The 57,671-nt window shown below is 48.1% G+C and carries 57 protein-coding genes and 1 riboswitch (1 of these 58 running past the window's edge); of the genes, 16 read left to right on the forward strand and 41 right to left on the reverse strand.

The window, feature by feature from the left end; genetic code table 11:
- Window positions 1-59: 59 nt before the first annotated feature.
- Complete coding sequence (cls, locus tag ACXAGL_RS05105; protein ID WP_474990200.1) at window positions 60-1,247, forward strand: cardiolipin synthase; 1,188 nt, start codon at window positions 60-62, stop codon at window positions 1,245-1,247.
- A 3-nt stretch (window positions 1,248-1,250) separates the two neighbouring features.
- On the opposite strand, the gene ACXAGL_RS05110 is transcribed toward cls, so the two are convergent.
- From ACXAGL_RS05110 to speE, 6 genes are all read right to left on the reverse strand, one after another.
- Window positions 1,251-1,433, reverse strand: a complete 183-nt coding sequence (locus ACXAGL_RS05110) for a XapX domain-containing protein (protein ID WP_474969778.1) — start codon at window positions 1,431-1,433, stop codon at window positions 1,251-1,253.
- 148 nt (window positions 1,434-1,581) lie between these two features.
- The gene (argS, locus tag ACXAGL_RS05115; RefSeq protein WP_474969779.1) at window positions 1,582-3,249 is read right to left on the reverse strand and encodes an arginine--tRNA ligase; all 1,668 of its coding nucleotides are present in this window, start codon (window positions 3,247-3,249) and stop codon (window positions 1,582-1,584) included.
- On the reverse strand, window positions 3,246-3,686 hold the full coding sequence (locus ACXAGL_RS05120; protein ID WP_474969781.1) for a YwiB family protein: 441 nt from the start codon (window positions 3,684-3,686) through the stop codon (window positions 3,246-3,248). Before ACXAGL_RS05120 ends, argS begins: the two co-directional genes overlap by 4 nt.
- An 88-nt stretch (window positions 3,687-3,774) precedes the next feature.
- Window positions 3,775-4,224 carry a hypothetical protein gene (locus ACXAGL_RS05125; protein WP_474970842.1) on the reverse strand — a complete coding sequence of 150 codons (450 nt, stop codon included), beginning with the start codon at window positions 4,222-4,224 and terminating at the stop codon, window positions 3,775-3,777.
- 93 nt (window positions 4,225-4,317) lie between these two features.
- Window positions 4,318-5,190, reverse strand: a complete 873-nt coding sequence (gene speB, locus ACXAGL_RS05130; protein ID WP_474969783.1) for an agmatinase — start codon at window positions 5,188-5,190, stop codon at window positions 4,318-4,320.
- Between the two features lie 5 nt (window positions 5,191-5,195).
- Window positions 5,196-6,026: a polyamine aminopropyltransferase gene (gene speE / locus ACXAGL_RS05135; RefSeq protein ID WP_474970841.1), complete on the reverse strand. Its 831-nt coding sequence runs from the start codon at window positions 6,024-6,026 to the stop codon at window positions 5,196-5,198.
- A 173-nt stretch (window positions 6,027-6,199) separates the two neighbouring features.
- On the opposite strand from speE, the gene ACXAGL_RS05140 reads away from it, so the two are divergent.
- Window positions 6,200-8,251, forward strand: a complete 2,052-nt coding sequence (locus tag ACXAGL_RS05140) for a transglycosylase domain-containing protein (RefSeq protein WP_474990202.1) — start codon at window positions 6,200-6,202, stop codon at window positions 8,249-8,251.
- 515 nt (window positions 8,252-8,766) lie between these two features.
- On the opposite strand, the gene ACXAGL_RS05145 is transcribed toward ACXAGL_RS05140, so the two are convergent.
- The 5 genes from ACXAGL_RS05145 to ACXAGL_RS05165 all read right to left on the reverse strand — a co-directional run bounded on the left by ACXAGL_RS05145 (window position 8,767) and on the right by ACXAGL_RS05165 (window position 12,559).
- Window positions 8,767-9,108 (reverse strand): YolD-like family protein, encoded by a 342-nt coding sequence (locus tag ACXAGL_RS05145; protein ID WP_027954687.1) that lies wholly within the window; start codon window positions 9,106-9,108, stop codon window positions 8,767-8,769.
- Between the two features lie 162 nt (window positions 9,109-9,270).
- On the reverse strand, window positions 9,271-9,813 hold the full coding sequence (locus tag ACXAGL_RS05150; protein WP_027954686.1) for a YwhD family protein: 543 nt from the start codon (window positions 9,811-9,813) through the stop codon (window positions 9,271-9,273).
- Between the two features lie 87 nt (window positions 9,814-9,900).
- A complete protein-coding gene (locus ACXAGL_RS05155) occupies window positions 9,901-10,470 on the reverse strand; it encodes a GNAT family N-acetyltransferase (protein ID WP_474990204.1) in 570 nt (189 codons plus the stop codon).
- 279 nt (window positions 10,471-10,749) lie between these two features.
- Window positions 10,750-11,250, reverse strand: a complete 501-nt coding sequence (locus ACXAGL_RS05160) for a YwgA family protein (protein ID WP_474969787.1) — start codon at window positions 11,248-11,250, stop codon at window positions 10,750-10,752.
- A gap of 13 nt (window positions 11,251-11,263) precedes the next feature.
- Window positions 11,264-12,559, reverse strand: a complete 1,296-nt coding sequence (locus ACXAGL_RS05165; protein ID WP_474990206.1) for an HD domain-containing protein — start codon at window positions 12,557-12,559, stop codon at window positions 11,264-11,266.
- A gap of 232 nt (window positions 12,560-12,791) precedes the next feature.
- On the opposite strand from ACXAGL_RS05165, the gene lipL reads away from it, so the two are divergent.
- Window positions 12,792-13,634, forward strand: a complete 843-nt coding sequence (gene lipL, locus ACXAGL_RS05170) for an octanoyl-[GcvH]:protein N-octanoyltransferase (RefSeq protein ID WP_474990208.1) — start codon at window positions 12,792-12,794, stop codon at window positions 13,632-13,634.
- 67 nt (window positions 13,635-13,701) lie between these two features.
- Here the strand turns inward: lipL and pta are convergent, their stop codons facing one another.
- Window positions 13,702-14,673, reverse strand: a complete 972-nt coding sequence (gene pta, locus ACXAGL_RS05175; RefSeq protein ID WP_474969792.1) for a phosphate acetyltransferase — start codon at window positions 14,671-14,673, stop codon at window positions 13,702-13,704.
- Between the two features lie 257 nt (window positions 14,674-14,930).
- Between pta and hemQ the strand changes: the two genes are divergently transcribed.
- The 4 genes from hemQ to ACXAGL_RS05195 all read left to right on the forward strand — a co-directional run bounded on the left by hemQ (window position 14,931) and on the right by ACXAGL_RS05195 (window position 17,134).
- The gene (gene hemQ / locus ACXAGL_RS05180; RefSeq protein ID WP_474969793.1) at window positions 14,931-15,668 is read left to right on the forward strand and encodes a hydrogen peroxide-dependent heme synthase; all 738 of its coding nucleotides are present in this window, start codon (window positions 14,931-14,933) and stop codon (window positions 15,666-15,668) included.
- Window positions 15,669-15,879: 211 nt separating this feature from the next.
- A complete protein-coding gene (locus ACXAGL_RS05185) occupies window positions 15,880-16,302 on the forward strand; it encodes a cell wall hydrolase (protein ID WP_027954676.1) in 423 nt (140 codons plus the stop codon).
- A gap of 22 nt (window positions 16,303-16,324) precedes the next feature.
- The gene (gerQ, locus tag ACXAGL_RS05190) at window positions 16,325-16,828 is read left to right on the forward strand and encodes a spore coat protein GerQ (RefSeq protein ID WP_474969794.1); all 504 of its coding nucleotides are present in this window, start codon (window positions 16,325-16,327) and stop codon (window positions 16,826-16,828) included.
- Window positions 16,829-16,864: 36 nt separating this feature from the next.
- Window positions 16,865-17,134, forward strand: coding sequence for a hypothetical protein (locus ACXAGL_RS05195; protein WP_474969795.1), 270 nt, complete (start codon window positions 16,865-16,867; stop codon window positions 17,132-17,134).
- 3 nt (window positions 17,135-17,137) lie between these two features.
- Here ACXAGL_RS05195 and ACXAGL_RS05200 read toward each other — a convergent pair whose 3' ends face one another.
- The 6 genes from ACXAGL_RS05200 to ACXAGL_RS05225 form a co-directional block, all read right to left on the reverse strand.
- Window positions 17,138-17,506, reverse strand: a complete 369-nt coding sequence (locus ACXAGL_RS05200; RefSeq protein WP_224869219.1) for a DUF423 domain-containing protein — start codon at window positions 17,504-17,506, stop codon at window positions 17,138-17,140.
- A 15-nt stretch (window positions 17,507-17,521) separates the two neighbouring features.
- On the reverse strand, window positions 17,522-17,818 hold the full coding sequence (locus ACXAGL_RS05205; protein ID WP_474990210.1) for a DUF5327 family protein: 297 nt from the start codon (window positions 17,816-17,818) through the stop codon (window positions 17,522-17,524).
- Between the two features lie 559 nt (window positions 17,819-18,377).
- Window positions 18,378-19,715 carry a sodium-dependent transporter gene (locus tag ACXAGL_RS05210; RefSeq protein ID WP_474969797.1) on the reverse strand — a complete coding sequence of 446 codons (1,338 nt, stop codon included), beginning with the start codon at window positions 19,713-19,715 and terminating at the stop codon, window positions 18,378-18,380.
- 173 nt (window positions 19,716-19,888) lie between these two features.
- Entirely contained in the window at window positions 19,889-20,170 is a 282-nt protein-coding gene (locus ACXAGL_RS05215) for a hypothetical protein (RefSeq protein WP_474992423.1), read from the reverse strand.
- The gene (locus ACXAGL_RS05220; RefSeq protein ID WP_474969799.1) at window positions 20,148-20,456 is read right to left on the reverse strand and encodes a phasin family protein; all 309 of its coding nucleotides are present in this window, start codon (window positions 20,454-20,456) and stop codon (window positions 20,148-20,150) included. The genes ACXAGL_RS05215 and ACXAGL_RS05220 overlap by 23 nt, the downstream gene beginning before the upstream one ends.
- A complete protein-coding gene (locus tag ACXAGL_RS05225) occupies window positions 20,453-22,117 on the reverse strand; it encodes an ABC1 kinase family protein (RefSeq protein ID WP_474990212.1) in 1,665 nt (554 codons plus the stop codon). Before ACXAGL_RS05225 ends, ACXAGL_RS05220 begins: the two co-directional genes overlap by 4 nt.
- A gap of 181 nt (window positions 22,118-22,298) precedes the next feature.
- On the opposite strand from ACXAGL_RS05225, the gene ACXAGL_RS05230 reads away from it, so the two are divergent.
- Both ACXAGL_RS05230 and ACXAGL_RS05235 read left to right on the forward strand, forming a co-directional pair.
- The gene (locus ACXAGL_RS05230) at window positions 22,299-23,198 is read left to right on the forward strand and encodes a GNAT family N-acetyltransferase (protein ID WP_474990214.1); all 900 of its coding nucleotides are present in this window, start codon (window positions 22,299-22,301) and stop codon (window positions 23,196-23,198) included.
- A gap of 17 nt (window positions 23,199-23,215) precedes the next feature.
- Window positions 23,216-24,079 (forward strand): fructosamine kinase family protein, encoded by an 864-nt coding sequence (locus ACXAGL_RS05235; RefSeq protein ID WP_474969802.1) that lies wholly within the window; start codon window positions 23,216-23,218, stop codon window positions 24,077-24,079.
- 3 nt (window positions 24,080-24,082) lie between these two features.
- On the opposite strand, the gene ACXAGL_RS05240 is transcribed toward ACXAGL_RS05235, so the two are convergent.
- Entirely contained in the window at window positions 24,083-25,051 is a 969-nt protein-coding gene (locus ACXAGL_RS05240; protein WP_474990216.1) for a YbgA family protein, read from the reverse strand.
- Window positions 25,052-25,244: 193 nt separating this feature from the next.
- Between ACXAGL_RS05240 and ACXAGL_RS05245 the strand changes: the two genes are divergently transcribed.
- Window positions 25,245-26,594: a YjiH family protein gene (locus ACXAGL_RS05245; RefSeq protein ID WP_474969804.1), complete on the forward strand. Its 1,350-nt coding sequence runs from the start codon at window positions 25,245-25,247 to the stop codon at window positions 26,592-26,594.
- A 31-nt stretch (window positions 26,595-26,625) separates the two neighbouring features.
- Here ACXAGL_RS05245 and ACXAGL_RS05250 read toward each other — a convergent pair whose 3' ends face one another.
- The 8 genes from ACXAGL_RS05250 to ribD form a co-directional block, all read right to left on the reverse strand.
- A complete protein-coding gene (locus ACXAGL_RS05250) occupies window positions 26,626-27,288 on the reverse strand; it encodes a type 1 glutamine amidotransferase domain-containing protein (RefSeq protein ID WP_474990218.1) in 663 nt (220 codons plus the stop codon).
- Between the two features lie 78 nt (window positions 27,289-27,366).
- Complete coding sequence (locus ACXAGL_RS05255) at window positions 27,367-28,383, reverse strand: acyltransferase family protein (protein WP_474969806.1); 1,017 nt, start codon at window positions 28,381-28,383, stop codon at window positions 27,367-27,369.
- Window positions 28,384-28,979: 596 nt separating this feature from the next.
- Window positions 28,980-30,239, reverse strand: coding sequence for an aminopeptidase (locus tag ACXAGL_RS05260; protein WP_474969807.1), 1,260 nt, complete (start codon window positions 30,237-30,239; stop codon window positions 28,980-28,982).
- Between the two features lie 14 nt (window positions 30,240-30,253).
- Window positions 30,254-31,678, reverse strand: a complete 1,425-nt coding sequence (locus ACXAGL_RS05265) for a cryptochrome/photolyase family protein (RefSeq protein ID WP_474990220.1) — start codon at window positions 31,676-31,678, stop codon at window positions 30,254-30,256.
- 769 nt (window positions 31,679-32,447) lie between these two features.
- Window positions 32,448-32,915: a 6,7-dimethyl-8-ribityllumazine synthase gene (gene ribH / locus ACXAGL_RS05270; RefSeq protein ID WP_027953321.1), complete on the reverse strand. Its 468-nt coding sequence runs from the start codon at window positions 32,913-32,915 to the stop codon at window positions 32,448-32,450.
- Between the two features lie 14 nt (window positions 32,916-32,929).
- Window positions 32,930-34,123 (reverse strand): bifunctional 3,4-dihydroxy-2-butanone-4-phosphate synthase/GTP cyclohydrolase II, encoded by a 1,194-nt coding sequence (locus ACXAGL_RS05275; protein WP_474990222.1) that lies wholly within the window; start codon window positions 34,121-34,123, stop codon window positions 32,930-32,932.
- A gap of 15 nt (window positions 34,124-34,138) precedes the next feature.
- Window positions 34,139-34,789, reverse strand: a complete 651-nt coding sequence (gene ribE, locus ACXAGL_RS05280) for a riboflavin synthase (protein ID WP_474969810.1) — start codon at window positions 34,787-34,789, stop codon at window positions 34,139-34,141.
- A complete protein-coding gene (ribD, locus tag ACXAGL_RS05285; RefSeq protein WP_474970447.1) occupies window positions 34,789-35,883 on the reverse strand; it encodes a bifunctional diaminohydroxyphosphoribosylaminopyrimidine deaminase/5-amino-6-(5-phosphoribosylamino)uracil reductase RibD in 1,095 nt (364 codons plus the stop codon). Before ribD ends, ribE begins: the two co-directional genes overlap by 1 nt.
- A gap of 131 nt (window positions 35,884-36,014) precedes the next feature.
- Window positions 36,015-36,164: riboswitch (FMN riboswitch) on the reverse strand.
- 444 nt (window positions 36,165-36,608) lie between these two features.
- Here ribD and ACXAGL_RS05290 point away from each other — a divergent pair.
- Complete coding sequence (locus ACXAGL_RS05290; protein ID WP_474969811.1) at window positions 36,609-38,270, forward strand: glycoside hydrolase family 13 protein; 1,662 nt, start codon at window positions 36,609-36,611, stop codon at window positions 38,268-38,270.
- 128 nt (window positions 38,271-38,398) lie between these two features.
- Here ACXAGL_RS05290 and ACXAGL_RS05295 read toward each other — a convergent pair whose 3' ends face one another.
- The 5 genes from ACXAGL_RS05295 to pepT form a co-directional block, all read right to left on the reverse strand.
- On the reverse strand, window positions 38,399-38,848 hold the full coding sequence (locus ACXAGL_RS05295) for an OsmC family protein (RefSeq protein WP_474969812.1): 450 nt from the start codon (window positions 38,846-38,848) through the stop codon (window positions 38,399-38,401).
- Window positions 38,849-38,866: 18 nt separating this feature from the next.
- Window positions 38,867-39,322 (reverse strand): GNAT family N-acetyltransferase, encoded by a 456-nt coding sequence (locus tag ACXAGL_RS05300; protein ID WP_474969813.1) that lies wholly within the window; start codon window positions 39,320-39,322, stop codon window positions 38,867-38,869.
- On the reverse strand, window positions 39,322-39,519 hold the full coding sequence (locus tag ACXAGL_RS05305) for an SE1561 family protein (RefSeq protein ID WP_027953328.1): 198 nt from the start codon (window positions 39,517-39,519) through the stop codon (window positions 39,322-39,324). Before ACXAGL_RS05305 ends, ACXAGL_RS05300 begins: the two co-directional genes overlap by 1 nt.
- A 183-nt stretch (window positions 39,520-39,702) precedes the next feature.
- On the reverse strand, window positions 39,703-40,473 hold the full coding sequence (locus ACXAGL_RS05310) for a TerC family protein (RefSeq protein ID WP_474969814.1): 771 nt from the start codon (window positions 40,471-40,473) through the stop codon (window positions 39,703-39,705).
- A gap of 331 nt (window positions 40,474-40,804) precedes the next feature.
- Window positions 40,805-42,031 carry a peptidase T gene (gene pepT / locus ACXAGL_RS05315; RefSeq protein WP_474992337.1) on the reverse strand — a complete coding sequence of 409 codons (1,227 nt, stop codon included), beginning with the start codon at window positions 42,029-42,031 and terminating at the stop codon, window positions 40,805-40,807.
- 170 nt (window positions 42,032-42,201) lie between these two features.
- Between pepT and ACXAGL_RS05320 the strand changes: the two genes are divergently transcribed.
- Both ACXAGL_RS05320 and ACXAGL_RS05325 read left to right on the forward strand, forming a co-directional pair.
- Window positions 42,202-43,275: an AI-2E family transporter gene (locus tag ACXAGL_RS05320; RefSeq protein ID WP_474990224.1), complete on the forward strand. Its 1,074-nt coding sequence runs from the start codon at window positions 42,202-42,204 to the stop codon at window positions 43,273-43,275.
- 83 nt (window positions 43,276-43,358) lie between these two features.
- Window positions 43,359-44,543 carry an MFS transporter gene (locus ACXAGL_RS05325; RefSeq protein ID WP_474990226.1) on the forward strand — a complete coding sequence of 395 codons (1,185 nt, stop codon included), beginning with the start codon at window positions 43,359-43,361 and terminating at the stop codon, window positions 44,541-44,543.
- A gap of 32 nt (window positions 44,544-44,575) precedes the next feature.
- On the opposite strand, the gene ACXAGL_RS05330 is transcribed toward ACXAGL_RS05325, so the two are convergent.
- From ACXAGL_RS05330 to ACXAGL_RS05345, 4 genes are all read right to left on the reverse strand, one after another.
- On the reverse strand, window positions 44,576-45,586 hold the full coding sequence (locus ACXAGL_RS05330; RefSeq protein WP_474990228.1) for a DctP family TRAP transporter solute-binding subunit: 1,011 nt from the start codon (window positions 45,584-45,586) through the stop codon (window positions 44,576-44,578).
- Window positions 45,587-45,671: 85 nt separating this feature from the next.
- Entirely contained in the window at window positions 45,672-46,937 is a 1,266-nt protein-coding gene (locus ACXAGL_RS05335) for a TRAP transporter large permease (RefSeq protein WP_224869181.1), read from the reverse strand.
- A gap of 27 nt (window positions 46,938-46,964) precedes the next feature.
- Window positions 46,965-47,519: a TRAP transporter small permease gene (locus tag ACXAGL_RS05340; RefSeq protein WP_027953335.1), complete on the reverse strand. Its 555-nt coding sequence runs from the start codon at window positions 47,517-47,519 to the stop codon at window positions 46,965-46,967.
- A gap of 240 nt (window positions 47,520-47,759) precedes the next feature.
- Complete coding sequence (locus tag ACXAGL_RS05345) at window positions 47,760-48,608, reverse strand: GNAT family N-acetyltransferase (protein WP_474990230.1); 849 nt, start codon at window positions 48,606-48,608, stop codon at window positions 47,760-47,762.
- Between the two features lie 119 nt (window positions 48,609-48,727).
- Between ACXAGL_RS05345 and ACXAGL_RS05350 the strand changes: the two genes are divergently transcribed.
- Entirely contained in the window at window positions 48,728-48,904 is a 177-nt protein-coding gene (locus ACXAGL_RS05350) for an SE1832 family protein (RefSeq protein WP_281658913.1), read from the forward strand.
- Between the two features lie 532 nt (window positions 48,905-49,436).
- On the opposite strand, the gene ACXAGL_RS05355 is transcribed toward ACXAGL_RS05350, so the two are convergent.
- Window positions 49,437-51,290, reverse strand: coding sequence for a cation:proton antiporter (locus tag ACXAGL_RS05355; protein WP_474969819.1), 1,854 nt, complete (start codon window positions 51,288-51,290; stop codon window positions 49,437-49,439).
- Between the two features lie 342 nt (window positions 51,291-51,632).
- On the opposite strand from ACXAGL_RS05355, the gene brnQ reads away from it, so the two are divergent.
- The gene (gene brnQ, locus ACXAGL_RS05360) at window positions 51,633-52,952 is read left to right on the forward strand and encodes a branched-chain amino acid transport system II carrier protein (RefSeq protein WP_474969820.1); all 1,320 of its coding nucleotides are present in this window, start codon (window positions 51,633-51,635) and stop codon (window positions 52,950-52,952) included.
- Between the two features lie 42 nt (window positions 52,953-52,994).
- Here the strand turns inward: brnQ and ACXAGL_RS05365 are convergent, their stop codons facing one another.
- The 4 genes from ACXAGL_RS05365 to ACXAGL_RS05380 all read right to left on the reverse strand — a co-directional run bounded on the left by ACXAGL_RS05365 (window position 52,995) and on the right by ACXAGL_RS05380 (window position 57,361).
- Entirely contained in the window at window positions 52,995-53,846 is an 852-nt protein-coding gene (locus ACXAGL_RS05365) for a transglutaminase family protein (protein ID WP_474969821.1), read from the reverse strand.
- A 23-nt stretch (window positions 53,847-53,869) separates the two neighbouring features.
- Window positions 53,870-54,832 carry an alpha-E domain-containing protein gene (locus ACXAGL_RS05370; RefSeq protein ID WP_474990233.1) on the reverse strand — a complete coding sequence of 321 codons (963 nt, stop codon included), beginning with the start codon at window positions 54,830-54,832 and terminating at the stop codon, window positions 53,870-53,872.
- On the reverse strand, window positions 54,825-56,285 hold the full coding sequence (locus tag ACXAGL_RS05375) for a circularly permuted type 2 ATP-grasp protein (protein ID WP_474990235.1): 1,461 nt from the start codon (window positions 56,283-56,285) through the stop codon (window positions 54,825-54,827). Before ACXAGL_RS05375 ends, ACXAGL_RS05370 begins: the two co-directional genes overlap by 8 nt.
- Before the next feature lie 140 nt (window positions 56,286-56,425).
- Window positions 56,426-57,361, reverse strand: coding sequence for an NADP-dependent oxidoreductase (locus tag ACXAGL_RS05380; protein WP_474990237.1), 936 nt, complete (start codon window positions 57,359-57,361; stop codon window positions 56,426-56,428).
- 110 nt (window positions 57,362-57,471) lie between these two features.
- Here ACXAGL_RS05380 and recQ point away from each other — a divergent pair, with 110 nt between their 5' ends.
- A protein-coding gene (gene recQ, locus ACXAGL_RS05385) for a DNA helicase RecQ (RefSeq protein ID WP_474990239.1) crosses the window boundary here: on the forward strand, window positions 57,472-57,671 show its 5' portion. 1,933 nt of this gene lie beyond the right edge of the window; the window shows 200 of its 2,133 coding nt (coding positions 1-200); the start codon lies at window positions 57,472-57,474; its stop codon lies beyond the right edge, outside the window.

The following is a 57,671-nucleotide window of genomic DNA, read 5'->3' on the forward strand; positions in this document are numbered from 1 at the left end:
TTGAAAAAGTCGAAAACGGGGAAACTATGTGGAAGAGTTTTTTAGGAGGCTATACTATCATGTTCTATATCATTCTATTACTAGCAGCCGCTCTTATTTTCCTGCTTTATATAGATTTTAAATTAGGAAGAGTCCGGCATCATAAACAGGCCCGTACGATACCATTGGAGGAAACGACGGGCAGCTATCACTTATTTAAGAACGGTTCCAGGCTGTATGAGCAGCTTTTCCGGGATATATCAGAAGCAGAAAAACAGGTGGATGTGCATTTTTTTCTTATTGAAAATGATTATATCGCGGATAATTTCCTTCAGGTGCTCAAAAACAAAGCGGCCGAAGGTGTCCCTGTCCGCCTGATGGGCGACCGTGTGGCCAGCTTTAAAATAACGAAAAAGCGCCGCAGCGAACTTGAAGAGGCCGGGGTGCGCTTCGCTTTTGCGGAAGTACCCGGCTTTCCTTACTTCTTCTACCGCCTTCAACGAAGAAACCATAGGAAAATCACCGTCATCGATGGAAAGATCGGCTATGTCGGCGGTTTTAACGTCGGAAAGGCGTACATTGGAGAATCGTCAAAATTCGGGGATTGGCGGGACTACCACATTCGAGCATTCGGTCCGGTCGTTCATCAGCTCCATACGATTTTTCTTGATGACTGGTATCTGGCAACAGGGGAACAAGATACTCCCTTCCCTCCTTCAGAAACCGAGCATCCGTATCGAATGAGGATTGTGGCAACTGACGGCGTAGAGCTTGAGAAGGAATTCAGGAAAATGATTGATTCGGCTGAGCGGGAAATTTTAATCGGTTCGCCTTACTTCATCCCTACGCCTACGCTTCAGGAGGCTTTGAAAAAAGCATTGGAGCGGGACGTCTCGCTGCACATTATGATTCCGATGAAAGCGGACCATGCCTTTGTGAAGGAAGCAGCGGTGCCGTATTTAAAAGAACTGAAGCAGGCTGGTGCTGACATACGCTTCTTTGATGCAGGCTTTTATCATTCAAAGGTCATTATGATTGACGGTCAGTTCGCCGACATTGGAACGGCGAACTTTGACCGGCGCAGCTTTTTCCTGAATAAGGAAGTGAATACCTACGTGTATGACGAAGCTTTCATCCAGGACTTGAGAGATGTCTATTTTGAAGATGTCGCGGACGCTGTTCCCTTCGATGACCGCTGGCTGAAAAAACGCTCGCTCGGAACGAGAATCAATCAAAAGATTGCTGTTCTGCTCCGCCCGTTTTTATAGACGTCATTTGAACAGCTCTGTGAACACCGGTCCGATCCATCCATACACTTTAAACCCAAGATAAATGCCAATGATACCGGCCACTCCCGCAAAGGCGGGCGGCGCCGGTATCGGCAGTTTTACAGCAGCAAATAACAACCCGACAACGAAACCGGTCAGTAATGCCAGCACCACTTCTTTTCCCACATGGATTCCTCCTTCTTACGTCCTTTTCGTATATCATGTACTTCTTTCTCCACTCCATTCATCATTCCCTTTTCCTTATGACTGCGCCCATAAAAAAAGAACGCCTCTGCCTGATTATGCAGAGACGCCCTTTTCCTACTCTATGAGATTACATTTGATTTGGTGCAGATACACCAACAAGTTTCAGCGCATTGTTCAATGTGATCCGTACAGCCTTCATTAAGGCAATCCTCGCCGCTGTCCGCTCTGGATTGTCGCCATCCAACACTTTCACCGCATTGTAGAAGCTGTGGAGGGCAGAAGCCAGATCAAAGGCATACTGGGTCACCCGGTGCGGGGTACGTTTGTCGGCCGCATCCGCTACAACCTGCGGGAATTCCCCAAGCTTCTTCAGCAGGTCTTCTTCCTTCTCAGCCGTTAACCAGCTGTTATCGTAGTTCTCTTTCATGAGTCCTTTCTCTTCCGCCTGCTTCAGCATCGTACAGATTCTTGCGTGCGCATACTGCACGTAGTACACAGGGTTTTCATTGGACTCGGAACGGGCAAGATCCATATCAAAGTCCAGGTGGGAGTCACTGGAACGCATGGAGAAGAAATAGCGCATCGCATCGACACCGACTTCCTCCATCAGCTCTCTAAGTGTGACCGCTTTTCCGGTACGCTTACTCATTTTCACCTTTTCGCCGTCCTGGAACAAATTGACCATCTGGATAATTTCCACTTCCATCGTATCTTTTTCATAACCCAGTGCCTGGATGGCTGCTTTCATACGCGGGATGTAGCCGTGGTGATCCGCTCCCCAGATGTTGATGAGCGTATCAAAGCCGCGGTCCAGCTTGTTTTTATGATAGGCAATATCCGGCGTCAAGTACGTGTATGTGCCGTCGTTTTTAATAAGGACACGATCTTTATCATCGCCGAACTGTGTCGTTTCAAACCATGTGGCATCATCTTTATCGTACACGTATCCTTGATCCTTAAGGACTTTCAAGGCATCTGTAATCTGGTCACCCTGATACAGGGAGGTTTCAGAGAACCATTCATCAAATGGCACACGGAATTCTTCCAGATCGGTCTTGATTCGGTTTAAAAGGAACTTCAAACCATATTCACGGCAGAACTGAAGACGCTCTTCCTGCTCGGCTTCCGCCCATTTTTCACCGGTCTCTTCCGCGAGATTTTCTCCCAGCTGGATAATATCTTTCCCGTGATAGCCATCTTCCGGCATGTCCCAGTCACGGCCGAGCGCCTGCATGTAACGGGCTTCGAGAGACTTCGCCAGATTCATCATCTGGTTTCCTGCATCATTGATGTAGTATTCACGGGAGACGTCATAGCCGGCTGCATCCAATACGTTGCACAAGGAATCACCGACAGCTGCTCCACGGGCGTGTCCCAGGTGAAGGGTTCCCGTCGGATTGGCCGAAACGAACTCAATCTGGATTTTATGACCGTCTGCGCTGTTGGTGCGGCCATATTCACTGCCGGCTGACAGTACAGAAGGCACAAGCTCCGTCAAATACTGATTGTTCATGTAAAAGTTAATGAAGCCCGGTCCTGCGATTTCAATTTTTTCAATGGATGCTTTCGAATGGTCGAACTGCTCCACCAGTTCAGTTGCAATCGCACGCGGGTTCTTTTTCGCTACACGCGCCAGCTGCATGGCCATATTGGTGGCATAGTCCCCATGAGCTTTATCCTTCGGCTGTTCAAGCACCACTTCCGGCATTTCTCCTTCTCCGGCAAGCCCCGCTGCCAGCACAGAACGCACAATCTCTTCTTTCAGGTTCTGTTCCATTTGTTCAACGATATTCATGAATCGCTCTCCTCCTCAAACGTCAACGTCAGGCTGTGCTTCTGCGTCACCTCGTGATTTAACGTCATCGTATAGTTTAAAAACAGTCGTCCCTGCACGGATTCTTCCAGCGGGGTGTAGTCCAATTCTTTCGTGTAGGTTTTCATATGAAAATCACCATAGGTGTGGTGATAGAGATTCTCTGTTTCCATCAAAGGTTTAAAAACCTGGCGCATTTCCACACCGCCGGTACGCTTGATGCTTACATGCTCCGGTTTGATCGTCACCATTGTATGGACAGGCTCACCGTCTTCCGGGTGCTCCGTAAAGGTCAGCACCTGCGTACTGCCGCGGACTAAAAAACGGCCGGTCTCTTCGATTTCCATGGTCTCTCTGCGATCTTGATCCTGGATTTCGGTAACAAGCTGGACCTGGATGTCTTTTGCATTTGCAGGCATGTTTCTCCACCTTTTCTTTAACAGTTTTACGAACGAGTTATAACTAATCCATTATAAAAATTTCAGTTTAAAAACGCAAGCGCTGGTATCAGGAACTTGTCAGCAGACGAACATACCTCTCTATATCATCCACATAGGAAACGTGTGCCGGAACGGACCATGCGGTATATACCACAAGGATGGCCAAAACAACCGCCGCGTACCACTTAAAGGCTAGATGTTTCTTAAACGGACGCTGTGCAGGAGCAGCGATAAACAACAAGAGAGGCAGAAGAACAGCGATCACACCAAGGTCCACGCTCCATTGCTGTCTTTCTTCAGAAACCGCCAGCTGGAAGAGCAGGATATTGTTGATGTTCCCTTCCCTCTCCACTTCCATTTCTTCTTTATTCCATAATCCTTCTTCAATCGTCAGGGTGTTTTCATTCAATGTATAGCTGTAATTTGATGGGTTCCATTCCCCTGCAAAAGTGGCGGTGAAGAGAGCCACCATCACCAATGCATAGGCCGAAATGAGACCGATCCCTTTCTTCGTCAAAATGAAACGCTCCTTTATTCATGATTTCAGGCCCCGGGCCTGAAAATAGAAAAGCCACCGTGATCATCACAGCGGCTTTTCCTATTCTATCATTTATTGAACAAACCCTAAAAGCATTTCACGCATCAGTTTGCTGGCAGCAATCTGCGTTTTTTCCGAATGATCATAGGCCGGCGCTACTTCCACCAGGTCAGCCCCTACAATATTCATCTCACTTCCTGCCATGGCATGAATGGCCGCAAGCAGTTCCTTAGAAGAAATGCCGCCCGCTTCAGCCGTCCCCGTTCCTGGTGCACCGGCGGGGTCAAGCACATCTATATCAATCGTGACGTAAACCGGCCGCCCGGCCAATTCAGGAAGAACCTTCTGCAAAGGCTCCAGCACATCGAACTTGTACAAATGCATACCGGATTCAGCAGCATATTGGAACTCTTCCCTCATACCGGAACGGATACCGAAGGAGTAGACATTTTCCGCTCCGATGAGCTCACACGTCTTCCGGATCGGCGTCGAATGGGAAAGCACCTCTCCCTCGTATTCCTCCCGAAGATCCGCATGGGCATCAATATGAATGACGGCAAGGTCCGGGTATTTTTTGTAAACGGACTGAATGACCGGCCAGGAGACAAGGTGCTCCCCGCCCATCCCGAGCGGGAACTTGCCTTTTTCCATCAGTTCATCCATATAATCCTCAATAATAGCAAGGCTTCGGGCTGCATTTCCGAATGGCAGCAGCAGATCGCCTGCATCATGATAGCTGACCTCTTCCAAATGACGGTCCAGATAAGGACTGTATTCCTCAAGGCCGATGGAAGCTTCCCTGATCCGGTTCGGACCAAATCGGGAGCCCGGACGGAAGCTGACCGTCCAGTCCATCGGCATGCCGTAAATCACAGCGTCCGCTTCTTCTTCTGAAGCTCGGCTCATAATGAATACTTTTCCAGAGTAGGCTTCATCAAACCTCATGAATGTCACTCCTTCGTCAAGTCTTTCACAAATTTCGGCAGCGCAAAGCAGGCCTGATGGATTTCTTCGGTATAGTATTTCGTATCCAGTTCCGTGAAACGGTCTTCAGGAACCTGAAGGGGATGATGCGTCTTGCTTCCCATCGTGAATGTCCATAGTCCGCTTGGATACGTTGGAATATTGGCCGTATACACGTGGGTAATCGGAAATGTCTCTTTCACATCCCCGTACACCTGACGGATCAGATCTGCCTTGAACCACGGGTTGTCTGTTTGCGCGACAAAGATGCCATCCTCCTTCAGTGCTTTGGCAATGCCCTCGTAAAAGCCCTTGGAAAAAAGATTCACAGCAGGTCCGACCGGTTCTGTGGAATCAACCATGATCACATCGTATTCGTCCCGGCTTTGTGCAATATGCATGAATCCATCATCCACTTTGACCTCGACCCGTTCGTCTCCAAGCGTTCCTGCGATGGATGGCAGGTACTTTTTCGAATACTCGATGACCTTCCCGTCAATTTCCACAAGAGTGGCTTTCTTCACACTTTCATGCTTCAGGACTTCTCTAATCACACCGCCGTCTCCGCCGCCGACAACCAGCACATTCTCAGGACGGGGATGGGTGAATAAAGGGACATGGGCGATCATTTCGTGATATACGAATTCATCCTTCTCCGTCGTCATGACCATATCATCAAGCACGAGCATGTTTCCCCATTCTTCTGTCTCCAGCATTTCCAACTCTTGAAAATCTGTTTTCTCTTTATGAAGCGATCGATTCACTTTCGCTGTAATCCCGAAATGATCGGTCTGTTTTTCTGTAAACCATGTACCCATGAAGCATTTCTCCTTTTCATCTATACATCCGCCGGTGACGGGGATCCCCCTCCATACCGGTATTTAAAAAGCAAACAAGAAGTTTATTTTACTACGAATTCTCCCATAATAATAGCAGTCTTTCGATTCGGTGCACACAAAATTTTCTCTTTATAGTTGGGAGTATAAACAAGATGTGGTCATTTATCAAAACTTCTTACAAATGGCTGATCATCAGCCTTAAACTGACGGGAGCCGGTGCCATCCTCGGCGTGATCGCTGTCATTGCTGTAGTCATGACAGCGATTATCCAGGGCCCCCCGTCCTTGACGACGGAACAGAATACACTCATCTACGGCAGCAGTGGAGAGGTGATCGGGGAGGACAAAGGGGCCGAGGAAAGGTATTGGATCGCGATTGAGGATATGCCCCAGTCGATTAAGGACGCAACCCTTGCCATTGAAGACCGGCGGTTTTACAACCATTTCGGCTTCGATTTCAAACGGATTGCCGCTGCTGCCTTAACCGATTTAAAGCAGATGCGCATGGCCCAGGGAGCAAGCACGATTACCCAGCAGTATGCCCGCAACCTATATCTTTCGCACGATAAAACATGGAAACGCAAACTCTATGAGGCGATGTATGCCCTGCGACTGGAAATCTTCTATAACAAAGACGAAATTTTAGAGGGGTACCTGAACACTATTTATTACGGCCACGGGGCTTATGGCATTGAAGCAGCGAGCCGCCACTATTTCAGTAAGCATGCCGGGGAACTTTCCCTCACAGAAGCCTCCATGCTTGCCGGCATACCGAAAGGGCCCAGCTATTATTCTCCTCTGAACAATGAAGAGAAAGCCGTATCCAGGCAGGGGCAAATTTTAGCGGAGATGGAGCGCCACGGCTATATTACTTCGACAGAAAAAGAGGAAGCTGTGGAAGCCAGCTTGAATTATGCGGATGGTCAGAATGAAAAGATACAGGAAACCGCTCCCTATTTTCAGGATGAGGTCATTTCCGAAGCAGCCCGGCTGCTGGGCGTGGACAGAGAAAGCATCCAGACTGGTGGGTACCACATCCATACGACTCTTAATGAAGAACATCAGGACACACTGGAAGAAATGACCGCCCGGCACCTTCCAGACGGCCATGACGTCCAAACGGCCGCAGTCGTTATGGACAGCCGCACCGGCGCTGTCACCGCACTGATCGGGGGCAGAAATTATGAGGAAAGTCCGTTCAACAGGGCGGTTCAGGCAAAACGGCCGATCGGATCCACCATTAAGCCGCTGCTTTATTACAGTGCACTGGAGGCCGGAGAATCGCCGGTCACGATGCGCGAAAGCAAGCCGGTGGAATTCCCCGTCGAAGGAAAGAGCGACCCGTATGTTCCAGCCAATTTCAACGATCAGTATGCGGATAAGCCGATAACAATGGCTCAAGCTCTTGCTGTATCCGATAACATTTATGCCGTATCCACCCATATGGATATCGGTCCGGAAAAGCTTGTCGAAACGATGAAAACGTTTGGTCTAGAGGGGGCTTTTGAACCCCACCCCTCTCTTGCCCTCGGCTATTCATCCATATCCTTGTACGACATGATCACGGCGTACGGAAAGATGGTCAAAGGATCTGACTCTCTCGAAGGGCATACGATTGAAAAAATTACCGACCGGCATGAACATGTGTTATATGAATATGAACCGGTCCTTTTGAAAGATGACCCTGTCGATCAGGAAACGGCCTTTACCGTCACCCATATGATGACAGGGATGTTCGATCCGGCCCTTGATGCCTCTTACGCTTCTGTGACAGGCACACCTGTTAACGGAAAACTGACCCGGATGTATGGAGGCAAATCAGGAACTACAGATACGGACAGCTGGATGATCGGTTTCAGTCCGCAATACGTTACAGGTGTATGGATCGGCTACGATGAAGGAGGGCGCCCTTTGGAAACGTTCAATGATCACCGATATGCCAAGTCCATCTGGGCGGATACGATGGAGGGCATTCACGAAGCTCTCCCTTCAGCGGCTTTCGTACCTCCACCAGGTGTGAAGGGGGTCTACATTGACCCTGATACCGGCTACCTTGCCGGACCTGACTGCCCTCAGGAGCGGCTCGTCTACATGGAAAAAGCGGACATACCGAAAAAAGTATGCGGAGGCAGTGAAGAAAAGGATATCAATGATGAATTCGAGGACGACCCATGGTTTAAAGATGTCGTGGACTGGTTCTTCTAACCAAAAAAGTCCGATCTTCAACCAGCAATAGAAAAACACGGAGAAAGCTCTTGTCACACAGTACTTGTACGCACGTTGTGTCTGAGGTCACGTTCCGCTTATCGGTGGATGCTTGCCGCGGGCACGGCCTCAGCTAACTTGGGTAGGAAAATCACCTGCCCAAGTGGATCTTCGGCTCGCGCTGTTCCCGCAGGCGTCACCACCGAACGCTTCTCGTGACCTACCCTATGGAGAGATGGACAAAAGATTGACCTTTTGTGAAACGGAAGGGGATCCTTGATTCTAAGATAATGCAGTCTGCTCCATGATCACGTTCATTCGCAAAAAGGAATGGTCGGATTTGGAGCGATAATAAAAAAGACAGAGAAAACGACCGGTCACAAGCCGGTCGTTTTCTCTGTCCTAGTCAAACATGTACGATCCATGTATTACTTAATATATTACCACGTCAAAGGTTCGTCAATACGAATCACAGAGATCTATCCGTATTTTATGAACATTCCGGTAAATCAAGCTCAGGCGATCGTTAAATCAATGATATCCTCCAAGGGAAAGCGGACCTGTTCCTTCGTTTCCCAGTGGATCCCTTTGACAACTCTTTCCCACCGGCTTACCTCCTGGACCTTCAGCAGACATTCTTCATAATCAAATCCATTATGGACCCTCAGACGGACGGTTAAATCATCCTTCACCGCCCTCTGCAGCAAAAAGTCGATTTCGACCGCCTTCTGTTCATCAATGATGCCTTTTTCCACGCGCTGATCCTCTTTCCACAGCTTTTTCACCATCTCCACATGTTCCGGCAGCATCAAAGACGTCCACTTAATGGTTCCTCGATCCCGATTACGATTATCCATCATGCCCCTCCTCAATCACGAACATTTGTTCTTATTCTATCATAAAAAAGGACAGCGTAAACTGGAAGTTACAGGAGAAGTGAAAAAAAGATCCCTTTCTCCAGAATACCTGAAAAAACGAGGCATAAAAAAAGCCGCCGGTTGTCCCGGCAGGCTCCCCTCTTATGAAACGCCTAACGCAGCCTTCAATTCCTGAGCCGTATTTTCCCAGAGCTCCGGTTTGAATTCACGAAGATATTCTCCAAGAATTTTTCTGCTCTTTTCATCCACGTGCTCGACAACAAAGCGTCCTTTTAACGATTTGTCCATATGATTCACGTGCTCCGGCATCAGCTTATACCCTCGCTTGATGGAACGATCGACGATGATTTCACTGGCAGCCACTCCGTAGTAGCAGGGATTCCCTCCACGGTAATCCACCGTCACCCAGGCAATCCAGTAATGAAGGCCATTGGCCACCACGTCTTTATCTGTGATGAATTTGATCCGCTTCTCTACTTTACTGCGGGCATGAAGCGCCCCCATGTCCACATAAGCTTCTTCTTCATTGGGATCGACGATGACCGGGGTCATATTCTCAAGACTGATGGAGCCTACCCCGTAGCCGCCGTGCCCGTCTGTCGCATCATCTTTGATGATCGTAAATTGATTTTTCTTCTTATCACTGCTGTCACTATTTTTCTTAAACTGATCGAATTCTTTCATGATTCAGCGAACCTCCTTTACAAGCCCGTACGTTTTGCCCCTATTTTAACATAGAACCACCGGGATGGTGGAGTGAAAGGGCAGCGGTCACTCTTCCTTATTGGTCAAACGTTTGTTCAAGGCCAGGTATTCTTCCTTCAGCATAGAGAAGACAACCGTATCCTGAAACCTCTCCCCATCAAAATCCGTCTGACGAAGTGTCCCTTCCTCCTGAAATCCATATCGTTCAAGAAGTTTCCTCGACCCCTGATTTTCTGCAAATATATCTCCGACGATTCTGTTCAGCTGCAGCTCCTCAAACCCATACCGGAGAATGGCGGCCATCAATTCAGACATGACGCCTGAACGCTGATACCCGGGAGAGATGACTACTCCCATCTCCGCTTTCCTGTGCCAGTGATGAAGCTTATGAAACCGGAAAAATCCAATAACGTCTCCACTCCGGTCTTCGATCACCCAGGGGATTTCGCGCTTCTCCTCATAAGCCGTCAAGTACGCTCCAACTTGTTTTCTCATCTCCTCGATATTCTGAACCGGATGGGCCGTGATATACTTCATCGTTCCGCCGTCCCCCATGAACGGGAACAAAGAAACGGCGTCTCCTTCACGCAGACCCCGAAGACGGTAATGCTCGGTATGTAACGACGGTATGGCCATTTTCTCATCCTTTCCCAGGCATTCCTGTTCTTCTGTGCAAGCCTTTTCCTCCAGGAGCATAAAAAAGATTGCCCTTCACACATACGCTCGGGCCAGGTGGAGGACAATCTAACGGCAGTAACGCAGTCCACATCGTTCTTCCCAATCTGAGAAACTGCGCTCTATTTTTTCTTTTCTCGAACCATACATCCATTTTCCTTCGCACGTCGTCTATGCGGAGCGTGACCATCCACACGACATACAAGACAACTCCAACGGACACGTACTTTTTATTCCTATCTAATGCATACCGCGGATCGTTTCGATGAAGGTCCAGCCTTCTTCAATGTCTTCGTCTGAATACTTCTGGGCACTCTTGACTGTAAACACTTTTTCGGCGACCTCTTCTTTCGGCAGGTCCTCAAAGAAAAGCATCGTTGAAACGAGCTCTAAAAACCTTGAGCTCCGTTCATTCATCAGATCAATGTGCTGATTCAGAGGCGGCAGGTCCATTTCATAATGCTTGAGAAAATCGCGGCCGCTGTCGGTCAGCTGATAGCGGTACTGGTAATAATTCTTCTTCTCTTCTCTCGTTTCCGTTACAAATCCCAGGTTGCACATTTCCTCTACCCGGAGCGTCAGTTCCTCTGAATAGGGGCCGTAAAAATGGAATTGGTACCGTTCCTCAAATGGGATTTCACACTTTTTCAAGATATAGATCATCTTCTGCAGTTTCTTCCTTCCGACGATTTCTTCCGTGCTTGAAAAAAACTGCATCAACTTCGCATGATTCTCCAACATGGAGGTTCACTCCTTATCCAAACAATATTTCCATAATCCGCTTCTTCGTTTTACTTCGATTGGACATTTCCTCAAGGCGGTCGAGAGGAATATACAGCTTATGATCCGTCCGTTTCTTCCCGGAAATCGACTCGACAATATCCGATAGTCTGGACAGCTCCTTCAATTCACTGCTCGGCTGCAGCAGATGAATCGGCAGGCGCTCCCCCTCTTCGCCGGGGCGGTAGAAATCATAAGGCAGGTCGGAACTGGAATCCACGACAAGGTAATAATCCGGGTTCAATCCCGCTTTGGTGAACAGCTTATACAGCTCCATCCATTCATTCATCTGGGCATTCGGATTGAATTCGATGTATTTGAACAGCCGCCGGTTCACGAACCGCTGGCAGAGATCACTCAATACATCGTCCTCTTCTTCCATCCACATCTGGAAATAATAAAGCACAACGGCTTCATCTAAAGCTAAATACTCCTTCAAGCTCGGTTTCCCTTCAAAAAAGGAAAGGAAATGGACCGGTTCCAGCTTGAATGTATAGCCATCGTCATACAGCTCTTTTGCCCGGTGCAGAATCTTTGTCAAAATGACTTCCGCACTGCGGGTGACCGGGTGGAAATAAACCTGCCAGTACATCTGGTACCGGCTCATAATGTAGTCTTCCACCGCATGCATGCCGCTTTCCTTCACTACGACCTGATCTTCCATCGGACGCATGACTCTGAGAATCCGCTCCATATCGAAATGACCATAGCTGACCCCCGTGAAGTAAGCATCACGCTGCAGGTAATCCATCCGGTCGGCGTCAATCTGACTGGAAATCAAACTGACGACCAGCTTATTTTCATACGTTTTGTTAATGACATCGGCAACCTTTTTCGGAAATCCTTTTTCCACACGTCTGAGGACCTGATTAACCTCGGTATCCCCAAGCAGAATGGCCTGGGTGAATTCCTCATGATCCAGCTTGTACACCTTCTCAAAGGAATGGGAAAACGGGCCGTGGCCGAGGTCATGCAGAAGCGCCGCACAAAGACAAAGCAGCCGCTCCTCCTGGTTCCAATGCGGCCGGTCCTTGAAGTTCTCAATGATCCGTCTCACGATTTCATACACACCGAGCGAGTGGTTGAAGCGGCTGTGCTCCGCTCCATGGAACGTCAAATAAGAAGTTCCCAGCTGCTTCACACGTCGCAGCCGCTGGAATTCAGACGTTCCGATCAAATCCCATATGACCCGCTCCCGTACATGGACATAACGGTGAACCGGGTCTTTAAATACTTTTTCTTCACTTAGTTTCTCATCACGATAAGCCATCCGCTTGTCCTTTCCTGACGACATTTTTAACTATTATATACCTTTATATCCGACAAAAAAACGTCTTGACAGACAAAAAATGACAGGGGTGAGGTCTCTTCCCTGTCCCTATCCCTTTTTGACCGACGACTTTTTTTAACCCATCGGAGATTTTACAACGGTTCACTTATTCATGCAACAACCGATATTTGCTATAATAGATGGTGCTGTATGTAAAGGAGTTCGAATGTGCATGAGTACAATCCATACCTTATTAAAAACCAATACCTACCGCTTCATCGATCAAAGCAGTCTTGGACCTTCGTTTTCAGCTCTTCAGTCGTTCGCCATGGACGACACTCTGTCCATCTCCGTCGGAGAGCGCATCAGTCCGACGACGGCCCGCTTATGGGTGCATCATCATACCGTCGTCCTCGGGATTCCCGATGCCCGTCTGCCCTACATCGATGAAGCCATCGAATATTTGAAAGCCGGCGGCTACCAGGTTGTCGTCCGTAACTCCGGCGGCCTTGCCGTCGTGTTGGATGAAGGTGTCATGAACCTCTCCTTCATTTTCCCAGACTCAAAGGAAGTAAACATCCATGAAGGCTACGATGCGATGGTTTCATTTATCCACTACCTGTTCCAGGATGTGACCGATGAGATTGAAGCGTATGAAATCACGCGGTCCTACTGTCCGGGCACCTATGACCTCAGCATCAACGGGAAGAAATTTGCCGGCATTTCCCAACGCCGGGTAAAAAACGGTTCCGCTGTGCAGATCTATCTGGACGTCACGGGAAGCGGAGCTGAAAGAGCCTCCCTGTTGAAGAACTTTTATGAAATCGGAAAAAAGAATGAAGAAACACGATTCACCTACCCGGATATCGATCCGTCTGTCATGGCTTCTCTTAACGAACTGCTCGACATCCCCCTTACTGTAGCGGATGTCCGGGACAGGATCTTGACGAAGCTGTACGAACTTTCCGGCCACATTGTGACCGATCCACTGAATGACACGGAAATCGAATGGTTCCAGAAACGGTTCGATCAAATCGTCAAACGCAATGAAAAAGCGCTCGACCACCTCCGCTGAGGATGTCGAGCGCTTTTTACCTATTTCAGCCGAACCACTCAGGCCGACACTCTTTTCTGCGATTCTATTATAGAGATTGAGCTGCTGTAATAATGGCCAGCTTGTACACATCATCTGCACTGCAGCCGCGGGAAAGGTCGTTGACCGGCTGGTTCAGACCTTGAAGAACCGGACCTACCGCATCAAAACCGCCAAGACGCTGGGCAATTTTGTACCCGATGTTACCTGCTTCAAGACTAGGGAATACGAATGTATTCGCTTCGCCTTTCAGCGGGGAATCCGGTGCTTTTTTCTCAGCTACGGATGGAACGAAAGCAGCATCGAACTGGAATTCACCGTCGATGACCAGATCAGGGTTTTGTTCTTTGGCAATCGTCAGTGCTTCAGCTACTTTTTCCGTTTCCGGGGATTTCGCAGAACCTTTCGTGGAGAAGCTGAGCATCGCTACTTTTGGATCTACATCGAATAAGGCAGCCGTGTCCGCACTCGCCAGCGCAATTTCTGCAAGGTCCTGGCTGTCCGGGCTGATGTTGATAGCACAGTCAGCAAACACATATTTCTCGTCTTCACGGACCATGACGAAAACACCGGAGGTTTTCTTAATACCCGGCTTCGTTTTGATGATTTGAAGAGCTGGACGTACCGTATCCGCTGTTGAATGAGCGGCACCGCTGACAAGACCATCTGCTTTGCCCATATAAACAAGCATTGTACCGAAGTAGTTTTCGTCCTGGAGGATTTCACGGGCTTTTTCCTCTGTCGCCTTGCCTTTACGGCGTTCGACGAAGCTTGCTACCATGTCATCATATTCAGGATAGTCCGCCGGGTTCAACACTTCAGCGCCGGAAATGTCCACACCCAGTTCTTTCGCTTTCTGTTCTACTTTTTCTTTATCTCCGACTAGTACAGGTGTCACCATACCATCCGCAGTTAATTGGCCGGCAGCTGTCAGAATACGCTCGTCCATCGCTTCCGGAAGTACGATTTTCGTACCTTTTCCATCAATTTTAGCTTTCATAGTATCAAATAGGTTACTCATGCTTAACCCTCCAATTTTCATTTCTGTTATATATGATAAAGTCTTTTGTGTATAATTGAAAGGAATTCCCTTCAAATTTTCTCCTTCCCTACGGTTCTATCCCGTTTATCTGTACCCGGAAACGCCATCCATCATTCCTTCATTTAATTGTCACAGGATATCGGTGCCCTTCGTAATGCCGAATGATCAAAATATGTTATATTGGGAATGTGATTTTTTTAACTAACGACTTGCTATACAAAGGAGCGAATGATCCTATGCCAGAAGCAGTAGTAACGATGGATGGATGGTATTGCCTTCATGATTTCCGCACATTGGACTGGACAGCCTGGAAGTACGCCTCCGAGGAGGAGCGTGGACAGGCCGTCTCCGAATTCCGTGAGCTGATCGGACAATGGGAACACACGGAAGAAAACAAGGAAGGCAGCCATGCCCTCTACACAATCGTCGGTCAGAAAGCTGATTTCATGATGATGATTCTCCGCCCGACGATGGAAGAATTAAACGAAATTGAAACAGCCTTCAACAAAACGAAACTGGCTGAATTCACCACTCCGGCCTATTCCTACGTTTCTGTTGTCGAGCTCTCCAATTATATGGGAAGCGCCAATGAAGAGGATCCTGAAATCCAGGCCCGCCTTCGTCCGAAGCTTCCGAAGTGGAACCACATCTGCTTCTATCCAATGGATAAGCGCAGACAAGGAAACGACAACTGGTACGTTCTTGAAAAAGATGAGCGTGCGAAGCTGATGTATGCTCACGGCATGACCGGCCGGCAGTATGCCGGCAAGATCCGCCAGATCATCACCGGTTCCATCGGTTTTGATGACTGGGAATGGGGCGTCACCTTGTTTGCTCACGATGTCCTTCAATTCAAGAAACTCGTGTACGAGATGAGGTTCGATGAAGTCACATCACGCTACGGCGACTTCGGCTCTTTCTATATCGGAAACCTTCTGAAGCCGGAAGCTGTTGATCAATTCCTGAAAATCTAAGATCCAAGAAACTGTCCGGGGAAACCCGGGCAGTTTTTTTATTTCCCATGATATCCCCATTTATTGTACCTCTTTTTTATGAAGCGGATTTTTCGGAGGTGTTAAGGTTCGATGAATGCACCAGGGTTTATTTTTTTCATATCCAGGGAGGGTCCGTACATATAGTGATAAAGAGCATGCAAGCATGCCTTTCGTAAAGCGAGGTGACAGCGTGGCTGTTATTCCTTCCACTGAGGCTGACGTGAAGTTACTGGCACGGCTGATGCGGGCGGAAGCCGAGGGTGACGGAGAGCTGGGGATGCTGATGGTTGGGAACACAGGAGTGAACCGCGTGCGCGGAGATTGTATTGATTTCACGGATATCAACACGATCCGCGATATGGTCTATCAAAGTCCAGGAGGATTCGAAGCCACCCAGAAGGGTTATTTTTACCAGAGGGCGCGCGAAAAGGATATCCGCCTGGCCAGGAAAACAATCAAAGGGACGCGCTACCACCCTGCCTCCAACTCCCTCTGGTTTTTCAAGCCTTCCGGCGACTGCCCTGAACAATGGTTCGGACAGTGGAATACAGGCCGCTATAAATCGCACTGTTTCTACTCTCCGACCCGGTCCGACTGTCCAAGTGTGTATTAAATTCCTGTAAGGAGTGATTCAATTGGCACAAAAACCACAATCCGGAGGCCAGGGACAGCCGATGTACGGGCAGATGTCCTCCCCTTATTATGGTCAGAGCCCTTATATGTACCAGTATCCCAGCGCCCCCTATTCCAACCAGGGGATGCCTCAAGGACAACAAGGAGGCGGTCTCCAGGTTCCGCCTATGCAGCAGGGAACGTTCAAAGGTGGAGTGAATCCGCCGAACATGCTTCCTTCTGAGGAATCCTATATTGAAAATATTCTCAGGCTCAATGCCGGCAAACCGGCAACAGTGTACATGACCTTTGAAAACAACGACCAGTGGAATGCAAAAATCTTCAAAGGAGTCATTGAAGCCGCCGGCAGGGATCACATCATTCTAAGTGATCCACAGACTGGGAAACGTTATCTACTGCTGATGGTCTACCTCGACTACATTACCTTTGATGAGGAAATCAACTACAACTACCCATACGGCTCCGGATCCAATCAGGGGATGGCCAACTACCAGTCCCGCCCTTAAGCCTGAACTCGCTATTTCGATAGCGGGTTTTTCACTATGAAAGGAAAAGGTGAGCGGATGAGACCTCCTTATGAGAACTACCAGCGGGCCTTGCTGGGAACCCTCCTTCTTGCGGTCGTCCTGGCAGTCCTGGCCTTGTTTCAGCTGGAACATCAGTGGCTCGTTCTTCTTTTATTCTACGTGCTGACAGCCGGTTTTGTATTAGAAGGACTTGTAGCCATGAAAAAGCAGCTGCAGATCGAAATGATCATCCAGCTGCTGCGTGCCTTTATCGTTTTTGTGTTTGCAACCATTCTTTATTTCTGACGATTACAGGTGCTTAATGATGGCATACCCAAGCAGAATCCAGCCAATCAGGAATGATAAACCACCGAGCGGCGTAATCATGGCAAACGTCTTGATTTCTGTAACGGCATAGATATAGAGACTGCCGGAGAACAGGAGAATGCCGATCAAAAAGAACCAGCCGGCGCCTGTCATCATTCCAGCCTGGATTCTGCCCATCAATAATGCTGTACCAAACAAAGCCATCGTATGGAACATTTGATAATCCACGGCTTTGCCCCACTGATCCAATCCTTTTTCCGATACTTTCCCTTCCAGACCATGAGCTCCGAATGCTCCCAGAGCTACAGACAAAAAACCATTGATAACTGCGGCGATCAGTAAAAATTTCATATCGATCCTTCCTTCCTAGAAATCAAATATAGACGGCCCGTTGGCCTCTTCATGATCGACGGCGGTATCAGGCTGGGACTGTTTCACAGGTGCCTTGTCCGCCCCCATCATTTTCCTTATTTCTTCTGCGGTCGGTTCATTCACCGAAGGTTCCGGACGACCTCCCCGGTCCTCTTCCTCCAACAGAAGTTCCGCCAGAAGCTTCACAGAACGGACATGCTCCCTTACTTTCTGCTCATTTCCATGCTGAAGCATCGCTTCCTGTATTTCATTGGCCATTCTTTTTAGAACACTATGGTTGGTTACTGCCATTTTATAAACTCCTTTACTTACATAAAAATGGGACTCTGTCGTAGTTTAACACGTCTCTTCCCCTCCTGTCCCATCCCCTTTCCAATGTTCAAACAAAGTTCCAAAACGTTTCTATACAAACCTCTCTTACTAAAATGCATAAAGATGTATACGCTCGTCCTCAAAACCTTTCCCACCCGAACTCGATTAAGGGGGATGCTGCTTCTGTGAATCTAAGTCCTTCTCAAGAAAAAGACGTTTATGAACAGCCATGGATAAAGGGTGTCCGCGCCTAGCCCGAATAGCTGTATGAAGAAAGGTCTCCCGCACATCATGACGGTATATAAAAGAGGACGGCCTTTTGTTAAACAAAAGGCCGTCCTCTTTTTTTGCACATGACTTGGTTCGGTCACGAGAAGCGTTCAGTGGTGACGCCTGCGGGAACAGCGCGAGCCGAAGATCCACTTGGTCAAGTGATCTTCTTGACCAAGTCAGCTGAGGCCGTGCCCGCGGCAAGCATCCACCGATAAGCGGAACGTGACCGGAAACACAACGGAAGAACAGTTTCTAGTCAGGATGATCAAATAACCCCTAATTTGTTTAGGAAGATAAGGAGGATCATGACCGGTGCGACGAACTTCACGAGGTAGTACCAGATCTGCCCGATACCGGATCCTGTGAAGTCTGTAGCTTCCAGAGCTTCTGATTTAGAGAAATACCATCCGATCAGAAGGGCCATGGAAAGACCGCCCAGCGGCAGAAGAATGTTGGATGCAATGTAATCCATGGAATCCAGAATGTTCAAGTCACCGATCGGGGTGACGCCTGACCAGATTCCGAAACCGAGAGAAACCCCGATTCCCATGACAAACATGACCGCTCCCATGACAACACTTGTAGCAAACCGTGTCCATCCGAGAATTCTCATGAAATAGGCCGTCGGCACTTCCAGTATAGAAACCGAAGAAGACAGAGAAGCAAGAATCAAGGCAAAGAAGAAGACAAGCCCTACGATTCCCCCCATCGGCATCTGTTCAAAAATACTCGGCAGTGTAATGAATACGAGCGGCGGACCTGAACTTGGATCGATCCCGAAGGCAAAAACCGCCGGGAAAATGACGAGCCCTGAAATCACTGCAAAGAAAGTATCCATAATCCCAATGCCGAGGGCTGCACTCGGCAGTTTGTTTTCTTTTCTTAAATAGCTTCCGTACGTGAGCATCGCTCCCATACCAAGACTGAGAGAGAAGAACGCCTGCCCGAGGGCGGCGATGTAAATGGACGGATCACTTAGAGCGGTCCAGTCCGGCTGAAATAAGAACTTCACCCCTTCAGACGCCCCATCCAGGGACAAGCTGAAGAAAGCGAGTCCAATGAGAATGAGGGCAAGCAGCGGCATAAAGATCTTGTTGGCTGCCTCAATGCCTTTTTTCACCCCGCTCAAAACAATAACAATCGTAAGAATCATAAATAAGGCTGTCCAGGCAATCGGATGCCAGGAATGACTGATAAACTGACCGAATGCCCCTTCGTAACCGACCTCCGGAGATGTAAAATAAGATCCATTTAAATAATTCCAGAAATAAAAGATCGCCCAGCCGGCTACGACGGCGTAAAAGCTCAAAATTAAAAAGGAACTGGCAATGCCGAAAAATCCCGTCAAATACCATGGTGTATTTGGTGCCAGCTTTTTAAAGGAACCGACAACATCACTCTCTGCTTTTCTACCGATACTCACCTCAGCAAGCAGCAGCGGGACCCCCAGTAAAATGACAAAGGCCAGGTACAACAGCAGAAAGGCTCCTCCACCATTATTTCCCGCTACAAAGGAGAACCTCCAAATGTTCCCGAGGCCCACGGCCGAACCCATGGCCGCCAGCATAAACCCAAGCTTCGTCCCCCACTTTTCTCTTACCATTCTTCCTCAACTCCTCTCCATCTCTTTCTATGATGTTCTGATAAATATTCATCATAATATCATAGATTCGGGAAAAGATAATATAAAATCAGAAATTTCATAAAATTTACAGCCTGAAATCGATCTTTGTATGCTTCGCTTGGACACGAGAAGCGTTTTCCTGATGTTTTTCTTCAAACTTCATACAGGATGAGCCAGAGGAATGCAGCACCACCTGAGAGGGCATTTCCTTCGATTTGAAATCGTAGGCACTGCAGGCTCTCGGAAAAGCGGGATTCCATGTCGTGCGAAAGTGCCGGCACCGAAAACAGTTGATCTTCTTCAAAGAAACCCTTCCTTTCTACCATGATGTGGTAAAAGCATAGCATATCCGGCCGGCCCGGACATACATAAAACAGCCCTGCTTCACTCTCATGAAGCAGGGCTGTTATTTTAGTACCCACGTTCTTTTTCAAGACGCTGGATCCGTGCTTCCAGTCTCTCGTATTCCTCACGGGAAACGAAGCCAAGTTCGTTCATTTGGTCCTGGAATTTCGCCTTCACCTGTTCATTCCACTGCTGATCCTTTGTTTGACCTTTGGCCATCCACGCCTGCATCCGCTCATTCACCATGCTCTTCGCCTGCGAAGGACTGATCTCTCCGCGCCTGACCATGTCATTCACAAGCTTCTCGAACTTTTGTTTTCCACTGACTGCGGCTCCAAGACCTAAATGAAACCCTTTTTTCAATAAGTCATTCATGTTCGATTCCTCCTATTATGAGTAAGCTTCCGCAGCATATGCACGTGATTGATGGAGCTGAAAATAAATCCGGCTGCACCAGTCCCGAAGATGACCCCACCGATCCACCAGCTGGGAAGGACTTCAATAACGCCTGTATAAAAGAAAGCAGCGGTTCCGATCAGCATGATGATAAACGAAAGCAGTGTCATAAATAAATAATATTGGTGGAACAACTGATTTTTCTGCTGAGTCGTTTTCCACTCTCTTTCCTTGTCCCCGTCCTCCAAATATTCGACCAAAGCCCGCGGGAGGGAGAGCAGCGGCCTCGCTGTCTCCTTCAACACATCCGTGTAAAGGGATGAAGTGGAATCCTTCCCGGATACCCACTCCTTAATGACCGGCCGTCCCCAGGCAATCAGATCCACTTGAGGATAGATTGTGCTCAGGACACCTACGACAATGGATGCCGCACGTCCAAGAAACGCATAGTCAGCAGGCAGCTGAATCGGCTGTTCTTTGACAAACTGCTGCAGATCCTCCAGCATGTCATTCATCATATGTGCATCCAGCTTGTCAAAGTTCCCTTCCAGGTACATGTCTGTCGTCTGCTTCAACAGTTTCTTCACTTTTTCCGTATCCGCTTCCGGCAGAAGGAAATTCATTTCCTGCAAGGCTTCAATTACTCTGTCGTAGTCGTCCAGAATGAACCCTTGAATCATTTTACGTATGGAATCGGCATCCTCTTTCCGGATTTCCCCGACCATTCCGAAATCGAGAATGACCACTGTACCGTCTTCTTTAATCATCAAGTTGCCCGGGTGTGGATCAGAGTGGAACATCCCGGCATATAAAAATTGTTCGATACACAGTTCAAACAAAATATAGGCAATACGGCTCCGGTCGATCCCCTGCCTGTCCATAAAGGAGACATCCGTAATTTTGTGCCCCTCCACCCACTCCATGACGAGCACGCGTCTGGTCGATAGGTCTTCGTAATAATGAGGCACCTTTACATCCTGAAAATCACGGAACCGCTTTTGAAACGCCCGTCCGTTCTCCAGCTCCATCGTAAAATCAAGTTCGTTGCTGATGACCCGGACGACTTCTGTATAAAGGGCCTGGAGATCCGCTTTTTTTCCATAAACGGTGAACCGGTTGACGAGCCAGAATACAATTTTCAAAGCCTTGAAGTCCATCCGGAATGTATCACGGACTCTGTAGCGCTGCACTTTAACCGCCACCGGTGTCCCATCCTTCAGGTACGCTTTGTACACTTCTCCAATGGATGCAGAGGCCACCGCTTTTTCATCAATGGAATTCAGGTGATCATCCAGTGAGGCGTTCCAGTCTTCTTCAATCGTCGTTCTGGAATAGGAAAACGGGACGGGCTTCACACGATCGACAAGTCCCTCCAGTTCTTTAATGAAGGACGGCGGAAGAAGATCCCCACGGGAGCTGAGAAATTGTCCGAACTTTATCAGCAGCCCGCCGAGGGCGACCGCCTTCCTCCGATACTCTTCCGCCATATCTGCCAGCATCATCTCCCATTTCCTTTTCGTCTGCTCATCCCAGATCCGGTGTCTCTTTTCGAACCAGAAAATGCGGAGCAGAAAACGGACGGACATCCAGACAATAACTGTGATCCGGTAAATGGCTATGTATTTCAACCGCTGATGCATGCGTCCCGCCTCCTTTCCATACTTCTGTATCTTACTTTTCCCCGCAAATCCACAGGTCAACCCTGTCAATCGACGATCCCGCACAGACTTCAGCTACTTACAGCCGCCCCGCAGAAAGGCAGCGCTTGCACTTTTCTCTACTATTGTGTGAAAATTCATGTATAACGAAAGGATGAGTGCCATGATTCAGATTCGCGAGCTGGAAGTCAGGGAATTACATACGGCAGCCGAGTGGCTGTATCAGATGAATGGCCAGGACCGCCATTATGTGGCCTGGATGGCTTCTGAGAAAAATGAAATCTTCGAGCAGATCTGGACGTTAACCCAGTTCACAGAGCCTTTAGCTTATGTCGCTTGGGAAGGTTCCGAAATCGTAGGATTTTTAGGCATGGTCCCTTTTTTCGAGCAGAAATTCTGCCGCCTCCTCGGGCCTTTTGCGGTAAAAGAGGAATCCGACGTCATTGAACGCTTATGGGACAAAGCTTCTCTGACTGCCCAGCTTCATTTTGATGCGGTTAAAGTAGCCTGCTACGGGGCGAACGAAGAGTTGAAAGCTTTCGCTGAAACCCATGCGTTCGAACTGTATAACGTTGAAAAAACACTGGTCCTCTTCCAAGCCCATTTCAAGGCTGCGGAGTCCACAAAGACCCCGTCAATCTTCCAACTGCAGGAACAAGATAAAGAAAGATTGGACAAACTGCATCCAGATGCGGCGTATTATACGACAGAAGAAATGTTTTACCTTTCACGACAGCAGGGGAACGATCTATGGGGATATGAGAAGGAGGGAGAGCTCGCCGGGTACCTCTACTTTGAAACGATCGCGGAAGGGGAAGAGGGTGAAATCTGCTTTGTGAATGTTCATCCTTCCTATCAAAACACCGGCATCGGCACAGAGTTGATGGAACATGCCCTGCAATATGCGTTTTACGCCCTCGAACTGCAGGCGGTCACCCTATCTGTCCGCTCCTTGAATCCTCAGGCTGAACAGTTATACAAAGCCATCGGTTTTCAGGAGCTGAACGAAATACATGCGTACCAGAAGATTTTCACACCGACCCCACCTGCTCCGCTTCATTAATGGAAAGGAGACCTTTGATGGATATCATCGAAAAAACATTGAGCACCATTGGAGATGAAAGCCGGATACAGAAGCAGACCGCCGTCAGTGGTGGTGACATCAACCAGGCATTTTACGTACAGACCGAAAGACAGGCGTACTTTATAAAGACGAACGCCGGTGTCCCCTCCCACTTTTTCCAGGCGGAAGCCGAGGGACTGCAGACGATTCAACAGACAAAGACCATCCGTGTCCCGAACGTCTATCATTACGACATGCCTGAAAACAGGGAGCCTGCCGCGCTTGTGATGGAATGGATTGAACCCGGGAGCCGGAACGATCATGCAGCCCTCGGCCGTCAGCTTGCTCATATGCACAAGCACACAAGGGATTCGTATGGATACGGGGCTCCGACGTTTGTCGGACAGCTCGATCAGCCAAATACGTGGGCCCCTTCCTGGGTGGACTATTACCGTACGTGCCGCCTGGGCGCACAGCTTGATATTGGGATCTCCAAAAAACGGATAACGAACAAACGAAGAAAGCGGATGGAAGCATTGATGAACAGACTGGACCAATACCTCCCCGCTCATCCCGAAGCCTCTCTGCTCCACGGTGATCTATGGGGCGGCAATTACATGATGGATGAGCACGGACAGCCGGTTTTGATTGACCCTTCCATTCTTTATGGGGATCACGCTTTTGAACTGGCCTTTACAGAAGTCTTCGGCGGCTTCCCAGCTGATTTTTACAATCATTATCAAGAGGTCCTCCCTCTGCCTGAACATTACGAGGAAATCAAACCTCTGTATCAGCTCTTTTACCTGCTTGCCCATCTCAACATGTTCGGGGAAAGCTATGGTCCGGCTGTGGACCGCATTCTTAAGCATTATGCAGAATGATCATCAGGAATAGGCCCGGCCCTTCCCTGAGTCGGATATTTCCACCAGATCGACCGGGTAGGGCTGGAAATAACTCTGCTGCTTCAAATACCCGCTTTGAAAACGGGCGGTCCAGGAACTCAATACACTGAGAACAGCACTTAAGGGGATTTTTTCTTCTTTATATTGATGAAGAAGATCAGCAAAACTTTGTTTTTCTCCGCTCGTCAGCTGCTTCTTAAAATACCCGGCAATGTGCTGACAGACGTTGACGTGGGCGCTTGTTTTCGCAGGCTCCCGCATCAGCTCATGAAGCAGATTTTCGTACGTTTCAAGCACCTCACCGATTCCACGATGGTCATGGTTGGCTGTCGTCTGCCCCATTTTCTTCAACAGGCCCGGGTGGTAGGCCATAAACAGATATTTATGCCGGGCATGAAACTGCTGCAGCTCCTTCATCTTTCTTTCCTTCTTCATCTCCCGGAAGGAGGCCAGGGTGAATAGTTTCGTCAAAAAATGATGGCGCAGGGTGAAGTTTTTCAACCGCCCTTCCTCCTCCACAGCCATCCCGCTGTGACGCTTGAGTACCTCTGCGGCAAACACCCCGGATGTCTTTCCGATCACCTGGGAATTCTCCGCACTCTGATACACCTTCACATCATGCATCCCACAGGTCGGAGAACGGTTCTTCAAAAGAAATCCATCAACATCATCAAGATGATCAAGAAAAGTATTGGAAAAACCAGTCATTTTATCAGTAAGATCTTCCCCCGTTTTCGGTTGAACGAGACGTTTTTCCTCATCATCCACGAGACGGATGACATCTCTTGGTACACCCAGTCCGATTTCCACTTCCGGGCAGACAGGAATAAATTCTACATGCGCTTTCATTCGTTCGACTGCTTTATCTGGTATGACCGCTCCGTTATACCGCACCTCTGCAAATTCAAGGCACCGGCTTACGACGACTCTAGGCTTCGCATATGACTGCATTCCCTTTCCCCCATTTCCAGTTTCCAATGTATACAAAAGGTTCCCCGTTGTCCTTTTGTGATAAACCCCGGGGTCTGTGATTCTCTACAAATTTCCTATTGGTTTTTGGCAGTAATCGTAATAGAATAAATAATGTTGTATATTTATTCTGAGATGTTTATAAATAAAACAGATTAGTCAGGAGAGATTTTGGATGAAAGCGAAAGATTTTAAACCTTCTTCGCATCTGCGTTTTATCATACCGTCCCTCATCGGTATTTTCTTATTTATGTTCCCTATCAGTGGTGATGACGGAGCCGTCACCATTCCAATCGCCGTTTTGGCAGGAGAGGTCGAGGAACGACTGGCCGGCTCCCTGTCTCTCATCATGACCATCATTATTACGATAACAGCGCTTGCCACTGTTGCCGCTAAACTGCTGAGATCGGATGGTTCCAAATCTCCGTTTTTCCATTCATTATTTAATGTACCCGCGGTATGGGTCGTTACCCGTGTTCTCGGTATGATTTTCGCCATCATGGTCTACTTCCAGATTGGACCGGAGGCGGTCATTTCCGAAAATACAGGCGGACTGCTGCTGGATTCCCTGCTGCATGTCCTGTTCGCCGTCTTTTTATTTGCAGGGCTGTTCCTTCCCCTGCTGTTGAACTACGGCCTGTTGGAATTGTTCGGAGTCATCCTTACGAAAATCATGCGTCCGCTCTTCAAACTGCCGGGACGCTCGTCTATTGACTCCCTTGCTTCCTGGCTCGGGGACGGAACGATCGGAGTCCTTTTGACGAGTAAGCAGTATGAAGAAGGGTACTACACGAAAAGAGAAGCAGCCGTAATCGGAACCACCTTCTCCATCGTCTCCATTACCTTCAGTCTTGTCGTCATACAGGAAGTCGGGCTCGGCCATATGTTCGTGCCGTTTTATCTAACTGTAGCGCTCGCCGGATTTGTTGCAGCATTGATCATGCCGCGGATTCCGCCGCTGTCCAGAAAGCCTGATACCTATGTAACCGATGAAGCAGGAGAACAGAATGAAGATATTCCCGAAGGCCACAATGTGTTTACCTACGGATATGCCCAAGCGGTTGAGCGCGGCAGCAAATCGATAGGTCCCGGAGCCTTTATGAAGCAGGGCGCCCAGAATATCCTTGATATGTGGATGGGGGTTGCTCCGATTGTCATGGCCCTCGGGACGATTGCTCTAATCATTGCGGAATTCACCCCTTTCTTCACGTGGATCGGTATGCCGTTCATTCCACTTCTTGAACTCATGCAGGTGCCCTATGCTGCGGAAGCCTCTGAAACCATTCTTGTAGGGTTTGCGGACATGTTCCTGCCTGCAATCATCGGAGCTTCTATCGAGAGTGAAATGACACGGTTCATTATTGCCGCTCTTTCTGTAACCCAGTTGATTTACATGTCGGAAGTCGGTGGTCTTCTGCTCGGTTCCAAGGTTCCGGTTAACCTGAAGGACCTGTTCATCATCTTCCTTGAGCGTACGATCATAACCCTTCCAGTCATTACACTGATGGCACATCTATTGTTCTGAATGCATAAAGAAAGACCGCCGGGCCTTTGGCTCAGCGGTCTTTTAATTGTTCCAGCACTTTTTGCGCGGTTTCCAGACTGGACGAAGGATTCTGACCGGTCACAAAGGGAAAATCAACGACGACGTGACTTTCATCCGGCTTTCCTTTGCTGAATTCCGCCCCTTCTTCGATTAAACGATCTTCCAGTGAAAACGGGACACGTCCCTCAAGACCAACCTTCGTTTCCTCTTCATTCGAAAAGCCTGTCAGCTTTTTCCCACTTACAAGAGACTGCTTATTGTGATCCGTGACACCAATGAATCCGGCGGGGCCGTGACAGACGGAAGCCATGACTTTTCCTTCGGTAAGAAAGTGACGGAGAAGCTCTTCCAACTGTTCATTTTCAGGAAAATCGACCATGGTTCCGTGCCCGCCGCATAAAAAGACAGCGTCATACGACGTCGGATCCACTTCTGCGAGTGCCACCGTCCGGCTGATCGGCTCCATCACCCCATCCCATACATCAGGAAGCTGGTTGCTGTAACTGTTTTCATCAATCGGCGGGCGCCCTCCCCGCGGGCTTGCGGCGGTCACCTCATAACCGGCTTCCCCGAACTCCACGGACGGTTCGACAAACTCAGACAGCCAGAGCCCCGTTTCATGTCCATCCATGTAATCAGCATTCGTGACAATCATCAAGATTTTTTTAGACATACAAAAACCTCCTTGCGAATCTCTTACGTATTATTCACAAGGAGGCTCTATTCCATCCACCAGGAAAGGCGGATTTATTTATGATTGAAGCGTGGAATCTTTGTCAAAGGTCCGCTGCCACCAACGTTTGATGAGCTGGATACGCCCCTCAATGAACGGCTGTGTCAGCGTGCGGATCAAGCTGCTCGATAACAAGTAGACAATAGCAGCAGAGATGATCGCAAGCCCGATGACATCAAACAGGTTATCCACTTTGAACAAGTCGGCCTGCCGGAAGAACTGGATGAAAAAGCCGTGCAGCAGATAAACGTACAAGGTCTTTCCGCCAAGGTACGTGATTTTATATTCTGTATTCGGAATCCATGAAAGGACACTGACAACCATGATCCCCGCGAGAGCGTATACCGCCAGTCGGAACAGTCCTCCCATTTCCGGACTGCCGAGAACCTCATAGGATTTCGAACCGAGCAGCCAGCCGGAGTTGATTTCAGGGAGGACAGCAATCACACCTGCGGCTGCAGCCATAATGACCATACTGATTTCCCGGACACGGCGTGTTCTCCACTTATGCACATGCTCCTTCGTCAGCCAGTACCCGGCAAGGAAAAACGGGAAGAAAACGAATGTGCGGGATAGACTGAAATGGTGGCCGATATCTGTGAAATATCCGACGAGCACACCGATCTGAACAGCGATGGCGACACCGAGCATCGGCGGAATTTTCTTAAACCAGTACAACAGAATGTGCCAGCAGAACAAACTGAACAAGAACCATAACGACCAGTGCGGATAAAAAATCCCGTCAAACCCTTCACCTTTCCCGATGAAGAAGTAATACCCGGTATAGACGAGCTGAAAAATCAAGTATGGCAGAATCAACTTTTTAGCCAGCTGGATCAAGTAATCCTTCTCCCCCGATCCTTTGGCAAAGAACCCGGCAAGGAAAATGAACGCCGGCATGTGAAAGGTATAAATCCACGTATAAAGGGTGTACATCGGTTTGGAACCATCGGTAAACGGCTGGATCATATGACCGAAAACGACGAGAAAGATAAGGACTACTTTGGCATTATCAAAAAAAGCATCACGCTTCATGGGATCACCCTTCTTCGATTCAAGATAATCTATTCTACTTCATATGTACCACAATCTATCCTTATTGTAGACAGGTTTTTGAAGATTTAAATCGTCTGTAATGATAATGTAATTCAGAAGATACAATGTCATCTTTCCACGAACAAAGACACCATGGATCAGGGTGTCTTTCAGCTTGTAGAGAAACCTCTTTTTCTTTCTTACCGCCAGGAGCGAAAGGGGCACCGCTCCTTGGGAGTTCTATAACATCGAAAAAGCCTCTCCTTCACCCAGCTCATCCCTGCTGGATGGAGGAGAGGCTTTTTCATATTCCGGCAGGCAGCCCATGCCGTTCTTTTGAATATGCGAACCTGCTTAGTGCACAACCTCTCTCCTTTATATTCTAACGTTGGCACAAGGAGCTTATCGGTGTTGATGCCTGCGGAAACAGTACGGGCCGAAGATCCACTTGGGCAGTCGACCTTCCTGACCAAATCAGCGGAGGCCGTGCCCGCGGCATTTATCCACCGATAAGCGGAAAGTGACCCTTCCCACGACAAATGTAAACTCTAACTGGTTTACACAGGCTTTTTCTAAAGCCAAAAAGACACCCTGGATCAGGGTGTCTCTTCGCTTTCCTCAAAATCCACGGCCCACATACCTTTACGGAAAATAGGTTCATACAGACCTTCCTTCGTTTCTCCGTCGATGTTCAATTCATCCGACCCCATCATGAAGTCTTCATGGACGAGACTATCATTGACGCCGTGTGATTCCATCTGCTCCTTATTAAAGGAGGATCCGCCTTTTATGTTGGTGGGATATGCTTTTCCTAAAGCTAAGTGACAGGAAGCATTTTCATCATATAACGTGTTGAAAAAGATGTGACCGGATTGGGAAACCGGGGAAGCGTGCGGTACGAGGGCGACTTCTCCAAGTCTGGCTGAGCCGTCATCCGATTCAACCAGATGCTTTAGTGTATCCTCCCCGGATTCCGCGGCGTAATCCACCACTTTTCCATCCTTGAATGTTAAGGTGAAGTTCTCAATCAAGTTCCCCGCGTAACTCAACGGCTTTGTGCTGGAGACCTTCCCATTCACACCGTACTTATGAGGCATAGTAAAGACTTCTTCGGTCGGAATGTTGGGGTTGAACGTGCTTCCTTTTTCTGATTCCGCCGCTCCTCCATGCCAGATGTGATTCGAAACGAGCTCAATGGTCAGCTTTGTCCCTGGCCCGGAATAATGGAGTTTTTTATACTGCTTTTGGTTCAAATATTCCCTCGCCTGCCGAAGAGCTTCATTATGCTCCTCCCACGCCTGAACCGGATCGTCCTTGTCCACCCGTGTGATTCTGAAGATCTCCTTCCACAGCTGTTCCTGTGCCTCTTCCGGAGAAGCATCCGGAAACACTTTCTGCGCCCATGCTTTCTGCGGATAGGCAACAATGGACCAGGTCGTCTTATCATTCATTAAATAGTCCCGGTATCCGGAAAGAGCCTCTCCACTCGCTTTCGTGGCCGCAGCCACCCGTTCCTGATCTACATTCTTCATTAAATCCGGGTCCGGACCGTAAATGGTTAACAGCCCATACCCGTCCGCCACCATTTCTTCAAGACCTTCCGCTTTCCATTTAGGGAAATCCTTAAGGACGTCCATCGGTGCATGCTTCATTTTCATATAACTGAGCATTTCGTCGTTCCATTCGACATGAACGTTTTTCGCCCCCATCCCGTAGGCCTTTGCGGTTACGATCCGGACGAAATCGGCAGCTTCAATGGGGGCGTTGATGATCAGCCCCTGCCTGTGCTGCAGGTTCACTCCGTTTTTCAAAGCCAGATCTGCATACTTCTCTAAATCATTTCGCTTTATTGTCATGGTTACCCCTCTTTTTATGTTTTGTCTTTAAAAACTTCAATCGCCCGCTTTCGCATCTTTTTATGGTCCACCACAGGCTCAGGATAGTCTTCACCGATCATGCATCCAGCCTTTTCCTGTTCGTTCTCCGGCATCTTCGAAGGATCATGGATATACTTCTTCTCCACATTTTCAAGCTCCGGCACCCATTCCTTAATGAACCGGCCGTGAGGATCGAAGCGCTCGGACTGCCTGACTGGATTAAATACGCGGAAATAAGGAACAGGATCTGTACCGGTGGAAGCCGCCCACTGCCAGCCACCGATATTCGAGGCAGGGTCATAGTCCACCAGCCTCTCAGCAAAGTACCGTTCTCCTTCGCGCCAATCCATCAGCAGATCCTTCGTCAAAAAAGAGGCCACAGCCATACGGAGCCGGTTATGCATCCAGCCGGTTTCATTCAGCTGTCTCATCGCTGCATCAATCAACGGAAAACCAGTCTGCCCCTGCTTCCATTTTTCCAGAAGATCCTCATCATTATTCCACGGAATACCTCTGTATTTTTCAACAAGCTCTTTATCGTCTGATTCCGGATAATAGTAATAGATCATGTTGTAAAAATCGCGCCACGCAAGCTCGGAAATATAGGTTTCCACTCCGGATGTATCCTTTTTGAAGTTTACTTCGTCCTGAATTCTATGATACAGCGTCCGGACGGAAACCGCACCGGTACGCAGATACCTGGACATCAGACTTGTCCCATCAACGGCCGGGAAATCCCGCTCCTCATCATAATCATAGATGGCTCCATCAAGAAACAGGCTGAACCTTTCACCGGCAGCTTCTTCCCCTGTCCCGGGAAAATCAGCTTCTATTTTTTCCATCAGCGACTGGTACGCTTTTTCTCCTTCTTTAAAGGAAGAACGTTTATCCACGGCCGCATTTTTCAGTTTATCGTGGTTCACCCGTTGAATACCGGGTTTCTGCTGCTGCTTCCACTTCTTTAAGTATGGGGAGAATACTTTATAATGGCCGCCATCCTGCTTTTTGATTTCCTCCGCCCCGTGCAGGTGGTGATCCATGTAATGGTAGACTTCCACATCAATCGAGTCCAGATACTCCACCATATGATCATCCCGCTTCTTACCAAATCTTGTTTCATCCCGGTTGAAGTAGACCATGTCCACATCCAGTTCCTTTACAAATGTCTGAAAGGACTCTTCGGTTTCTCCTTCAATAACATGGACAGGCGCACCCATATCCCCGGCACGTGAAACGAAGTCCTGAAGGGTTTGAAAATAGTAATCATGCCTCATTGTGAATGACTTGTTCAAATCCGGGTGAATATGAAAAAACAAAACGAGGCTGTCCTCATCTTTTGTATGTTCAACAGCTTTTGCAAGTGCTGTATGATCATTCAACCGTAAATCTCTTCTAAACCAGACGGCTCTTGTTGTCATCACCGTTCCCCCTTTCCCTTTATCCTTCCTTTTTCCTACTTCACTTAAACCCTGTCCAACCGGGGGGACAGGCTCCACGAAAAACCAGAGCCCCTTCCCTTTCCGCGGACGAGCGCCCGAGCTCGGCGGTCTCGGACCACTCGTTCTTCCGCAGGAGTGGAAGGGGCACTGCTCCTTGGGGGTTCTTTAACATCGACAAAGACTCTCCTTCACCCCGCTCACTCTTGCTGGATGGAGGAAAATCTTCCGGCAGGCAGCCGTCATCAGCACCTGTTCTTTCCCTTCCTCTTTTCCACGCAAGCGGCAATAGCGCAGCCCATGCCTTTCTTATGAATCTGCGTACCTGCGTAATGCACAATCTCTCTCCTTCATATTCTAACGTCGGCACAAGGAGCGTTCGGTGTTGATGCCTGCGGGAACAGCACGGGCCGAAGATCCACTTGGGCAGGCGGCCTTTCTGACCAAGTCAACTGAAGGCGTGCCCGCATCATTCATCCACCGATAAGCGGAAAGTGACCCTTCCCACGACAAATGGAAAACTCTAACTGGTTAACACAGGCTTTTTCTACAGCCAAAAGAGGGGTTCTGCTTAGCAGAACCCCTCTTTTTTGTACTATTTTGGCGAAGTTACGAGAAGTGTTCGGTGGTGGGGCCTACGGGACCGAACCCAGGTCAGCTGAAACCGGGCCCACGGCAGGCATCCACCGATAAGCGGAACATGACCGCACATACCACCTCTGTAAAACCGTACTTTTCCAAATAGGTTCTTTTATTTGAACGCGTTCATCAGTGTCGCCATTTCAATGGCTGCTGTGGCTGCCTCCCAGCCTTTGTTACCGGCCTTCGTACCTGCACGCTCGATGGCCTGTTCAATGGTGTCTGTGGTAATGACGCCAAAGATCACTGGAATACCAGTCTTCTGGGAAGCCTGAGAAACCCCTTTAGCTGCTTCGCCGCAAACATAGTCGAAATGCGGCGTGGAGCCGCGGATGACAGCTCCCAGGGTGATAACCGCATCGTACTTCCCGGTTTCCGCCATCTTCTGAGCGGCCAGTGGAATTTCAAAAGCTCCAGGCACATAAGCAGCCTCTACATCGTTCAGATCGACGCCGTGACGCTTCAGCGCATCTACGGCTCCTTCATACAGCTTACTCGTAATAAAGTCGTTGAACCTTCCTGTTACAATACCGATTTTCAGTCCTGTTCCTACAAGATTACCTTCAAATGTTTTAACCATAAGTCTCTTCCTTTCTAGTAGTGGAATAAGTGCCCCATTTTAGACTGTTTCGTTTTCAAGTAGCTTTCATTTTCTTTGCGGGAAGGCATCTGAATAGCCACCCTCTCTACAACCTCAAGACCAAAACCACCAAGTCCGGAAATTTTCTTCGGGTTATTCGTCAGCAGACGAAGTTTTGTAATGCCCAGGTCCTTCAGGATTTGAGCACCGACACCGTAATCTCTTAAATCAGGCCCGAAGCCGAGTTTCTCATTCGCTTCCACCGTGTCATAGCCTTCTTCCTGAAGCTTATAGGCTTTCAATTTATTCATTAACCCGATCCCGCGGCCTTCCTGTCTCATGTACAGCAGAACACCGCTGCCATTTTCGGAAATCTGCCGTAAAGCGTTGTCCAGCTGAGGACCGCAGTCACAGCGGTAGGAGCCGAAGACATCCCCTGTCAGACATTCGGAGTGTACCCGCACAAGGGTCGGCTCCTCCGGATTGATGTCTCCTTTTACAAGAGCGATGTGATCTTTAAAATCGATATCATTCTTGAAGCCTACCGCTCGGAATTCGCCGTATTCTGTAGGCATCTGCACCTCGATTTCCCGGGTCACATGGTTTTCCTGCTCATGGCGGTATGAAATCAAATCCGCAATGGTGATCATCGGAATGTCAAACGCCTCGGCCATTTCTTTCAGGTCAGGCACACGGGCCATCGTTCCATCATCTTTAATGATTTCACAGATGACACCTGCCGGCCGGGCTCCCGCAAGACGTGCCAGGTCGACAGCCGCTTCCGTATGACCCGCTCTGCGCAGGACACCGCCTTCCTTGGCAATCAACGGGAAAATATGACCGGGCCGCTGGAAATCGGAAGCTTTACTTTCCGGGTTCAGCATTTCCCTGATGGTCAGGGCCCGTTCGTCCGCTGAAATTCCAGTTGTTGTCTCTTTATGATCCACACTGACCGTAAACGCTGTCTGATTAGGGTCTGAATTGTCATTGACCATAGGCATCAGCTCGAGCGCTCCAGCTGTTTCATTCGTAATCGGGGCACAAACCAGCCCACGCCCATGCTTGATCATAAAATTGATCATCTCCGTGGAAGCATGCTCCGCGATTCCAATAAAGTCCCCTTCATTTTCCCTGTCCTCGTCATCACAAACGATGACAAGCTTTCCCTGCTTCAATACATCAATCGCTTTTTCAACCGAATCAAACATATGCTTTCCCCCTCTTCATGCAAACCCGTTATCAGCCAGCATCTTTTTGGAGATGGCTGTTTGCGGGTGCTCTTGATTCTGCCCACTCAGGAAGTGAGCGACATATTTTCCAATCATGTCACATTCGATATTAACTTTGTCTCCCGGACCTTTCCTGCCGAGAACGGTATGTTCCATCGTGTGCGGAATCAAAGAAATGGTGACACGATCCTCTTCTACTCCGAATACAGTCAGGGATGTACCATCAACAGCTATCGAGCCTTTATAGACAAAATAAGGAACCAAGTCGGACGGAAGCTGTATGTCGTAATAGACGGCGTTGGACTCCGGCCTTTTTGATACAATGCTGCCCGTACCGTCAATATGACCCGATACAAGGTGACCGCCGAACCGCCCATCTGCCGCCATCGCGCGTTCAAGATTGACATCGCTGCCCTGCTTTAATTCATGGATGTTGGTGGCGCGGTATGTTTCCGGCATCACATCAAAGGATGCGGTATCCTTCGTATAATCTGTCACGGTCAGACAGACACCGTTAATGGAAATACTGTCCCCAAGCTTGATATCTTCCAGAATTTTGGATGCAGCAATCTTTATCTCCAAAGCTTCCGTTTTACTTTTAACGGACTGCAGTGTTCCTATTTCTTCTACAATTCCTGTAAACATTAGGATTCCCCTTTTCTTATCGAAACAATTTTAATATCTTCTCCAAGCTGTTCGGTCGATACAAACTCAAAAGATGTCACCTGTTTCAACTGTTGGATGCCGCGGCCGGCAACCGGGGTCAGTGCTTCTTTTCCACCGATCAATTTGGGAGCAATATACGTAATCGTCTCATTCACCTTTCCTGATCTGACAAAAGCGTCGGCAATGGTGGCCCCTCCTTCAACAAGGAGAGAGGTGACCTTGTGCTTTCCTAAATAGCGCAGGACTTCTCCAGGATCGATGGTGCGGCCAAGCGGAATGACGTGGACATGGGCATGCTCTTCAAGAATCAGACGCTTTTCATCCGGTATATCCGCTGACGTGAAAATCCACGTTGGAGATTCATTATTTTGTATCAGATTCGAAGCAGTCGGAATACGAAGATGCGTATCGAGGACAAGACGGATCGGATGCTTTCCGCCACCCGGAATTCTTGTCGTCAATGTCGGATTATCCATCATGACCGTATTGATCCCGACTAGAATCGCGTCCGATTGATGACGATAGCGGTGTCCGTCCTGCCGCGCCTCTTCTCCTGTGATCCATTGACTCTCTCCACTGGCGGTGGCAATCTTCCCGTCAAGGCTCATCGCTGTCTTTAAACGGACATAAGGTTCACCTGTTTGAATGTAATGAAAGAAGGCACGATTCAGTTCATCTGCCTCGTCTTTCAAAACACCCGTCCGGACCTCCACGCCCTGCCGCTTCATCATTTCAATGCCCCGGCCGGAAACTTTAGGGTTCGGATCCGATGAAGCCGTAACGGCCCGGCGGATGCCTGCCTTCACGACAGCTTCGGCACACGGAGGTGTCCGTCCATGATGGCTGCACGGTTCAAGAGTGACATAGATGTCCGCGCCTTCCGCTTTTTCTCCTGCCATCCGTAGTGCGTGCACTTCCGCATGAGGTTCACCAGCCTTCACATGCACGCCTATACCGACGACTTGATTATCTTTGACCACAATGGCGGCTACTGAAGGGTTGGGACTCGTCTGGCCGACCGTTTCCCTGGCCATCTGTACAGCCATTGCCATGTACTGCTCATCACGCTCCATCTTCATCACCTGCTCTTTTTCCATAAAAATAACCCTGAAGAAGACATACTTCTCCAGGGTCTTAAACGTCATTTTTTTGCGTACAGCAAACAAAGGGTACACGTGTTGCATGAACGGTACCGATACGTTTCCACAACCTTCTCCCATCCAGACTTTAACTGTCGGCTTTGGAATTTCACCAAATCAGGGAGAACCGTGCTTAACACTGATTCTCCGTCGCGGGCTGAGAGCATAAGCTCATTACCGCCGGCTGGGACTTTCACCCGACCCCGAAGGTTTCCATATTCAGTTGAATTACTTTAAATATATATGAAATCCCCATCTGCCGCAATCCTTAAGGTTTAAACAGCACCCATTAAGGCTATGTACTCATAAAACTGACCGCCCTTATGATGGGCACACGGATAACTGTCCACCGGATTCACGCCGCTTTGTTGTGAAATCAACAGGATTCATGACAGCCTTTCAACATCCTCAACAGAAGATGCACCACCTGATTTTAACAATCCAATGATGTGTAAGCCTGCTCTTTTCACGAACCTCCTATTGTAAAGCAGAAGAAAATCAGCTAGTATAGATTTATCAGGAAAACGTTTGCATAATAAGATATATTTTTAGATTTTCATGGTTATGGTTATTGAATAAACAAGCTGTTTATTCAATCATTCTCACTGAGAAAACGTTTGCATATCACGAATGATTTTATTAGGAAAGAGGGGCTGTATATGGAACGGGTATGGTGGAAAGAAGCGGTAGGATATCAAGTTTACCCTAGAAGTTTTCAGGATTCAAATGGAGATGGGATCGGCGATCTGCAGGGAATGATCAGCCGTCTGGACTATTTGAAGGATATGGGCATTGATTTCATTTGGATCTGCCCAATGTACAAATCCCCGAAGGATGATAACGGTTATGACATTTCCGATTATCAGGACATCCTGGATGAATTCGGAACGATGGAGGATTTCGACGAGCTGCTTAAGGAAGTGCATAAACGTGACATGAAGTTGATCATCGACCTCGTCCTCAACCATACAAGTGATGAACATCCATGGTTTTTGGAATCCCGGAAATCCAAGGACAATCCCAAGAGGGACTGGTATATCTGGCGCGATGGCAGAGGCGGCCGCGAACCGAACAACTGGGAGAGTATCTTTGAAGGATCGGCATGGGAATATGACGAGGAAACAAGGCAGTATTACCTTCATGTGTTCTCCAGAAAGCAGCCGGACTTGAACTGGGAGAACGAAGACGTCCGCGAAGCTCTATACAGCATGGTCAACTGGTGGCTGGATAAAGGAATCGACGGTTTCCGCATAGATGCCATCAGCCATATCAAAAAGCGGCCGGGCTTTCCAGATATGCCGAACCCTGAAAAAGAAACGTATGTGTCCTCTTTTGATATGCATATGAACCAAAAAGGGATCCACACCCACCTTCAGGAATTCAAAGACCGCACATACGATAATTATGACGTGATGACGGTCGGAGAAGCGAACGGGGTAAGTGCCGATGAAGCGGATCAATGGGTCGGCGACAACGGAAAAATGGATATGATCTTCCAATTCGAGCACCTGGACCTTTGGGATCAGGATGCTGAACAGCAGCTTGACATTAAGGGTTTGAAAAAAGTACTGACCCGATGGCAGAAAGCTCTTGAAGGGGATGGATGGAACGCTTTGTTTGTAGAAAACCATGACAAGGCCCGTGTCGTTTCGACGTGGGGGGATGATCAAGTCTACTGGCGCGAAAGTGCGACGGCGATTGCAACGATGTATTTCTTTATGCAGGGGACGCCTTACATTTATCAAGGTCAGGAAATCGGCATGACGAATATGGCCTTCCCTTCCATTGAAGATTATGATGATGTGGCTGCGAAAAATTTATATCAGAACAAAAAAGCAAAAGGCATGGCTCATAAGGACATTATGAACATTCTCTGGAACACATCCAGGGACAACAGCCGTACGCCGATGCAGTGGAGCCGTGAAGCACAAGCTGGTTTTACAACCGGAAACCCGTGGATGAAAATCAACCCGAACTATACGTCCATCAATGTGGCTGATCAAGAACAGGACCCCCATTCCATCTTGAACTACTACAAAGAAATGATTGCCATGAAAAAGGAGCAGGATGTGTTTACGTATGGCATCTATAATCTTCTTCTTCCGGAAGATGAGCAGATTTATGCTTATACGAGGACGCTGGACAGTAAAAAAGCCATCGTCATCGTCAATCTGACCGATCAAGCAGCTGACTTTCAGTCGGAGGAGCCACTCAGCTCCAGTCAGCTGATGTTGTCCAATTCGATTGTAAACCATCATAAGAACGTATCCAGCTTCTCGTTGAAGCCTTATGAAGCGCGCGTTTACCTTATGGAGACGTAAACGAAGAAAGCTTGTAAAACCATGGTTGGTTTATAGTGGTTCTCTCTTCCTGCCAAGGCGGAGTCCTTTAAAAACTAAAAGCGGCCTGTATGCCATGCCATACAGGCCGCTTTTTTCTTCCCTTTCTGTCAGGAAGCAATAGTTACATCTGAGTCCAGCTCCAACGCTACATTTCCTGCAATTGCTCGTGAGATCATGCAGGACTTTTCCGCCTTTTCAACAAGACGCTGGAGTTTTTCCAACTCCTTCTCTTCTGCCTCACTTTTCAACACGACACGGGGACGGTGAATGATTTTCTTATAGGTGAAGACTCCGTCGGTCACATCGACCTGACCTTCCGAGGTCATATCCATTTCCTGAAGCGGCAGATCCGCTCTTTCGATCATAGCGGCCAGCGTAATGATGTAACAGGTCGCCGCCGCCCCCAGAAGCATTTCATCCGGGTTTGTTCCTACATCCGGTCCATCCATTTCTTTAGGGATGGAGATTTCTGTTTTCAATTTATCTGATTCGATCCGGCCGACTTCGTTGCGGCCGCCCGGCCAGTCTGCCTTTAAATGAAAATGATGTAATGCCAAAGCAGAACAACCTCCTTTTTATTTTTTCATAGCAATGAATGGATACGTACCTCCATTGGTCTTCTGCATAAACCGGTGGGTTTCTTTAAATCCAGCTCTTCGGTATACTTCGACCGCCCGCTGATTGAACTCAGCAACACTCAATGTAAAAAAACGGGCCCCATAGTGGCGCTCTGCAAAACTCAAACCAGCTTCCATAAAGGAATCTCCCTTCCCCTTTCCCGTTAGATCCGGGCGGAGTCCAAGACCTACATCCACCGTTTCTTCAACAGTCGGATGAAAGGTGAAGAAACCGATCAGCGCGCCTTCCCTATAGGCGCTGTACGTATGCGGACTTCTCCGATGAGGATCGATAAACTCACGATAATCTTCTTCATCGGCGGTCATATCGTAAAAATCATACGGCGGAGGATAATGCCACGCCGCCATTTCCTCGGCTTCCTGCTGGGTCATCCGGGAAAAAGTGATGGACATTATGACTCCCGCGCATCCCAGTCTTTCTTGAAGCGGTCCATTTTTATATGCAGCTGCTCCACCATTTGATGGACACGCTGAAAATCTTCCCGATCGAGTTCTTCTGGATCCATGCTCTCAACAACCTGATGCAGCATATCAATCCGGTTTTTCACATAACGGAATTGATCGGACGTATTTTCTACAGCTTTTCCCACCGTACATTCCCCCTTTTCTCTATTGTATCGTTTCTTTTATTTTCAATAAACCAAACGGCACTTTCACGCGCCATGAACGGGTGCGGAATGTGCCGTGCTTCAGCTGAGTGATACAAGAAAACCCGTACTACGTGCGATCATAGTACGGGTTTTCTCCTCAATGCCGGGCTCTGCCCTTTAAAATCAGGCTTGCTTTTCTTCCTTTTTACCGGAAAGGAACCAGCCCAGCACTGCAATTAAAACAAGGACAGAATAGAATATAATTTTCCACACTGTCGAATGAGCAAAGTGTTCATCAAGAATTTGAATATTCGGGTGGGCTAGCGTGGATACGACAAGCTTGATACCGACCCATCCCACAATGACAAAGGCGGCGATTTCAAGACCCGGACGGGATTGAAGCAGATTGACGAACACATTGGCCGCAAAACGCATGATGATAATTCCGATCATCCCCCCTGCCAGGATGACACCGAACTGTCCTCCATCCAGACTTCCGACGTTGGGAAGATCCGTTTCTGGAAGAGCAACAGCAAGAGCTACAGCAGCTAAGATGGAGTCGACAGCAAAGGCGAGGTCGGCAAGTTCGACTTTCAACACAGTCATCCAGAAGCCTTTCCCCCGCTCGGAGCCGGTATCTTCCTCTTCCTCCTCTTCCTCTCCGCCGGACCTCCATTTATCAATGAGGTGCTTGATCGAGATGAATAAGAGGTAGGCGGCACCAAGGGCCTGCACCTGCCAGACATCGACAAGGAAAGATATAATGAATAAAGAACCAAATCGTAAAATGAACGCACCAAGCAGTCCATAAAACAGGGCTTTCTTACGCTTTTCTTCCGGCAGGTGCTTTACCATAATGGCCAGAACAAGAGCGTTGTCTGCGGCTAGAATACCTTCCAGACCGACAAGTACAATCAAAACCCAGCCATACTCAATCAACAATTGAACATCCACAGTTTCACTCTCCTCATTTATACAAGCTGCCATTAAAAAATGGCCCCGACCAAAGTGGTCCGGGCCATTACATAGACCTTTACCACTGTGGGTAAAGGTCTCGCTAACAACGTACGTTGCCAATAAAGCCGGGGATGACTCCCGAAATGACGACTTTATTGTATCAGCTACTCCCCTTTAGGAATGCTATATCTTTCTTAATCATAGCATGAAGCCTTTTTTTGTCAATCATTCCCGCCCACATTATGGAATCACTTTAGTATGGGGACGGGACGGAATCCTTATACGTCGTTCATCAATCGTTTGATCCATTCGGGATAACACGCGTCCATCAGGCTTTCTCTTCAAATAAACGGGTGGTTTCGACGATGACCTCAGCCGCTTTTTCCATACTCTCCAGAGATATGTACTCATACTTTCCGTGGAAGTTTTCTCCCCCGGTGAAAATATTCGGCGTAGGAAGTCCCATGTAGGAAAGCTGTGACCCATCCGTTCCTCCGCGAATCGGTTGAATGATGGGCTTCACACCTTTGTTCTGCATCGCTTCTTCAACGATATCAACAATATGGCGGACCGGTTTGATTTTGTCCCCCATGTTGTAGTACTGATCCTCCATTTCTACAGCCATCCGCTTTTCTCCAAGGCGTTCATTCATGTCAGCAGCCAGACCATGTAACCGCTGCTTTTTCTCCTCAAATTTTTCTTTATCGTGATCCCTCACAATATAGGAAAGCTCAGCCCGATCCACATTCCCTTGCAGGCCAAGGAGATGGTAAAAACCTTCATACCCTTCTGTATGTTCAGGCGCTTCTTCGGCTGGAAGCTGATTTTGGAATTCCAGAGCAAGCTTTACCGCGTTGACAAGTTTATTTTTTGCCGTCCCCGGATGCACACTGTTTCCGTTAAAGATGAGCTTGGCGCCTGCTGCATTAAAACTTTCATACTGAAGTTCACCGAGCGGACCTCCATCAACGGTGTAGGCGTAGGAAGCACCAAAACGGTCGACGTCAAATTTGTGGGGGCCTCTGCCGATTTCTTCATCCGGTGTAAACGCCACACGGATTTTTCCGTGCTTGATTTCGGGATGTTGAATAAGATGATTCAGAGCCGTCATAATTTCAGCAATACCTGCTTTATTATCGGCCCCGAGCAGGGTCGTTCCATCCGTTGTGATCAACGTCTGCCCTTTATAGGCGGAAAGTTCAGGGAAATCTTCCGGGCGAAGCTCCACCTCTTCATTCAAAGGCAGCACCCCTCCGTCATAGTTTTCAACAATTTGAGGGTTTACATGTTCGCCGGTAAAATCGGTGGCTGTATCCAGATGAGCGAGAAAGCCGATTACCGGCACCTCTTTTTCCGTATTTGCAGGAAGGGATGCCATCACATAAGCATGGTCATCCACACTGACTTCACTCATCCCGATAGCTTCAAGTTCTTCGACAAGCTTATGAGCAAGCTCCCACTGCCCTTCCGTTGAGGGGGTACGGCCGGTGGTTTCATCGGATTGAGTATTCATTTTTGCATAAGAAACAAAACGCTCCAACAGTTCTTTTTTCATCATTGATGCTCCTCCCATGTCTCTTTCGGGTTAAACTTTCATACAGGAAAAGTAAATCTATTGCTTCCCCCCCGAAATTTGGTATCCTTATTATAACGAATATGCACGAACGTCTGAAAGCTGGAGCATCCAGCTTTTCTTCATTCTACATAAAAAGGTGTGTCTTATCTGTGGTCCAAAAAAAATGGTTTCAAGCCATCGTAACTGCCATCCTGCTTGCTCTGTTGATTTTACTGCTGCATCAAATTCAGTTTTTCTTCGATCCGATCATGACCTATGTCGGAGCCATCGCCTTTCCTTTAATCGGTGGTGGGATTCTGTTTTATTTATCCCGGCCCTTACTAAAACTTCTGGAACACTACAAAGTGCCGAGAATTCTCGGAATTGTCATCATCTTCCTATTGTTCATTGTTCTCGGTTACATCATCACCCAGTTCATTGCTCCAATCGCCCAGGAGCAGTTCACCCGGCTCGTAGATAACATTCCGGATATGGCTGAAATGATTGGCGAAGGCGTAACATACTGGCAGCAGAATCAGGACATTATACCAAGTCAGTTCAATGCGACCATCGATAATGTGGCCAACAATCTGGAAACATATCTTCAGGATGCCTCCACGGTGGTCATCAACGTCGTCAGCCAGTTGATCAGTTTTGTGTTCGCTCTTGTCCTGATCCCGTTTTTCCTTTTCTTCATGCTGAAGGATGGTGACAAACTGACCCCGTTCATCAGGCAGTTCTTAGGAAAAAGAGCGGGAAAAAGCTTTGCTAAACTGGCTCACGATATCGATCATACGCTTCATTCCTTCATTCTCGGTCAGCTGACGGTCAGTATCGTTGTCGGTCTGCTGCTGCTTGTCGGATATTTAATCATCGATCTTCCATACGCTCTGACCTTGTCTTTATTTGCCATGGTGATGAATGTTATCCCATTCGTCGGCCCCTTCCTGGCCGTGGTACCAGCCATCCTTGTCGGATTGTTCGAAGACCCCATCCTGGCTGTGTGGGTGGCCGTCATTACCATTATCGCTCAGCAGCTGGAAGGGAATTTTGTTTCGCCAAACGTCATGGGTAAAGCATTGAGCATCCATCCGCTTACCATCATTACCTTGATTCTCGCAGCTGGAAGCCTTGCCGGCTTCCTCGGATTATTGTTTGCTATTCCCACCTATGCGGTTATCAAGACAATTGTCCGTCACTTCTATCAGGAGTGGCTTGAACGGAGAACAGCTGATCACAGCTGATTATACAAACGCTCTGACCCGCTATTGTTTTCAATAGGGGGTCTCCTTTTTTCATTCCATATCACCGAAGCGAGGGATTTTTTATGCATAAACCAAGTTTATGGACCCGGCCTTTTATCTTTCTCATTCTTGCCAACTTATTTACGTTTATGAGCTTCCAGATGCTGCTTCCCAACCTGCCTCCGTATATCGAGTCGATTGGCGGCAGCACCCTTGAAGTCGGATTGATTACGACCACCTTCGCTTTTGCAGCGATCGTGATTCGTCCGTTTATTGGTCACCTCCTGATGACCCGGGCACGGAAACTGCTCATCCTCATCGGTGCCGGGGCCCTGCTCCTCCTGACGATGATGTATCCTGTGACACAGGTGGTCTTCTTCCTGCTGGTCATCCGCTTCATCCACGGCCTTGCGTGGGGATGGTCGACGACGGTCAACGGAACCGCCGCTGTTGACATCGTCCCAAGACGCCGTGTAGGGGAGGGGATGGGCTATTTCGGTTTATCCGTTACCGTCGGAATGATTATGGCTCCAAGTCTCGGTATCTACTTGTATCAGAACTATTCATTCTCTCTACTCATATGGATTTCCGCAGCACTCGGAATCATTGCGCTTCTTTTATTTTCTGTCACCCGCTTCACCACGCCTGAGCAGGTGTATGAAAACCAAAAAAATCCGCCTCGCTTCTCCTTCAAGGATGCATTGATCGAAAAGAGAAGCTGGTACCCGGCTCTCGTCACGATTCTCAACACGTTTGGATACGGAGCGGTTGTTACCTACATTGTCATCTTCGGTAATGAACAAGGACTGGACGGAACGTTTCTTTTTTATTTCTTTAATGCCGTCCTTGCTACTGTGTCACGTCCCATAACAGGACGGTACTTTGATAAGCGGGGACCATGGAACTTAATAATCGTCTGTTCCGTCATATCTTTCATTGCTATGTGGGTGCTGGCAACAGCGGATTCGAATCTGGACCTTATTATCGCAGGAGCTTTATTCGGAGCCGGCTATGGATCCATGATGCCGGCACTCCAGGCCTGGGTCATCTCCAAGACCTCCATCGAGCGAAGCGGGATTGCCAACGGGATGTACTACTCCTCTATTGACCTCGGCATCGGTGCGAGTGCCCTCATCCTTGGGTTTATCTATCAATTTGTGAACACAGCTGCCCTGTTTAAACTATCCAGCTTTCTCTTTTTAGTCGTCATGGTGCTGACGATCATCGACTTAAAAAGGCAGACCGAACCGTGGCAGTCGCCTCAATAATAAAAGCCCCGCATCTCTGCGGGGCTTTTTCGTTATTCGGCTGCATTGATTTCTTCAATCAGCTTATCAAGAACTTCACCATCTACCGTGGATACTTCGTTGCGGTAGAAGTCGCGGACAGGTTCAGCCTTTTCTTTAAAAGCTTCACGCTGTTCGTCAGACAGCTCTACAATCTCTGTCGGGTTTTCCGTATCGTTCTTAATCGTTTCTAAATATTCTTCGTTCTGCTTCTTCTGTTCTTCAAATACCCAATCCTGCATCTCCGTTACGGTTTCATCCACCATCGTTTTCATTTCTTCGTCAAGGCCATCATACCAGTCAGTGTTCACAGTAGTCATTGCCACGTAATTGTTATGATTCGACATTGTCATGTAGTCCTGTACTTCGTTGAAAGAAGCATCTCCGATGAAGAAGATCGGGTTCTCCTGTCCTTCCACTGTGCCACGGTCCAGGGCTGTGTAAAGCTCAGACCAGCTCATTGGTGTCGGATCAGCTCCATATGCTTCATAGGACTTCAGGATCAACGGAGACGTCTGTGTACGCATCTTGAAGTTTTCAAAATCCGCAGGTTCGGAAATCTCCTTACTGGATGTCCACTGCATCGCGCCTTCAGACCAGAAAGAAAGAGGCGAAATGCTGTGTTCCTCGTAAAGCTTACGAAGGTCTGTATTCAAAGCTTCGCTGTCGTTCAGGATATTCTGTGTCTTTTCTACACTTTCAGGAAAAAGGAATTGGAGCGCAAAGATTTGTCCTTCTTTCACCATATTCCCTGTGAACCCTGGAGACATGACAGCCATTTCCACGGTACCGCTCTGCAGCTGCTCGACCTGGTTTGTTTCACTACCGAGCCCTCCGAATTCATACACGTCGATATTAACAGCACCGTCGGATTTTTCATTCATACGCTTGGCAAACTCCTGGGCGTATTCATACTGGACCTGTCCTTCCACTTCCTCTGTTACGAACTTCCAATTATACGTCTGTCCGTCTCCCCCGCTGTCACCACTGCTGTCGTCACTGCCTCCACAGGCAGCCAGCACCAAACTGATTAACCCTAGAATAAGAACTGCTAATCCATTCTTTTTTCGAATGAGAATGACCTCCCTTTGTATTTAAACTCTCCTTTTCCTAAAGAAGGAAAAGTGACAGTTCGTCAAAAAATATGAGTAAGCCTGAGATGGCAAACAAAATGAGAATATACGGCGGTGTGCCCTTGATAACCTCCAGGTACGGTTTATTGAAGACCGCACTGGCTGTAAAGATATCTACTCCAAACGGCGGCGTAGCTGATCCCAGAGCCGCCTGGAATGTGATGACGACTCCGAGGTGGACCGGATCTATACCAGCACTCATCGCAGCCGGGTAGAAAATCGGCGTCAGGATAAGAATGACGACGATCGGGTCTACAAACATACAACCGATAAAGAAGAAGATGGTGACCATCAAGAGTACGTAAATGGCACTAGGATCGGTTCCAAGGACAGTTTCCGTAATCATCTGAGGAATCCGTGCAAAGGAAATGACCCATGTAAAAGCCTGCCCGCCGGCGACAAGGACAAAAACGGCTGATGTAACAAGCCCTGTAGACCTGGCGATTTTCGGGAGCTCTTTAATATGTACGGAGCGATAGATGAACACCTCAAGAATAAAGGCATAGAGCACTGAAACCCCCGCTGCTTCCGTAGGACTGAAGAGTCCTGTATAAATACCCCCGATAACGACAATTGGAAATCCGAGTGGCAGAATCGCTTTTCTTGTCATCGTCCACCGTTCGCTCCAGCTCGCTTTTCCTGCCAGCGGAATATCGGCCATTTTAGCGTAAATGATGCTGTAGACCGCAAAGCTGATGAATACGATGATCCCGGGAATGATACCAGCAATGAACAAGTCACCGACAGAGGTGCCGGAAACGAGGCCGTATATGATCATTCCAATACTTGGCGGCACAAGGAGTGCGACGTCACTGGAATTGATAATTAAAGCGATGGCTGATGGATCTTTATAACCGATTTTCAGAAGACGCTCTCTCATCGGCTTACCGATGGCGACTACTGTAGCCTGGGTTGAACCTGATATCGCGCCAAAAAGCGTACAGGCAGCGGCTGTTGTTACAGCGTAGCCTCCCCGGATATGACCGATGAACGATCCGATGAAGTCCAACAGGCGGTTTGATGTCTTCCCTGTGGTCATAATATCGGCAGCGAAAATGAATAAAGGTACAGCTAGTAATACGTAAGGTTCGATTCCTGTAGAGAATTGCTGCATGAGGATCATGGGGTCCAATGTTGGGAAATAGATAAACATGATGACTAATGGAGCTGCCATCAGTGGAATCATCATGGGAAAGTTTAAGAATAAAAGCACCACCATGATAATGAGCATAGTCGCGATCATATCGTTATCCTTTCTTGTATCCGATTTTTATAAATGCGTTCCTTCCAGATCATTTGTATCTTCGTCGTTGTAGTCCTTGACATCGGTTCCCAAGTACACTTCATCCCGGTTCGTAATGTTGATCCACATGTTTCTAAGGAACTGGATGCCTCCCAGCAAAAAACCGATTGGAATGAAGATGTAGAGGTAATAGGCCGGCATTTCCAGTGCTGAAGTCACTCTTCCTGACTCATACACGTCCTGTACATAAAGACTCGAATAATAGGCCAGGACAAACAGCACGGCTGCTGTGCCAAAGGGAATGAGAATAGAAAGGAATTTCCTCACCTTAAAGGGAGCCAGATCATAAAAGGCGGACATGCTGATATGTCTTCCTTTACGTGCGGCATAGCTGATCCCCATAAAGGTTGCTACGACAATGGCAATCTGGCTGACTTCATCAGCAAATGGAGGCGAATAGCTGAAAAGCGCCCGGCTCAGCGCCTTTCCAACGACCATTAAAGCAATAATAATAACCGCGTAGCTTAATATAAACTCTTCAATTTTTAATATGATTTTGTCTACTGCCTTAAAAACCTTCAAGTATGTAATCCTCCTAAATAGATCGAATGTAGTAGTTTTCAGGCCAATTACTAAACATCATACCGGAACCACGAAATTCACTCAAATCAGTATGAACAGAATATTTTGTACTAATTAACCAAATGGAGCCGCCAGATGGAAATGGATGGGTGAGAGTCCATTATGGTGCCGATAGCTCGTTCTAGATAAAGAATCCTTCAGTTTACCGCTTACATTTACAAAATATAACAGATTTATTTTCTAATTTTTATGAAAATGATAAACGATGGAGTCACTGATTTTCTTATAACCGATTTTTTTATAAATGGAGTTTGAGGTGGGATTGGCGAGATCTGTGTATAACGAGCAGAAGGTGTATCCCTGTTGAAGAAGATTCTTCGTTAAGTGCCAGACCGCCTGGGTGGCATAACCCCTTTTTTTAAAGGAGTCCGGTGTGAAAACCGCGTTGATGGTTGCCCCGTTTTTTGTTGTCCTGGCCCGACCTGCCATCGAAACCGGGATTCCATCCACCAGCCATAGAAATAAGCGCTGATCCCGGATGAGACTCTCTGTAAGCTCCGCGGCCCTTTCAACAACAAGGGGTTCATCTGTTTCTTTTCCGTACTGGATCATCCATTCCACCACCATGGAGTGGTGGGACATGTCTGCGCCCTGGAGCTTACCGCTGCTCTGAGGAATGTCATTCAATTCATCGAGGCGATGGACGCCCTGCTGCACATGGACCCGGGGGATGACAGAAGTCAGCTGCGTCCATTCTTCTACAAATGCGGCAGTGGATTTTTCATCTCCGATGACACCCGGCACTTCGCATTCCTGGTTATTTAGATGACGGGCTGCTGCTTTAATGTAAGGAGTGGCATCTCCTCGTACGCTCGGCAGAATCCACAGATGAGGGGGTGTGCGTAAAGCCATGTATTCCGTCTTTTCCCCCTTCGTGATACGGAGGGTATAACAGGGTCCCTCTTCCCTGCCAAGCACGAAACGCTCCAGTACACCTAAAGGCAGATTATTTTCAGCTTCTCTTTGCAAGAGGAGTGGTTCCACCTTGGACAAGAACTCTTTAGGACTTTCGTCATTATGAATGATCATCAATTCTTTCCCCTTCCCCTTTAACTCTAAACTATTTTTTGTTAAAATTCTGAATATAAGATCGTTTTTCCATTATACGTTGTCAATAAATGGAGAACAAGATGAAAAGGAGTGATCCTGTGACTGAACAGGAAATTCGTGACCAAATCGCCTTCTTAAAATCAGACTATGTCCGAATCCAAGGCGATCTGGATAAACTGGAAGCCGCCGGTGGAAACATCCAAAATGCTGAGCAGCAGCTCGCACGGATGGAAGAAGAATTAAAAGTATTAAATAAGAAGCTTGCAGAAGCATAATAAAAAGGAGAAGCCGGTATCGGCTTCTCCTTGTTTTGTATAGAATCCCAGTGCATCCTCTTGTCTTCAGAAATTCTGACCATTCCGTTTCCCGGAGGAACGTCCAAGTCTCCCAAGAAAAACCTCCATGCGGGTTCATGGACGTCCGTTTTTCCGCAGGAATGTTCTTTTATAATCGAAAATACGAACCTTCACTTAAGCAACCATAAAAGTTTTCGTATCCTGGCAGGGTCTCCATTACCTGTGCATGAACGGTTTTTGGACCATTTTAATAACTGTTAAGATCGTTTTCTGCTTATAATTCCGAACCGGACCATGCCGGCGGCGAGGAGCGTTCGGTGGTGACGCCTGCGGGAACAGCACGAGCCTCAGCTAACTTGGTCAAGTGGTTTCCTTGACCAAGTTAGCTGAGGCCGTGCCCGCGGCAAGCATCCACCGATAAGCGGAACGCTGTTTTCTCCACGACCTTACATCCACTTTTTCCAAAGTCAAAGGAGAAGCCGGTACCGGCTTCTCCTTTGACTTTGCTGCTTTATGATTTTCTCTCTTCCTGGTTCTTCCTCTGGCCTTCGAGCTTTTCCTGAATTTTTTCGAATTCCTTGCTCGGAGGCATTAAGGAAACGATCACATCCCCATTTTCAGGGCGGAACTCCATCCCCGGTGTAAAGAATTCAACTTTACCGGAGGTCCGTTTGGCGAATAGCAGCATCGCATGTTCATCCATATTCTTCCGATAATCTTCAAAAGAATATTGAGCCGTCAGGGTTGTTTTTCTGAACACATACCCATTTTCAACCCGGGCGTTCAGTTCTTCCCACGAAGCTCCTTCTTCAAACAGAACACGGCCTCCAATTGTATGAACAAGATCTTCCAAATTATCCCCTTCCTTATTGGAGAGGCTCAATTGGAAAGAGTTGTTCCGGCCAAATTCCGGCACGAATGTCGTACAGACCAGTGCATTGTAGGAATCCAGTTCTGTTGCCGCCACGAGGTATTCATAAGGCGTCATGTCGAGATAATATTCCGTCTGTTCAGAAAGGATCTCCCCGTGATAGGAGGCAATGCCTCTGGAACGCGCCCGTGACAGGCGCTGCCAGGAAGAGTCCGTAAGAAGTACCGGGATTTTCAAGTCTTCCAGCGTTTTTGCCAGGCCTGTTGTGAAGGCACTTCCTCCTGCAATCAACACCCCAGGCGGACCTTCCATAGACAAGCCCAGTTTTTTAGCGAGCCAGCCGATGGAAAATCCATGAGCCACAACTGTCGTAAAGACAAGGGCAAAGGTGAGGGAGATCAGTATGGATGCATCTTCATATCCACCTTCAAGAAGGATACTCGCAAAGTAACTGGCAACCGTAAGGGCCACAATTCCCCTTGGAGCAATCCAGCCTACGAGCAGTTTTTCTGATTTTGACAAATCGGTCCCGATTGTCGACAGGAAGATCGACAACGGACGAACGATAAATAACATCAGAAGGACAAAACCGATAATCCGGATATTAAAGATCTCCACCAGTGTATCCACCGTTAAGGAAGCTGTCAGCATGATAAAGATTGTTGAAATTAACAGCAGGGAGATATTTTCCTTAAAGTGCCTCATGTCCGCAATGGATGAAATATGCATGTTGGCAAGGGTCATCCCCATCGCAGTAACAGAGAGAAGACCTGTCTCATGCATGACTTCATCCGCTCCTGTAAAGCAGGCAATGACCACTGCGAATACGACAGGCGACTTTAGAAACTCCGGCACGTAGCCGGTTTCGAACATCCACCCTACGCCTTTTCCGCACAGCCAGCCAAGAAAGACTGCGAAAGCTGAAGCTAAAAAGAACATAAGCAGGGCCGATGGGTCATTGACAGTTAAAAACACAATGATTTCAAATGCGAAAACCGCAAGAAGCGCTCCGATCGGATCGACGATAATCCCTTCCCATTTAAGAATCTTGGCGGGTCTGGGTTTCAGTTTCGCCTGCCTGAGCAGCGGGAGGATCACGGTTGGTCCGGTTACAATAAATAAACCGCCGATCGTAAAGGCGACCGCCCAGGACAGCCCGGCAACATAATGGGCAGCAAAGGAACCGAGAATCCAGCTGAAGAATGCGCCGAACGTAACAATCCGGAACACCGGCCTCCCCAGTCCCCGAACTTCCTTAAAGTCAAGATTCAAACTGCCCTCAAACAAGATCACCGCAACAGCCAGGGAAATAATCGGTTTATAAAGATCCCCAAAGTCCTGTTCCGGATTCATTAAGTTAAATACAGGTCCAGCCAGCAGTCCGGCTATGGACATGACTACGATAGCCGGCAGACGGAAGCGCCATGCCACCCATTGAGAGCCGACGCCGAGAAAGCCAACCAGGGTCAATTGCAGTAACAGCGAATCGATCATGTAGTAGTCTCCTTATCTTCTATGTTTATCAACAGCCGTGATTGATGTATAGCCATATTCTATAACCCGGTTTTCCTTCTGTAAACTAACTTATCTTATCAGTTTTATAAAAATATCATGACATTCTTTCCCTGGTAATCTTAACCGTTTAAATTTTCAGACAAAAGGGTTGACAGGGTATTCCCACCCTGATAACATTACTCCGGTGCTAATTGAAATTTCTTAAAATTTTTGATGGATCCCACGCCTATCGTCACTTCCAGACAAGCTGTGCTCATGTCTGGATAGGAGCGATTTTTTTTACGCAGAATATATAGACACCCTTGAGGAGGAAGCTGCTTTATGAGAGCCAGAGATACGCTGTTTATCGGATTTACACTATTTGCCTTATTTTTCGGCGCCGGCAATTTAATCTACCCTGTTACATTAGGTATTGAATCAGGAACGTCTTATACCCCTGCTATTCTAGGGTTCGTCATAACGGGAGTCGGTATTCCCATCATCACAGTGGCTGCCATATCCCTTGTTCAAAACGGCGCGGTCCAGCTGGCCGGACGCGTGCACCCTCTGTTCGGAATTCTTTTTACTTCCATGGTGTATTTAGTGATCGGACCTTTCTTCGCCATACCAAGGGCAGCCAACGTTGCCTTTGAAACAGGCGTAGCGCCTTTTGTGAACGGAGAATCCCTGACGCTCTTCATCTTTACCATCGTCTTTTTCCTGCTCGTGTATTTATTGAGCCGCAACCCTTCCAAATTAGTGGATCGTATCGGTCAATTTTTAACACCTGCTCTGTTTCTGGCTATTGTCGCCCTTGTAATCGGCAGCTTCTTCGCCCTTGACGGTCCCATACAGCCGGCAGGTGAAAAGTATGCGGCCCAGCCATTCTTTACCGGCTTTGTGGAAGGGTACCTGACCATGGATGCCATCGCATCCCTTGCTTTCGGAATCCTTGTCGTATCATCATTCAGGGACCGCGGTGTTACAGAGCCCAGGCAGGTGACGCTCTCCACATTAAAAGCGGGGCTTGTCACAGCCGCCGGTCTGACTTCCGTTTATGTGGCTATCGGCTGGATTGGAGCTAAAATGGCGGTAGAAGGTACGTATGATAACGGAAGTGCGATCTTATCCGGAGCCGCCCAGATCATGTTTGGAGATACCGGTACCGTCCTTCTCGGTGTTATTGTCGGTTTGGCCTGTCTGACCACCTGTGTTGGACTGACCGTCGCCTGTGGACAGTTTTTCTCGAAGCGTGTCCGGAAGCTGTCGTATCATTCTGTCATTGTACTCGTGACCATCGTCAGTCTCGCCATCTCCAACATCGGGTTAAACCAGATCATATCCTATTCTGTACCCGTCTTAGTGTTCGTCTACCCTATTACGATCGTCCTTGTCGGTCTGACGTTCATGAGCCGGCTGTTCAATCACTCCTCCTATGTGTACCGTGGAGCCATCATTCTGACAGCTTTCATCGGGCTCTATGATGGACTGGCAGCATTCGGAGCCGATGTTTCCGCGATTACCCCGCTTATCAGCCGCCTTCCCTTTTATGAGCTGAACCTGAGCTGGTTGTTCCCGGCCATTATCGGTGGTCTTGCCGGCTGGCTGTATCAAACCTTCAAAGGGCAGACGAGAACGACAGAGAGTTACCAGAAATCTTAAGTATTAGAAAATCCCTCTTTCATGAAAGAGGGATTTTTTTTATTACTGATCAATGAGCGTGACGCTGACTTTCACGTCCAGGTTCTGTCCGCCCCCGCGATAAACCCCCTGCAGCGGGCTGACATCTGCATAGTCCCTCCCCGTACCGATACGGATATGCTGCTCAAGGGCTTCTACATTATTGGTCGGGTCAAGACCGACCCAGCCGATACCCGGAATCATGACTTCCACCCAGGCATGTGTAGCGGCATCTCCGACTAAGGCAGAGTCTTCCCCTACGTATAAATACCCACTTACGTAACGGGCGGGTATTCCCTGGGAACGGAGGACGCCAATCATAATATGGGCATAATCCTGGCAGACACCTGCACGAAACGGCCAGGACTCATACGCTTTCGTACTCACCTGGGTTGTACTTGTATCATAACGGAAGGACTCATGAATGTACTCCATCAACCGCAGGGAATACCGGACAGGGTCCTGCATCGGCCCAAGAATATCCTTGAATTCTTCAATCTGTTCTTTATATAAAAAAGTATAGGGCGTCTCATTAATATAAGCCAGGTAATGATTCCGGAACAATTCTGAATGGAAAATCGACTGCATCTCATCCGAACATTCAATCATGCGGATGAATGGACTTTTTTGAATACTGACGGTGGAAATCGTTTTAAGAGTAAGGTGTTCATGTTTTTCCGGAATAAAAAATGTTTCCACATGGTTTCCCCACAAATCGATATGTTCCTTTGTCATGGAGGATGGCGTAATTTCCGTCCGGTAGGCAAGCAGACGCTGACATTCATCGGTTCTCGGTTTAAGCCGGATGTGATTCATGCTCTGGTCCACGAAATTATCATAATAGAAGGTATTGGTATGTTCGATTTGAAACTTCACTGGGTATTCCTCCTGATTGTTTTCTATTTCACCCGAACAGGTTCGATTAAGTAGTAGGTTTCCGAAAACATCCGGCTTAATGTCATACAGCGGTCCTGGAAGTGGTCAAGGAACTGCATCAGTTCTTCCATGCCCATATCTTCAATCGATGATTCTTCGATTTCATTTTGAATCACTTCCAGCATTTGAAACAGGTTTTCCGAGTAGTGTGAGACTTTCCCATCCTCCAAATTAGTCACAGCCTCAAGGACATGATCCATACAGTACTGAATCGAGCGCGGGAAATTCCGTTCCTTAATAAGGAAGCTCAACACATTTTTCGGCTCCATCGTCGGTGGATGTTCTTTAATATAGGCATCATACCCATTCAGAAAATGGAGAGCCGTCAGCCAGTGGTAATAATGATGAGTGCTCCCGTCGGTTTCCTTACGGTTTTTCTCACAGGTAACGTTCAGGATGCGCGCCATTTTTTCAGCCCGCTCCAGCCATTTTCCGATTTTGATGAATGAATAAGGCGTACCACGGCTCATGCTTGATTCAATCACTCCCTGGGAGGTCATGGATGTCTGGATCACCCGGTTTAAATACTGCTGGGTATGATCCCTGGTGTTCGGAAGCTCCTGCCAGTCTTTTTGATCGAGGTGGAACTGATTCAGCACTTCCCATAATTCTTCGGGAAGGATGTCCCTTGTCGCCCTTGCGTTTTCCCGGGCGTAATTCATCGTGTGCATCAGGGAATTGACGTTGAGCGGACTGATCGTCAAATACTGGATCATCGTTTCCCGATCCATCCGTTCATAAAAACTGTAGTAATCCGCTGTAGAAGCACAGACTTCCAGAATTTCCTCCCATTCCTTGTCCAGCGCATCTTTACTGGAAGCCTCCAGCATATGGATCAGCTGTACTTTCAATACCCGGGCATTGTTCTCAGCCCTCTCGATATTTCTGGACATCCAATACAGCGAATCCGCTACCCGGCTAAGCATGTTGATCACCACTTTCTGAAAGAATCCATGTATCCTTGCCGCCTCCACCCTGGGAAGAGTTCACGACGAGCGATCCTTCCTTCAAGGCTACTCTGGAAAGTCCGCCTGGAAGGACGTTCATCTGCTCACCGCTCATGACAAAGACACGGAGGTCCACATGACAGGGATAGAAGCGTCCTTCCTGATACGCAGGAGCTCTGGATAATTTAATGGTCGGCTGGGCAATATACCGGCTCGGATTCTCCACGATCTTTTTCCTGAAGATTTCCTGTTCGCTTTCATCGGACTGTGGACCGATAAGCATATCGTATCCACCGGAAGCACCGACATTTTTAATCACCAGCTGGTCGATATTCTCCAGTACATAATCGAGACGCTCCGGATCACTGAGAAAATATGTTTCCACATTGGGAATGATCGGATCCTCATCGAGATAGAAGCGGATCATGTCCGGAACATACACATACATGGCCTTATCATCAGCCACGCCGTTGCCGATCCCGTTCAAAATCGACACATTCCCTTTCTTATACGCTCTCAATAATCCGCTCACACCGAGCATGGAGTCAGGGCGAAAGGCTTCAGGATCGAGAAAATCGTCATCAATCCGGCGGTAGATGATATCCACTCTCTGCAGACCGCGGGTCGTTTTCATATACACCATATCATCCTTCACCACCAGGTCACGTCCTTCCACAAGCTCGATCCCCATCTGCTGGGCAAGAAAGACATGATCATAATACGCAGAATTATAGATGCCCGGGGTCAGCAGAACAGCTGTCGGTTTCTTCCCGGGCTCGGCATTCAACGGCACCTGTGTGATCAAGGACTGGTGAAGTTCAGATAATTGATGTTCCAGTGTCTCAATAGAATGCTGATTGAACAATTCCGGATAGACCTGCCTCATGACATACCGGTTTTGAAAAACATAGGACATGCCTGATGGATTGCGCAGGTTATCCTCCAGCACCCGGTACTCTCCATGCTCATCCCGGATCAGGTCCACCCCGGCAAGGAAGATATGATTGTTCAGCGGCACGCGCACCCCGCCGATCTGCTTATCATAATAGTACGGGTTGTTTTCAATCAGATCCCTCGGAATCACACCGGCTTCCACGATACGCTGTTCATGATAAATATCATCGAGAAAGTGGTTGAGCGCCGTCATCCGCTGCTTCATGCCTTTCTCGATCTTTTCCCAATCTCCGCGCGGGATAATAATCGGCACAAAGTCAAAGGGCATCGTTCGTTCCGTCCCTCCGGTATGACTGTAAACCGTAAAGGTGATCCCCTGCCTGAGAAAATTCAACTGAGCGGTTTCATGTTTATTCATCAGCTCTCGTTCATTAAATTGATGGACCAATTGATAAAACCATTGGTAATGACTTTTGGGCTGTCCATCTTCCTTCATCATTTCATCAAAGTAGACACCCGTTTTATAATTGGTTAACACGACCTCTCCTCCGTTTCCTATGTAATCACTATCCTTTACCCTAAGTTAACAAAGATTAGGCCGAAATTGTAAGAAAATTAGTACATTTAACAAAAAGCCCCAGGATTCCTCAAAATTCGAGGTTTCCTGGGGACACACTCTTATTTCATTGTAATGACGATTTTACCTTTGGCATGGTGGCTTTCACTGATTTCATGAGCTTTACGAAGTCCTTCCTGGGAGAACGGCAGCTCATGGCCGATCACAGACTTCAATGTGCCTTCTTCCATCATCTTACCCAGCTTGGAGAGCTGTTCTCCGTTCGGTTCCAGCCAGACAAAACCAGTCTTGATGTTTTTCTCGGCCGCCTTCGTTTCATCAGGGGGCTGGACGATTGACGGAAGCTTCCCTCCTTCTTTCAGAACCTGAAAGCTTTTTTCCTGAATGTCTCCGCCAAGGGTGTCGACCACGATGTCAAAATCCTGCAGGACCTCAGAGAAATCCTCTTCTTTATAATCAATGAAGCGGTCCACTCCCAGCTTCTCTACCCATTCCCGGTTTTTGCCGCTCGCAGTGGCCGCAACATATGCTCCGAGATGTTTGGCAATTTGGACAGCGTAATGGCCCACTCCGCCTGATCCCGCATGGATAAGTACACGATCCCCTTCTTTAATATCCGAAAAGCCGACGAGGCACTGCCATGCTGTAAGACCGGCCAGAGGAACAGCGGCCGCTTCTTCGAAAGTCACTCCCTCAGGCAGCGGTGCCAGCAGATGTTCATCCACCGCTGTATACTGGGCATATGTTCCGAATCTTGTCGTATCCGGTCTTGCGAATACCCGGTCCCCCGGTGAAAAATCCTTCACATCCTCTCCTACTTCGGTAATGACCCCTGCGGCATCCCATCCAAGAATAATCGGAAATTCGAAAGGAACCGCATCTTTCAAGTACCCTTCACGCAATTTCCAATCAATCGGGTTAATGGAGGTCGCCCGGACATCCACGACCACCTGCTTGTTCTCAGGTACAGGGTTTGGAACTTCTTTCTCAACGAGCTGCTCCCGACCTCCGTACTGTTCAATGATGACAGCTTTCATGATAAAACCGACTCCTTTTTTGAAGATTGATCCAGGTTAGTTTTCCCCTATATTTTCACGTGAAACATGGTAAGATGTGAGGAGAACGATTACATTAAAGGATGATTCACATGATGGAACAGGCCGAAAAAATTTTAATGCAGTATTACGGATATTCTTCCTTCCGGCCGGGACAGGAAGAAGCGATTGAACAGGTGATGAACGGGCAGAACACCCTCGCCGTCATGCCGACCGGGGGCGGAAAGTCGCTGTGCTATCAGATCCCGGGACTTGCGCTTGAAGGAACGGCTGTCGTCATATCGCCATTGAT

It is taken from the genome of Halobacillus sp. ABA4_118 (assembly GCF_056160205.1).

Excerpts from the sequence above, each read along its gene's own strand:
- cls (WP_474990200.1), top strand. The coding sequence starts at position 60 with ATGTTCTATATCATTCTATTACTAGCAGCCGCTCTTATTTTCCTGCTT.
- argS (WP_474969779.1), bottom strand. The coding sequence starts at position 3,249 with ATGAATATCGTTGAACAAATGGAACAGAACCTGAAAGAAGAGATTGTG.
- ACXAGL_RS05120 (WP_474969781.1), bottom strand. The coding sequence starts at position 3,686 with ATGCCTGCAAATGCAAAAGACATCCAGGTCCAGCTTGTTACCGAAATC.
- speB (WP_474969783.1), bottom strand. The coding sequence starts at position 5,190 with ATGAGGTTTGATGAAGCCTACTCTGGAAAAGTATTCATTATGAGCCGA.
- speE (WP_474970841.1), bottom strand. The coding sequence starts at position 6,026 with ATGGGTACATGGTTTACAGAAAAACAGACCGATCATTTCGGGATTACA.
- ACXAGL_RS05140 (WP_474990202.1), top strand. The coding sequence starts at position 6,200 with ATGTGGTCATTTATCAAAACTTCTTACAAATGGCTGATCATCAGCCTT.
- ACXAGL_RS05145 (WP_027954687.1), bottom strand. The coding sequence starts at position 9,108 with ATGGATAATCGTAATCGGGATCGAGGAACCATTAAGTGGACGTCTTTG.
- ACXAGL_RS05150 (WP_027954686.1), bottom strand. The coding sequence starts at position 9,813 with ATGAAAGAATTCGATCAGTTTAAGAAAAATAGTGACAGCAGTGATAAG.
- ACXAGL_RS05155 (WP_474990204.1), bottom strand. The coding sequence starts at position 10,470 with ATGGCCATACCGTCGTTACATACCGAGCATTACCGTCTTCGGGGTCTG.
- ACXAGL_RS05160 (WP_474969787.1), bottom strand. The coding sequence starts at position 11,250 with ATGTTGGAGAATCATGCGAAGTTGATGCAGTTTTTTTCAAGCACGGAA.
- ACXAGL_RS05165 (WP_474990206.1), bottom strand. The coding sequence starts at position 12,559 with ATGGCTTATCGTGATGAGAAACTAAGTGAAGAAAAAGTATTTAAAGAC.
- lipL (WP_474990208.1), top strand. The coding sequence starts at position 12,792 with ATGAGTACAATCCATACCTTATTAAAAACCAATACCTACCGCTTCATC.
- pta (WP_474969792.1), bottom strand. The coding sequence starts at position 14,673 with ATGAGTAACCTATTTGATACTATGAAAGCTAAAATTGATGGAAAAGGT.
- hemQ (WP_474969793.1), top strand. The coding sequence starts at position 14,931 with ATGCCAGAAGCAGTAGTAACGATGGATGGATGGTATTGCCTTCATGAT.
- ACXAGL_RS05195 (WP_474969795.1), top strand. The coding sequence starts at position 16,865 with ATGAAAGGAAAAGGTGAGCGGATGAGACCTCCTTATGAGAACTACCAG.
- ACXAGL_RS05200 (WP_224869219.1), bottom strand. The coding sequence starts at position 17,506 with ATGAAATTTTTACTGATCGCCGCAGTTATCAATGGTTTTTTGTCTGTA.
- ACXAGL_RS05205 (WP_474990210.1), bottom strand. The coding sequence starts at position 17,818 with ATGGCAGTAACCAACCATAGTGTTCTAAAAAGAATGGCCAATGAAATA.
- ACXAGL_RS05210 (WP_474969797.1), bottom strand. The coding sequence starts at position 19,715 with ATGGTAAGAGAAAAGTGGGGGACGAAGCTTGGGTTTATGCTGGCGGCC.
- ACXAGL_RS05220 (WP_474969799.1), bottom strand. The coding sequence starts at position 20,456 with ATGAATGACTTATTGAAAAAAGGGTTTCATTTAGGTCTTGGAGCCGCA.
- ACXAGL_RS05225 (WP_474990212.1), bottom strand. The coding sequence starts at position 22,117 with ATGCATCAGCGGTTGAAATACATAGCCATTTACCGGATCACAGTTATT.
- ACXAGL_RS05230 (WP_474990214.1), top strand. The coding sequence starts at position 22,299 with ATGATTCAGATTCGCGAGCTGGAAGTCAGGGAATTACATACGGCAGCC.
- ACXAGL_RS05235 (WP_474969802.1), top strand. The coding sequence starts at position 23,216 with ATGGATATCATCGAAAAAACATTGAGCACCATTGGAGATGAAAGCCGG.
- ACXAGL_RS05240 (WP_474990216.1), bottom strand. The coding sequence starts at position 25,051 with ATGCAGTCATATGCGAAGCCTAGAGTCGTCGTAAGCCGGTGCCTTGAA.
- ACXAGL_RS05245 (WP_474969804.1), top strand. The coding sequence starts at position 25,245 with ATGAAAGCGAAAGATTTTAAACCTTCTTCGCATCTGCGTTTTATCATA.
- ACXAGL_RS05250 (WP_474990218.1), bottom strand. The coding sequence starts at position 27,288 with ATGTCTAAAAAAATCTTGATGATTGTCACGAATGCTGATTACATGGAT.
- ACXAGL_RS05255 (WP_474969806.1), bottom strand. The coding sequence starts at position 28,383 with ATGAAGCGTGATGCTTTTTTTGATAATGCCAAAGTAGTCCTTATCTTT.
- ACXAGL_RS05260 (WP_474969807.1), bottom strand. The coding sequence starts at position 30,239 with ATGACAATAAAGCGAAATGATTTAGAGAAGTATGCAGATCTGGCTTTG.
- ACXAGL_RS05265 (WP_474990220.1), bottom strand. The coding sequence starts at position 31,678 with ATGACAACAAGAGCCGTCTGGTTTAGAAGAGATTTACGGTTGAATGAT.
- ribH (WP_027953321.1), bottom strand. The coding sequence starts at position 32,915 with ATGGTTAAAACATTTGAAGGTAATCTTGTAGGAACAGGACTGAAAATC.
- ACXAGL_RS05275 (WP_474990222.1), bottom strand. The coding sequence starts at position 34,123 with ATGTTTGATTCGGTTGAAAAAGCGATTGATGTATTGAAGCAGGGAAAG.
- ribE (WP_474969810.1), bottom strand. The coding sequence starts at position 34,789 with ATGTTTACAGGAATTGTAGAAGAAATAGGAACACTGCAGTCCGTTAAA.
- ribD (WP_474970447.1), bottom strand. The coding sequence starts at position 35,883 with ATGGAGCGTGATGAGCAGTACATGGCAATGGCTGTACAGATGGCCAGG.
- ACXAGL_RS05290 (WP_474969811.1), top strand. The coding sequence starts at position 36,609 with ATGGAACGGGTATGGTGGAAAGAAGCGGTAGGATATCAAGTTTACCCT.
- ACXAGL_RS05300 (WP_474969813.1), bottom strand. The coding sequence starts at position 39,322 with ATGTCCATCACTTTTTCCCGGATGACCCAGCAGGAAGCCGAGGAAATG.
- pepT (WP_474992337.1), bottom strand. The coding sequence starts at position 42,031 with ATGAAAAAAGAACTGTTGGAGCGTTTTGTTTCTTATGCAAAAATGAAT.
- ACXAGL_RS05325 (WP_474990226.1), top strand. The coding sequence starts at position 43,359 with ATGCATAAACCAAGTTTATGGACCCGGCCTTTTATCTTTCTCATTCTT.
- ACXAGL_RS05335 (WP_224869181.1), bottom strand. The coding sequence starts at position 46,937 with ATGATCGCGACTATGCTCATTATCATGGTGGTGCTTTTATTCTTAAAC.
- ACXAGL_RS05345 (WP_474990230.1), bottom strand. The coding sequence starts at position 48,608 with ATGATCATTCATAATGACGAAAGTCCTAAAGAGTTCTTGTCCAAGGTG.
- ACXAGL_RS05355 (WP_474969819.1), bottom strand. The coding sequence starts at position 51,290 with ATGATCGATTCGCTGTTACTGCAATTGACCCTGGTTGGCTTTCTCGGC.
- brnQ (WP_474969820.1), top strand. The coding sequence starts at position 51,633 with ATGAGAGCCAGAGATACGCTGTTTATCGGATTTACACTATTTGCCTTA.
- ACXAGL_RS05370 (WP_474990233.1), bottom strand. The coding sequence starts at position 54,832 with ATGCTTAGCCGGGTAGCGGATTCGCTGTATTGGATGTCCAGAAATATC.
- ACXAGL_RS05380 (WP_474990237.1), bottom strand. The coding sequence starts at position 57,361 with ATGAAAGCTGTCATCATTGAACAGTACGGAGGTCGGGAGCAGCTCGTT.